The organism is Fibrella aestuarina BUZ 2 (assembly GCF_000331105.1).
GTDB lineage: Bacteria > Bacteroidota > Bacteroidia > Cytophagales > Spirosomataceae > Fibrella > Fibrella aestuarina.
On sequence record NC_020054.1, the window covers coordinates 3869849 to 3927519 of the forward strand.

The 57671-nt window shown below is 56.5% G+C and carries 55 protein-coding genes (2 of these 55 running past the window's edge); 30 read left to right on the plus strand and 25 right to left on the minus strand.

The features are described from left to right. Together FAES_RS15665 and FAES_RS15670 are read left to right on the plus strand one after the other, a co-directional pair. A protein-coding gene (locus FAES_RS15665) for a tetratricopeptide repeat protein (protein WP_015332214.1) crosses the window boundary here: on the plus strand, positions 1-1471 show its 3' portion. It extends 269 nt beyond the left edge of the window; only the last 1471 of its 1740 coding nucleotides appear in the window; the start codon falls outside the window, past its left edge; its stop codon occupies positions 1469-1471. An 87-nt stretch (positions 1472-1558) separates the two neighbouring features. Continuing rightward, the gene (locus FAES_RS15670) at positions 1559-4501 is read left to right on the plus strand and encodes a choice-of-anchor Q domain-containing protein (RefSeq protein ID WP_015332215.1); all 2943 of its coding nucleotides are present in this window, start codon (positions 1559-1561) and stop codon (positions 4499-4501) included. A gap of 11 nt (positions 4502-4512) precedes the next feature. Here the strand turns inward: FAES_RS15670 and FAES_RS15675 are convergent, their stop codons facing one another. Beyond that, positions 4513-5763, minus strand: a complete 1251-nt coding sequence (locus FAES_RS15675; RefSeq protein WP_015332216.1) for a protoporphyrinogen/coproporphyrinogen oxidase — start codon at positions 5761-5763, stop codon at positions 4513-4515. A 293-nt stretch (positions 5764-6056) separates the two neighbouring features. On the opposite strand from FAES_RS15675, the gene FAES_RS15680 reads away from it, so the two are divergent. The 7 genes from FAES_RS15680 (at position 6057) to FAES_RS15710 (ending at position 11814) form a co-directional block, all read left to right on the plus strand. After that, positions 6057-6632: an anthranilate synthase component II gene (locus tag FAES_RS15680; RefSeq protein ID WP_015332217.1), complete on the plus strand. Its 576-nt coding sequence runs from the start codon at positions 6057-6059 to the stop codon at positions 6630-6632. Then, complete coding sequence (locus tag FAES_RS15685) at positions 6629-7408, plus strand: alpha/beta fold hydrolase (RefSeq protein WP_015332218.1); 780 nt, start codon at positions 6629-6631, stop codon at positions 7406-7408. The genes FAES_RS15680 and FAES_RS15685 overlap by 4 nt, the downstream gene beginning before the upstream one ends. 84 nt (positions 7409-7492) lie before the next feature. Next, positions 7493-8161: a CBS domain-containing protein gene (locus FAES_RS15690; protein WP_015332219.1), complete on the plus strand. Its 669-nt coding sequence runs from the start codon at positions 7493-7495 to the stop codon at positions 8159-8161. Positions 8162-8258: 97 nt separating this feature from the next. After that, on the plus strand, positions 8259-9134 hold the full coding sequence (locus tag FAES_RS15695; RefSeq protein WP_015332220.1) for an NAD kinase: 876 nt from the start codon (positions 8259-8261) through the stop codon (positions 9132-9134). A gap of 98 nt (positions 9135-9232) precedes the next feature. Further along, the gene (locus tag FAES_RS15700) at positions 9233-10258 is read left to right on the plus strand and encodes a hypothetical protein (RefSeq protein ID WP_015332221.1); all 1026 of its coding nucleotides are present in this window, start codon (positions 9233-9235) and stop codon (positions 10256-10258) included. Between the two features lie 15 nt (positions 10259-10273). Then, positions 10274-10948, plus strand: a complete 675-nt coding sequence (gene porG / locus FAES_RS15705) for a type IX secretion system protein PorG (RefSeq protein WP_015332222.1) — start codon at positions 10274-10276, stop codon at positions 10946-10948. Between the two features lie 11 nt (positions 10949-10959). Next, positions 10960-11814: a M23 family metallopeptidase gene (locus tag FAES_RS15710; RefSeq protein ID WP_015332223.1), complete on the plus strand. Its 855-nt coding sequence runs from the start codon at positions 10960-10962 to the stop codon at positions 11812-11814. 134 nt (positions 11815-11948) lie between these two features. Here the strand turns inward: FAES_RS15710 and FAES_RS15715 are convergent, their stop codons facing one another. Both FAES_RS15715 and FAES_RS15720 read right to left on the minus strand, forming a co-directional pair. After that, positions 11949-12332, minus strand: coding sequence for a DUF779 domain-containing protein (locus FAES_RS15715; RefSeq protein ID WP_015332224.1), 384 nt, complete (start codon positions 12330-12332; stop codon positions 11949-11951). Between the two features lie 96 nt (positions 12333-12428). Further along, the gene (locus FAES_RS15720) at positions 12429-13955 is read right to left on the minus strand and encodes an aldehyde dehydrogenase family protein (protein ID WP_015332225.1); all 1527 of its coding nucleotides are present in this window, start codon (positions 13953-13955) and stop codon (positions 12429-12431) included. Between the two features lie 275 nt (positions 13956-14230). Between FAES_RS15720 and FAES_RS15725 the strand changes: the two genes are divergently transcribed. After that, complete coding sequence (locus tag FAES_RS15725; protein WP_229364489.1) at positions 14231-15148, plus strand: AraC family transcriptional regulator; 918 nt, start codon at positions 14231-14233, stop codon at positions 15146-15148. Here the strand turns inward: FAES_RS15725 and FAES_RS15730 are convergent. Beyond that, positions 15145-15387 carry a hypothetical protein gene (locus tag FAES_RS15730; RefSeq protein ID WP_015332227.1) on the minus strand — a complete coding sequence of 81 codons (243 nt, stop codon included), beginning with the start codon at positions 15385-15387 and terminating at the stop codon, positions 15145-15147. The genes FAES_RS15725 and FAES_RS15730 overlap by 4 nt on opposite strands. 382 nt (positions 15388-15769) lie before the next feature. Between FAES_RS15730 and FAES_RS15735 the strand changes: the two genes are divergently transcribed. The 3 genes from FAES_RS15735 (at position 15770) to FAES_RS15745 (ending at position 21858) form a co-directional block, all read left to right on the plus strand. Further along, on the plus strand, positions 15770-18778 hold the full coding sequence (locus FAES_RS15735) for a SusC/RagA family TonB-linked outer membrane protein (protein WP_015332228.1): 3009 nt from the start codon (positions 15770-15772) through the stop codon (positions 18776-18778). Positions 18779-18862: 84 nt separating this feature from the next. Beyond that, complete coding sequence (locus FAES_RS15740) at positions 18863-20530, plus strand: RagB/SusD family nutrient uptake outer membrane protein (RefSeq protein ID WP_015332229.1); 1668 nt, start codon at positions 18863-18865, stop codon at positions 20528-20530. A gap of 233 nt (positions 20531-20763) precedes the next feature. Continuing rightward, complete coding sequence (locus FAES_RS15745; RefSeq protein ID WP_015332230.1) at positions 20764-21858, plus strand: tetratricopeptide repeat protein; 1095 nt, start codon at positions 20764-20766, stop codon at positions 21856-21858. 215 nt (positions 21859-22073) lie between these two features. On the opposite strand, the gene menD is transcribed toward FAES_RS15745, so the two are convergent. From menD to nusB, 8 genes are all read right to left on the minus strand, one after another. Beyond that, entirely contained in the window at positions 22074-23804 is a 1731-nt protein-coding gene (gene menD, locus FAES_RS15750) for a 2-succinyl-5-enolpyruvyl-6-hydroxy-3-cyclohexene-1-carboxylic-acid synthase (RefSeq protein ID WP_015332231.1), read from the minus strand. 48 nt (positions 23805-23852) lie between these two features. Further along, on the minus strand, positions 23853-24266 hold the full coding sequence (locus FAES_RS15755) for an EVE domain-containing protein (RefSeq protein WP_015332232.1): 414 nt from the start codon (positions 24264-24266) through the stop codon (positions 23853-23855). A gap of 308 nt (positions 24267-24574) precedes the next feature. After that, entirely contained in the window at positions 24575-25153 is a 579-nt protein-coding gene (locus tag FAES_RS15760; protein ID WP_015332233.1) for a DinB family protein, read from the minus strand. 318 nt (positions 25154-25471) lie between these two features. Continuing rightward, positions 25472-26110 (minus strand): hypothetical protein, encoded by a 639-nt coding sequence (locus FAES_RS15765; RefSeq protein ID WP_229364491.1) that lies wholly within the window; start codon positions 26108-26110, stop codon positions 25472-25474. A gap of 98 nt (positions 26111-26208) precedes the next feature. Next, the gene (gene yajC / locus FAES_RS15770) at positions 26209-26520 is read right to left on the minus strand and encodes a preprotein translocase subunit YajC (RefSeq protein WP_015332235.1); all 312 of its coding nucleotides are present in this window, start codon (positions 26518-26520) and stop codon (positions 26209-26211) included. Between the two features lie 54 nt (positions 26521-26574). After that, positions 26575-27051 carry a DUF1573 domain-containing protein gene (locus tag FAES_RS15775; RefSeq protein WP_015332236.1) on the minus strand — a complete coding sequence of 159 codons (477 nt, stop codon included), beginning with the start codon at positions 27049-27051 and terminating at the stop codon, positions 26575-26577. Positions 27052-27145: 94 nt separating this feature from the next. Continuing rightward, positions 27146-27448 carry a YtxH domain-containing protein gene (locus FAES_RS15780; protein ID WP_015332237.1) on the minus strand — a complete coding sequence of 101 codons (303 nt, stop codon included), beginning with the start codon at positions 27446-27448 and terminating at the stop codon, positions 27146-27148. A 103-nt stretch (positions 27449-27551) separates the two neighbouring features. Further along, the gene (nusB, locus tag FAES_RS15785) at positions 27552-28688 is read right to left on the minus strand and encodes a transcription antitermination factor NusB (protein WP_041257942.1); all 1137 of its coding nucleotides are present in this window, start codon (positions 28686-28688) and stop codon (positions 27552-27554) included. Positions 28689-28851: 163 nt separating this feature from the next. Here nusB and FAES_RS30075 point away from each other — a divergent pair, with 163 nt between their 5' ends. Together FAES_RS30075 and FAES_RS15795 are read left to right on the plus strand one after the other, a co-directional pair. Beyond that, a complete protein-coding gene (locus tag FAES_RS30075; RefSeq protein ID WP_015332239.1) occupies positions 28852-29493 on the plus strand; it encodes a hypothetical protein in 642 nt (213 codons plus the stop codon). A gap of 74 nt (positions 29494-29567) precedes the next feature. Continuing rightward, complete coding sequence (locus FAES_RS15795; protein ID WP_041259035.1) at positions 29568-31349, plus strand: ABC transporter ATP-binding protein; 1782 nt, start codon at positions 29568-29570, stop codon at positions 31347-31349. A gap of 87 nt (positions 31350-31436) precedes the next feature. On the opposite strand, the gene radA is transcribed toward FAES_RS15795, so the two are convergent. Next, on the minus strand, positions 31437-32813 hold the full coding sequence (gene radA / locus FAES_RS15800) for a DNA repair protein RadA (RefSeq protein ID WP_041259037.1): 1377 nt from the start codon (positions 32811-32813) through the stop codon (positions 31437-31439). 320 nt (positions 32814-33133) lie between these two features. Between radA and FAES_RS15805 the strand changes: the two genes are divergently transcribed. Next, positions 33134-33811: an outer membrane beta-barrel protein gene (locus FAES_RS15805; RefSeq protein WP_041257944.1), complete on the plus strand. Its 678-nt coding sequence runs from the start codon at positions 33134-33136 to the stop codon at positions 33809-33811. 98 nt (positions 33812-33909) lie between these two features. Here FAES_RS15805 and FAES_RS15810 read toward each other — a convergent pair whose 3' ends face one another. Both FAES_RS15810 and FAES_RS15815 read right to left on the minus strand, forming a co-directional pair. Beyond that, the gene (locus FAES_RS15810; protein ID WP_041257945.1) at positions 33910-34323 is read right to left on the minus strand and encodes a LytR/AlgR family response regulator transcription factor; all 414 of its coding nucleotides are present in this window, start codon (positions 34321-34323) and stop codon (positions 33910-33912) included. Between the two features lie 311 nt (positions 34324-34634). Continuing rightward, a complete protein-coding gene (locus FAES_RS15815; protein WP_015332245.1) occupies positions 34635-35066 on the minus strand; it encodes a LytR/AlgR family response regulator transcription factor in 432 nt (143 codons plus the stop codon). A gap of 180 nt (positions 35067-35246) precedes the next feature. On the opposite strand from FAES_RS15815, the gene guaA reads away from it, so the two are divergent. The 6 genes from guaA (at position 35247) to FAES_RS15845 (ending at position 41250) form a co-directional block, all read left to right on the plus strand. Next, entirely contained in the window at positions 35247-36779 is a 1533-nt protein-coding gene (gene guaA, locus FAES_RS15820) for a glutamine-hydrolyzing GMP synthase (protein WP_015332246.1), read from the plus strand. 219 nt (positions 36780-36998) lie between these two features. Then, positions 36999-37442: a nuclear transport factor 2 family protein gene (locus FAES_RS15825; protein WP_015332248.1), complete on the plus strand. Its 444-nt coding sequence runs from the start codon at positions 36999-37001 to the stop codon at positions 37440-37442. 90 nt (positions 37443-37532) lie between these two features. Further along, positions 37533-38516: a tryptophan--tRNA ligase gene (trpS, locus tag FAES_RS15830; protein ID WP_015332249.1), complete on the plus strand. Its 984-nt coding sequence runs from the start codon at positions 37533-37535 to the stop codon at positions 38514-38516. A gap of 46 nt (positions 38517-38562) precedes the next feature. Beyond that, positions 38563-39336: a deoxyribose-phosphate aldolase gene (gene deoC, locus FAES_RS15835; protein ID WP_015332250.1), complete on the plus strand. Its 774-nt coding sequence runs from the start codon at positions 38563-38565 to the stop codon at positions 39334-39336. 59 nt (positions 39337-39395) lie between these two features. Continuing rightward, on the plus strand, positions 39396-40307 hold the full coding sequence (locus tag FAES_RS15840; RefSeq protein WP_015332251.1) for a sugar phosphate isomerase/epimerase family protein: 912 nt from the start codon (positions 39396-39398) through the stop codon (positions 40305-40307). 34 nt (positions 40308-40341) lie between these two features. Continuing rightward, entirely contained in the window at positions 40342-41250 is a 909-nt protein-coding gene (locus tag FAES_RS15845; RefSeq protein WP_015332252.1) for an ABC transporter substrate-binding protein, read from the plus strand. 6 nt (positions 41251-41256) lie between these two features. Here the strand turns inward: FAES_RS15845 and FAES_RS15850 are convergent, their stop codons facing one another. Together FAES_RS15850 and FAES_RS15855 are read right to left on the minus strand one after the other, a co-directional pair. Continuing rightward, on the minus strand, positions 41257-42288 hold the full coding sequence (locus FAES_RS15850) for a lipid A deacylase LpxR family protein (RefSeq protein WP_015332253.1): 1032 nt from the start codon (positions 42286-42288) through the stop codon (positions 41257-41259). Positions 42289-42407: 119 nt separating this feature from the next. Next, a complete protein-coding gene (locus tag FAES_RS15855; RefSeq protein WP_015332254.1) occupies positions 42408-43394 on the minus strand; it encodes a M48 family metallopeptidase in 987 nt (328 codons plus the stop codon). Between the two features lie 177 nt (positions 43395-43571). Here FAES_RS15855 and FAES_RS15860 point away from each other — a divergent pair, with 177 nt between their 5' ends. After that, positions 43572-44147: a phosphatase PAP2 family protein gene (locus tag FAES_RS15860; RefSeq protein ID WP_015332255.1), complete on the plus strand. Its 576-nt coding sequence runs from the start codon at positions 43572-43574 to the stop codon at positions 44145-44147. A 23-nt stretch (positions 44148-44170) separates the two neighbouring features. Continuing rightward, entirely contained in the window at positions 44171-44905 is a 735-nt protein-coding gene (locus FAES_RS15865) for a hypothetical protein (RefSeq protein WP_041257948.1), read from the plus strand. Here FAES_RS15865 and FAES_RS15870 read toward each other — a convergent pair. Further along, positions 44862-45539, minus strand: coding sequence for a class I SAM-dependent methyltransferase (locus FAES_RS15870; protein WP_015332256.1), 678 nt, complete (start codon positions 45537-45539; stop codon positions 44862-44864). The two genes, FAES_RS15865 and FAES_RS15870, sit on opposite strands and share 44 nt — an antisense overlap. A gap of 171 nt (positions 45540-45710) precedes the next feature. Between FAES_RS15870 and FAES_RS30400 the strand changes: the two genes are divergently transcribed. Continuing rightward, positions 45711-45881 carry a hypothetical protein gene (locus tag FAES_RS30400; RefSeq protein ID WP_158408783.1) on the plus strand — a complete coding sequence of 57 codons (171 nt, stop codon included), beginning with the start codon at positions 45711-45713 and terminating at the stop codon, positions 45879-45881. 3 nt (positions 45882-45884) lie between these two features. Here the strand turns inward: FAES_RS30400 and FAES_RS15875 are convergent, their stop codons facing one another. Then, positions 45885-46373, minus strand: a complete 489-nt coding sequence (locus FAES_RS15875; protein WP_015332257.1) for a metallophosphoesterase family protein — start codon at positions 46371-46373, stop codon at positions 45885-45887. Positions 46374-46456: 83 nt separating this feature from the next. Beyond that, positions 46457-48145, minus strand: coding sequence for a fatty acid--CoA ligase (locus tag FAES_RS15880; protein ID WP_015332258.1), 1689 nt, complete (start codon positions 48143-48145; stop codon positions 46457-46459). A 758-nt stretch (positions 48146-48903) separates the two neighbouring features. Here FAES_RS15880 and FAES_RS15885 point away from each other — a divergent pair. Both FAES_RS15885 and FAES_RS15890 read left to right on the plus strand, forming a co-directional pair. Continuing rightward, on the plus strand, positions 48904-49755 hold the full coding sequence (locus tag FAES_RS15885; protein WP_041257950.1) for a M12 family metallopeptidase: 852 nt from the start codon (positions 48904-48906) through the stop codon (positions 49753-49755). Positions 49756-49866: 111 nt separating this feature from the next. Further along, positions 49867-51126 carry an MFS transporter gene (locus FAES_RS15890; protein WP_015332260.1) on the plus strand — a complete coding sequence of 420 codons (1260 nt, stop codon included), beginning with the start codon at positions 49867-49869 and terminating at the stop codon, positions 51124-51126. 57 nt (positions 51127-51183) lie between these two features. Here the strand turns inward: FAES_RS15890 and FAES_RS15895 are convergent, their stop codons facing one another. The 4 genes from FAES_RS15895 to FAES_RS15910 form a co-directional block, all read right to left on the minus strand. Beyond that, on the minus strand, positions 51184-51759 hold the full coding sequence (locus FAES_RS15895; RefSeq protein WP_083891492.1) for a PD-(D/E)XK nuclease family protein: 576 nt from the start codon (positions 51757-51759) through the stop codon (positions 51184-51186). 99 nt (positions 51760-51858) lie between these two features. Next, a complete protein-coding gene (locus FAES_RS15900) occupies positions 51859-52674 on the minus strand; it encodes an anti-sigma factor (RefSeq protein ID WP_015332262.1) in 816 nt (271 codons plus the stop codon). Then, complete coding sequence (locus FAES_RS29045) at positions 52671-53153, minus strand: RNA polymerase sigma factor (protein WP_158408784.1); 483 nt, start codon at positions 53151-53153, stop codon at positions 52671-52673. Before FAES_RS29045 ends, FAES_RS15900 begins: the two co-directional genes overlap by 4 nt. Before the next feature lie 43 nt (positions 53154-53196). Then, positions 53197-54651, minus strand: coding sequence for an alkaline phosphatase D family protein (locus tag FAES_RS15910; RefSeq protein ID WP_015332264.1), 1455 nt, complete (start codon positions 54649-54651; stop codon positions 53197-53199). 81 nt (positions 54652-54732) lie between these two features. Here FAES_RS15910 and FAES_RS15915 point away from each other — a divergent pair, with 81 nt between their 5' ends. The 3 genes from FAES_RS15915 (at position 54733) to FAES_RS15925 (ending at position 57136) form a co-directional block, all read left to right on the plus strand. Beyond that, positions 54733-55257: a Sua5/YciO/YrdC/YwlC family protein gene (locus tag FAES_RS15915; protein ID WP_015332265.1), complete on the plus strand. Its 525-nt coding sequence runs from the start codon at positions 54733-54735 to the stop codon at positions 55255-55257. A gap of 89 nt (positions 55258-55346) precedes the next feature. After that, complete coding sequence (locus FAES_RS15920; RefSeq protein WP_015332266.1) at positions 55347-56879, plus strand: CCA tRNA nucleotidyltransferase; 1533 nt, start codon at positions 55347-55349, stop codon at positions 56877-56879. Between the two features lie 53 nt (positions 56880-56932). Further along, complete coding sequence (locus tag FAES_RS15925) at positions 56933-57136, plus strand: hypothetical protein (RefSeq protein WP_015332267.1); 204 nt, start codon at positions 56933-56935, stop codon at positions 57134-57136. A gap of 99 nt (positions 57137-57235) precedes the next feature. On the opposite strand, the gene FAES_RS15930 is transcribed toward FAES_RS15925, so the two are convergent. Continuing rightward, positions 57236-57671 carry the end of a M61 family metallopeptidase gene (locus tag FAES_RS15930; protein ID WP_041257951.1) on the minus strand. It continues 1466 nt past the right edge of the window, so the window shows 436 of its 1902 coding nt (coding positions 1467-1902); its start codon lies beyond the right edge, outside the window; the stop codon is at positions 57236-57238.

Here is a 57671-nt window from a genome sequence, read left to right on the forward strand (position 1 = left end):
CAGTCGGGTTGTAGCCGAAAAGAGGCTGCACAAACCCATCACGATGCTCCGGGCCGCCGAGGGGCGTATGGCGCAGTGTCCGGTGCCAGCCGTGCGGGGAACCTACTACATATACTATGGCGAATGGCTGCTGCATCAGGGCAAACTGGAAGAGGCCCTGCGCTGGCTATTTCGAGCCAGAAACCTGTTTGAAGAAATTGGCTACGACCATATTCCCGAAGCGCACCAGTACTTGTCGACGCTGGGTAGCATCTACTACTCATTCAGCGACTACCGGCGGTCCGTGCAGTATTATGAACAGGCTCAGCGATACCCCAACCCCGGCCTGGCCGTCGATTACACGAATTGGAACACGTTGGGAATGGCGTATTTGCGGCTTGAGCAGTACAAACTGGCCGAGCAGGCCTTCCGGCAGGTGATTCGGCGGGCCAAAGCGGCTGGCGATACAGCTTACGAAGGAATTGGCTACGGTAATCTGGGCAATACACTCCGCCTGTCCGGCAAACCGCGTGAAGCCTTACCTTATCTCTACAAGGAAGTCGCCCTCAACTACCGGCGGGTGCCGGAGAGCGCGGCACAAACATCGCTATACATTGCTAAAGCCCTGCTGGCCCTCGACAGCACCGAGAAGGCCTGGCGCTACCTGGCCCACCCCAACCGGGCGCTGCTTGGGGTACGCTGGTCGAACTACCCACTTGACTACTTCGAGGTCATGGCGCTGTATTATCGCAAAATGGGCGATCTCGAACAGGGCGCACGCTTCATCGACTCGGCCGTTGTACTGAAAGATTCGATGCTCGCCGTTCGGACCAGTACCCTCCTGACCACTGCCGATAATACCCAGAAAGCGGAGAAGTACCTGAACAACCTGAGCCGAATCGAGACTGAAAAGCAATGGGGCATTACCACCCGGAATATCGTTATTCTGGCTTTGCTGTTGATTGGGGCACTGGTACTGTACGCCATCCGCCAAAAACAGCGGCGGCTGGAACAGGAACGTACCCTGCTGGCCGAGCAACGCCGACAAGCCGAAGCCGAATTGGCCCATGCACAGGTACAGTTGGTCCAGTATGTGCGTTCGCTCAGCGCGAAAAACCAGTTGGTCGAGCAAATGATGAACGAACTGGCCCTGGCCCGACAGCACTTGGCTGACCCACTGCCCAGCCAAAGCGACTCCATCCGTACGTTGCTTACTAGTGTTATCCTGACCGACAAAGACTGGCTACAGTTTCGCCAACTGTTCGAGCAGGCGCACCCTGGTTTTCTGCAACAGCTTCGGCAAACGTACGGTGAGCTTAGCCCCGCCGAGGTACGTTTGCTGACGCTGCTAAAGCTGGAAGTCCCAACCAAACAAATGGCGTTCATGCTCGGTGTTTCGCCCGACAGTATCCACAAATCGCGCTACCGGCTACGGAAAAAGCTCGGTTCGCTGGGCGATACGTATCTGCAAGGCCTGTTCGAAGCCTCCTGAGCGGTTTTGTCCAGATTTTGTCCAGACGCTGCCGTTGCGCCCCGCCAATGTACCTGCCAGCTTTGATCAGCTAATCAACACTGGTGTATGAACTTCGCTCGTTTTCCTAAACGCAATGCCTTTCGCTGGGTCGGAGCTGTTGGCCTGTGTCTTTTGCTGACCACCCTTACCCTGGCTCAGAACATTCGCTACGTAAATGCTTTGGCATCCTACGCTAACCCCGCCAGCGCTACATCGTGGGCTACGGCTACCAGTAATTTACAGGGAGCCATCAACTCGCTCTCGGCCACGGGTGGGCAGGTCTGGGTAGCCGATGGGGTCTACTTCCCAGTTCCTGCGCCTTCCTTTGACCGTAGCGTCAGCTTTACGCTTCTAAACGGTGTGGAACTGTATGGGGGCTTCCCCAATAACAATCCCGGCGCTACGATGAGCGACCGGCAACCCTTCAGGTGGCGAACGATCCTGTCGGGCGATATCGGTGCGATTGATGTGGTCGACAACAGCTACCATGTACTGACGGGCGTCGGCCTGAACAATACCGCCGTTCTCGACGGCTTTGCCATTGCTGGGGGCAGTGCTGACGGCCCCGGTACAGATCGCTTCGGTGGAGGGCTGTATATCCGTAACAGTAGCCCTATCGTGCGTAACTGTAGATTTCGGAACAACTCGGCCACATCGGGCGGTGGGCTCAATAACGATGACAAGAGCAATCCCCTGCTCATCAACTGTGCCTTTGAAAACAACCGGGCTGCCAACGTGGGTGGAGGCATGGCCAATACCGTCAGCAACGCTACCCTCATCAACTGCTCGTTTGTGAATAATACGGCTTCTGCGGGTGCAGGACTGGCCAACAACAGCAACAACGGCGGCAGTACGCAGCTTACCAATTGTACCTTTTGGGCCAACGTTGGGTTTGCGATTGGTGGTGCTATCTCCAACAGTGGTACCGTGGGCCTCTCCAACAGCATCCTGTGGAACAACAACCGGGGGGCCACTGCCATTGGTAATAGCGGCACGTTGGTGGCGACTTACTGCCTCATCGAGAATGGAGCTACTGGCTATACAGGCACCAATAACCTGACGGCCACCGTCAGCCCCTTCGCCAGCACCTCAGGCGTGGCCCTGAATGGTTGCTCGCTCGCCGTCAACGCCGCCAACCCTGCCAGCACAACGGTCAACAGCCCACCCTACTCGGCCACAGCCCTGCCCACCACCGACCTGCTGGGTAACCCACGCTTCTCCGACGGACGAATCGACATGGGGGCTATCGAATACCAGGGGCCATCGGTGGTCATCACTAGCCAGCCATCGGGCGTGTTGGCGGCCTGCCAGGGTACCACCGTTACGGCTGCCGTGAGCGTGTCGGGTGTGGGGCCGTTTGCCTACCAATGGTTTCGCAACGGTACTGTGGTATCGGGGGCCACATCGGCCACGCTTAGCGTGCCCAATGCCCAAAGCACCGCGTCTGGTACGTACTCGCTTTCGGTGACGGGGGCGTGTCTAAGCGTGACCACCATACCCATAAACGTATTGGTAAACCCCTTCAGCCGCCTGTACATAAAGCCCGGCGGCACGGGCAACGGCAGTAGCTGGAACACCGCTCTGAGTGACTTGCAGGTGGGCATCAATGCCAGTTGCCCCAACGGGCAGGTGTGGGTGGCCGCCGGTACGTACCGACCCACATCGGGCCATGACCGAACGGCCAGTTTCTCGCTGCGGAATCAGGTGAGTTTGTTGGGTGGTTTTGTCGGCACCGAAACGCTGCTTAGTCAGCGCCCCCCCGTCAACCCGGTAAACGCTCAGCCCAGCAGTAGTACCCTCAGCGGCGAGATTGGCGACCCCAATAGCCTCACCGACAACAGCTATAATGTTGTGCGCAACAACACCGACTGGTTGGACAACACGGCAGTGCTCGATGGTTTCGTGATTACAAGCGGCAATGGCAGCAGCGACACCGACTTTATTGGGGGCGGTGGTATGTATAATTTAGTCAGCAATCCAGTAGTCCAGAATTGCCTCTTTGCCAACAACATAAGCAACCTCGGTGGGGGACTGTACAACAGTAGTGCCAACCCCGTGTTGACCAATTGTCTATTCCGCGCCAACCGGGCTACCAAAGCGGCCTACGGTGGGGGGGGGATATACAACTACGGCGGCAATCAGGCCACGATGACTAATTGCGTATTTCTCAGCAACACAGCCGTTGGTGGGGGCGGAGGGGTATACAACACGCTCGGCAGCTCGCAATGCGTAGGTTGTTGGCTACAGGACAATCAGGCAGCCGAGGGAGGTGGCTTTTACCAGTATGGGGTACCCACAACCAAGTTTGTCAACAGTGTTTTTCTGAACAATCGGGCTACGTCAAATGGCGGAGCTATCTACAATCAATATGGACAGATACAACTGATCAACAGCACGTTTCTGAGCAACTCGGCCACAGTGGGTCGCTGGTTGTCGAACACATCGGAAGGAGACAGCAACGGGCAGGCGCTGGTTGTTAACTGCCTCATCTGGGGCCATGCTCCGGGATCAGTGTATGTCTCCGATGCAACGTCGACGATCACATCGAGCTACTGTCTGTTCGATCCGTCAACGAATGGGCTAAACAGTCCCACGAACCTAACGGCCGTCGGTTCGCCTTTTGCCAGCACCGGCAGCGTCGTACTATCGGCCAATTCGCCAGCCATCAACGCCGGCAACCCCGCCAGTGTCACAACAAATGACGGCCTCTATTCGGCCACAAGCCTGCCGCCTACCGATTTTCTGGGCAACCCCCGCATCGTCAGTGGGCAGGTCGACATCGGGGCCATCGAGTACCAGCAGGTGATCGCGTTTACGGTGAAAACAGGCAGTTGGGACGACCCCACGGTGTGGTCGGTCAATCGTGTACCCACGGCTGCCGATGCTGTCGAACTGCGCCATATGGTTAGTTTACCGCCCAGTTATACCGCCCAGGCGGGCAGTTTGCGCTACAAAGCCACCGGTCGGTTGAAGACCAGCGCCGAAAGTTTGCTACGGATTGGCTTATGATAAATGGTCTGTTAAATCATATCAGCTACCATCCGGCCGGTTTGCATGGCGGCGTTGAGCGATGGGTACGTGGTCCGGTCGCCGCACTGGTACAGATGATTGCTCAGTTGCAGCGTGGGGCGGGTAGCTTCCGGGCCATAAGCGGGAAGGGCCTGCGGCAAGTGGTAGGTACGTAGGTGACGCCACCCCTGCACCGACTCGCCGTACCAACTGGTCAGTTCGGTTTTGATCTGCTTCGCCAACGCGGCCGCATCTACTTGCTCCAGTCCCTGCGTACTCACTGAAATCAGCAGTTGGTCAGCGGGGGCATAGGCGGGCGAAATATCGGTCATCACCGCGATGTTATGTACCGACGACGATCGCCGGGTGTTGAGCACCAGCAGTTTGTCGGCCGCAAGACTGTCGGGGCGTGTGCTGGCTGGGGCCGCGAAGTAGGTGCAGGTCGTATGGTTGAACGCCGTTGGCGCAGGTGGGTTTTGCCCCTGAAGCCGGGCCGCCGCTGTTGCATCGACCGCCATGACAACAGTGGCTGCCGTGAGGTGTTCGCCCGATGCGAGGTGCACGGTGTTGCCATTGACCCGCGCCACAGGTACGTTGAGCCGGATGCTGTCGGCGGGCAGGCGCCCGGCGAGCTGGGCCGGAATCTGCCCGATGCCCAGGGCGGGAATGGCCGCGTCGCCGAGAAAAAAGTTTTTAAAGCAGAACTCAAAGAAATTGCTCGACGTGGTCAGGTCATCTTCCAGAAAAACGCCCCCGAAAAAGGGCCGGAAGAAACGCTCGATGATCTGTTCCGAGAAGCCATAATCGCGCAGGTACGTTGCCGTGGAGGTGGCGGTCTGCCCGAACAGCTCGTCGCTCGACATCCCCTGCACGTGCCGGATCAGCTCCACGATCCGCAGCTTGTCGGCCAGCGTACCGATGGGCGAGGTCAGCGTCTGAACGATGCTCAGAGGCTCGGTAAACGGGTTGAGCAGGGTCATCCAGCGTTCGCCCGCGCCGCCTTCGTCGTGGTGGATACGGGCCCCCGACCGGAACCGGCGCAGGTCGAGCGCGGCGTAGTTAAGCAGGCGCTGAGCTTCGGGGTAAGCCGTCAGCAAAATCTGAAAACCCCGGTCGAGCCGGAAGCCCTCGACCAGATCGGTGCGGACCCGGCCGCCCACGCCATCGCTGGCTTCGAGCACCAGCACATCGCGGCCCCGCTGATGCAGGTAGTTGGCGCAGGTCAGGCCGGCAACCCCGGCCCCAATAATCACAATCGGCATTCGTGTAGGGTAATGATGCGTGTAGGGGTATCGTTTAGCGACAAAAAAACGGATTGTTTGGCGAGGGGCCAAACTTGCTGAACCAACAACCCCAAACTAGGGTACTACTCGTAGCAATGCAGTGATCGGACAAGGTCGGCGATCTATCGCTGATCAAACATCATTTTTTTGTGATAAATTGACTTTATCTAAGTTAACAAAAAAATAAAACGCTGTTAGTCAGTGATTTGTGTTTTTATAGTTGACAATTATTCTTAGAGGTGTCATTTTTGGCATCAGCACACCTGCCACTCATGCGTCTACTCATGCTCGATAATGCCGATTCATTCACCTACACGCTGGTCGATTACCTGCGGCAGGTGGGGGCTGAATGCGTGGTACGCCGCAACACGCAACCGCTGGATACGCTGCTAACCGACATCTACGACGCCGTGGTGCTGTCGCCGGGGCCGGGCACACCCGCCGAGGCCGGTTGCCTGATGGAGGTGGTGCGGCATTATCACAACCGTTTGCCCCTCTTAGGCGTTTGTTTAGGCATGCAGGCTATCGGGCAGTTTTTCGGGGCGACACTCGGCCGCAGTCCGCGCCCCGTTCATGGGAAGGTATCGGCCATTGAGGTCGACACCACCGACCCCTTGTTTCGCGGGTTGCCGCCGCGGATTAACGTGACGCGGTATCATTCGCTGGCGCTGACCGACGTGCCCGCGCCCTTGCGCATCACGGCCACGACGCCCGGCGGCGAGGTGATGGCGATCCGGCACCGGACGCTTCCCGTTGGGGGCGTGCAGTTTCATCCCGAAGCTGTCCTGACGGAGGGCGGCCTGACTATGCTCCACAACTTTATCACGACAAAACCGACCACCTTATGACGACTGTGCACCACGAAGGCGAATTCCACTACATCGATGAAGGACAAGGCGATTGCCTGCTGTTGCTGCATGGGTTGTTTGGCGCGCTGAGCAACTGGGACGACGTGATCGAGACGTTCTCCCGACAGTACCGGGTGGTCATTCCGGTGTTGCCGATCTACGACATGCCCATGCGCGAAGCGAGCCTCGACGGGTTGGTGGCGTTTGTGGAGCGGTTCGTGGCGTTCCGTGGGCTCAGCAACCTGACCCTGCTGGGCAACTCGCTGGGTGGGCACGTGGGCCTGCTCTATACCTTCAAACACCCCGACGAAGTGCTTCGGCTGGTGCTGACGGGCAGTTCGGGGCTGTTTGAGAATGGCATGGGAGGCTCGTTTCCCAAGCGCGGCAGCTACGATTTCGTGGCCGAGCGCGTGGCCTACACCTTCTACGACCCCAAGGTCGCCAGCAAAGAACTGATCGACGAGGTGTTTGAGGTCACCAGCAGCATTCCGAAGTGCATGAACATCGTGCAGATTGCCAAGTCGGCGCAGCGGACAAATCTGGCCAACGATTTACACCTTATCACGGTACCGACGTTATTGGTATGGGGTTTGAATGATACCATTACACCGCCGCACGTGGCCCATGAGTTCGAACGGCTCATTGCGGACACGGAACTGCACTTCATCGACAAATGTGGGCACGCCCCCATGATGGAACACCCCAAACGCTTCAACGCCCTGCTGACCCAGTGGCTCCAGAAGCACCCGATAGGGATGGAAGCCGTTGGTCGGTAGGCACCGGGCCAATCACCAACTTTTCCAAACTATCAAAAAAACTTCTTAGTTTTCCCGACAAGCGCGTTATACCCCTTTTGGACTATGTTGGCTGCCGAATTGATCGATCCCATGATACCTGCTCTCAAGCCGGGCGACACCGTTGCCGATGCGCTCGATTGGATGCAGGAACATCACTTAACGCAACTAGCCGTCGTTGACATCAACCAGTATCTGGGTATTGTCAGCGAAGACTTGTTGCTCAACCTTCCCGACGATCAGCGGCCCATTGCCGACGTGATGCGACTGGCTGAGGGTGTTTTTGTGCTGGAAAACCAGCACCTGCTGGAGATGATTGCCCAGATCAACGAGCACCGGCTCGATGTGCTGGCCGTGCTCAATACGGCCAGTGAGTTTATGGGCACGGCCAGCGCGGCCGAGTTGCTGCGGCAGTTTGCCCGGGATCTGGCCATTCAGGAAGCCGGGGCTATCCTGGTGCTGGCGCTCGACGAACAGGACTACTCGATGGCCGAGATCAGCCGGTTGGTCGAGTCGAACAACGTCAAGATCGTGAGCAGCTACTACAGCAGTGCCGCCTACGGGATGGTTGATAAGTCGCGGCTGACGCTGAAACTGAATCGGCGCGATATCACGGCCGTGGTCTCGACGCTGGAACGCTTTGGCTACACCATTGATGCGGCCTTTGCCAGCGCCCCCATCGATAGTATTGATCAGGAACGCCTCGACGCGCTTCTCCGCTATTTGAATACGTAAAAAATTAAAAGTCCAAGGTTCAAGGTCCAACGTTCAAGGATGTCGCTGCCGCGCAGACTGCCTTTGAACATTGGACCTTGAACCTTGGACTCATCCCATGAAGATTGCCATTCACGGACGTACTTTTTCGGAGCAGACCCGCCCGTTTGTGCAGTCGATGTTCGACACACTGTCGGCGCGGGGTGCCGAAGTGCAACTGTCGGCCAGTTATCGCCAGTATATTGACGAGGCGGGTATCGCACATAACAGCGAGCTGACCTATAAAACCACGGCCGACATCTTCGACGCTGACTTTGCCTTTAGCCTCGGCGGCGATGGTACCCTACTCGACGTGGTGTCGCAGGTGGGACCCCGCGAAATCCCGATTGTGGGCATCAATATCGGGCGGCTGGGCTTCCTGGCGACGGTCTCGCCCGGTGGCATTCAGTACATGCTCCATGCCCTCATTCACAAGAAATACACCATCGATGAGCGATCGCTGGTGAGCGTGCAGTCGGAAGCCGATATCTTCGATGGCATTCCCTTCGGGCTGAACGACTTCACCATCACACGTACCCAGAGCTCGTCGATGATCACGGTGCATACGTACCTGGACGGCGAATTTCTGAATTCGTACTGGGCCGACGGGATCATCATCTCGACACCCAGCGGCTCCACGGGCTACTCGCTCAGCTGCGGCGGGCCGGTGTTACTGCCGCACACCAACAACTTCATTATCACGCCCATCAGCCCGCACAACCTGAACGTGCGCCCGATGGTGATCATGGACACCTGCAAACTCTCGTTTGAGGTAGAGAGCCGGAGCGGAAATTTTCTGGTGGCGCTGGATTCCCGCTCCAAGACGGTCGATGTGGCAACAAAATTGCACGTGCAACGGGAGTCGTTTTCGGCAAAACTGGTCAAGTTGAACGACGATAATTTCCTCAATACGCTCCGCAGCAAATTGAACTGGGGCTTCGACGTGCGCAACTGAACGAAAATAGAAAAGCACGTCAGCGGCCAATAAATTGCATTTAACGCCGTTTTCAAAGCAAACCGCCACTCGTGGTGGTTCATATCGTAATCAACTCCATGACCTATAGACATATCATTACGTTGGGGATTCTGTCGGCGCTGCTGGTAGGCGGAAGCAGACACGAGGGGTACGCGCAGTACCGGCAGAATTCCCGCTTTCTTCCTTATTCCTACGTTGCCTTTGGCGGTGGCACGTCGACCTACTTTGGCGACCTGGCGGGCTACAGTCAGCCCATCAAAACGCTGTTTACGCTGCCGCGCTGGAACGTTGGGTTATCATACAACCGGCAGTTTACGCCGCATTTCGGTGCGAGGGCTTCGTTTACTTGGGCGCGCATCACGGGCGACGACTACACATTCACTAAGAATGACCCGGTCAAATACGCCGCGCAGTATGCCCGGAACCTCCACTTCCGCAACGACCTGAAGGAGTTTGCGCTCATAGGGAATTACGATTTCATTGCCAGTGGTCGCACGCCCCGCGAACGGCCCAAAGTAACACCCTACGCGCTGTTTGGCGTGGCGCTGGTGGCGCATAACCCCAAAGCGCTGACGAGCCTGACGAGCGTAAGCGGCGAAACGCCCGATCGCAGCAACCAGCAGTGGGTAGCCCTGCAACCGTTAGGCACCGAGGGGCAGGGGCAACCCGGTTACGCCAAGCCTTACTCGCTCGTGACGATCTCAATTCCCGTTGGGCTTGGTGTACGGTATGCCCTGAACGAGTCGTTCAACATTGCGGCCGAGGTGCGGATCACCCCGACCTTCTCGGATTACCTGGATGATGTGGGCGGCCCTTACCCCAACCCAGCCGACCTGACGACACCGTTGGCGCAGGAGTTTTCCAACCGGGCGTTTATCAATGACCCTGCCACGGGGCTGGCCATTAAGGAACGATTTGCGGCCCGCACGGGCGACGATCGATTGAATGGAATCAACCAGATTGCCGGAGCTGGCATCGATCCGGCGGCGCTCACCGAGCGAGGTGGCGGAAGCCGAATTCCGATTCGGGACTCTTATTTACTGACGAGCTTCCAGATTCAGTATATTATCCCGACAAAGATCAAGTGTCCGCCTATTCGCTAACGTGTGCGACTACGTATGAAACTACCCATAGCCCGGCTTCTTGCAGTCGGGCTTTTTCTCAGCCCTTTGTTGGGTATCAGCCAGAAAGTCGAGATTGGCGGGGGCATAGGGGCCATGCTCTACAAAGGTGACGTGTCGCCCACGCTCGATCCGCAGTTTGCCCGGCTGGGTGGCTCTCTCTTTTTTCGATATCACCCCAGTCAGGCGTTTGCCGTGCGGGCGCAGGTGATGGTTGGGCGCATCGTTGGGGCTGATAGCCTGTCGCGGGATGTCTTCCAACAGTCACGGGGGGCAGCGTTTCGGAATACGATCCGGGAGGCGGCCCTCACCGCCGAGTACAAATTCCGGAATTATACGCCCCTTCGGAATGTGAAAAACTGGACGCCCTATGTATTTGGCGGCGTCGCTGTGTTTGGGCACGGGCTGCGGCTACCCGGCGAAAAACCAATCGGTATCGCCTTTCCGCTGGGCGTAGGCATCAAGTACGAAATAGCCCGACCATGGAGCATCGGGGCTGAATTTGGCACCCGGTTTACGACGTCCGATTCACTCGACGGACTGGCCAATCCTACGGCCAGCACGCCCCGGCTGTCGCAGAGCGACCCCGATCGGAAAGATCACTACACCTTTGTGGCCTTGACGTTGAGCTACACCTTTTACCGGGTTTTCTGCCCGCCGGGTAGCCTGTAGGTGCGTGGGGTATGGGCGTAAGCCCTTATTTTTGGCAAAAAACCGACTGCGTCAATTTGTCAACTCTATCATCGCCCCGCTGGGTAGCCCGGATTGCCAGTCTGTCGCTGGCGTTTGTGCTGGGCGGCATCAACATCGCATCGTCGCAGGTACCGGCTACGCCCCTTCCTGAGCCAACCCCTTACGAATGGTGCCAGCAGTTCAACGCCCTGTATGTGCAGATTCGCGAGGAAAGCATCAGCCCCGATTCGGCGCGGGCGATGTTTAGCCAGATCATGCGCGGGCTTCGGGCTGGGTACGTGACCAACGTCGATTACCCGTCGGATACGACTTCCAGCGCCGGGCGTGAGCGCGTTGCCCTTTATTTTCCATTGCGCGGCTACTCCCCGACGGCCATTGGCGGCTCGCACGGTGAGGGTTACCGCGCCAAGGGGTTCGATTTGTTCGATTATACCGTGCGCGGGAGCCACCCGGCGCAGGACATTTTTATCCGCGATATTAATCAGGATTCGGTCGACGACCGGGATGGGAAGCCTGTCGACGTGCTGGCGATGAGCGAAGGGCTGGTGCTGGCGATTGAAACCGGCTGGACGCCCGGCCAGGAATACCGGGGTGGCAACTGGATCTGGGTGTATGATCCCGTGCGGAATGGCCTGTTTTACTACGCGCACAACCGGGTGGTGAACGTCACGATGGGCGACTGGGTACGTGCCGGTCAGAAGATCGCCGAGGTGGGCCGAACCGGCCTGAACGCCTATAAAGCCCGCTCTCCAACGCACCTGCACCTGATGTACCTGCAAGTGCAGCCCAACGGCCTGCCGCTGCCACGGAATACCTACGACTGGCTGCTGAGCGCCAAACGCTAGGGGCGTAACTTGTTGGTGACTAGTTACTTACTCGCAAGAACTATCGCTTTTGGCGTTTCTGACAAGTTGTTAGACAAGGCATTGCTCAGGCCTAGTCGAAGGCCTATGCGTCAGCAATGGGCCCAAAGATTACGTTACGCACCAACCTGAACCGGTGCCAATTGCGCGTACTCGGTGTCGGTAAACAGCCGTGACCGGATCAGAAAGCGGATGCCTAGCGGAATTTCGAGCGAAAAACTAGCCCCCCGCCCCGGCGTCACGTCGACGGTCAGGTGGGTGTGTTTCCAATAGTCGAACTGATCCTCGGCCATCCAGAAGTCGCAGCCCTCGACCTGGCCCAGCAACACGTCGGTAGCGCCAATGATAAACTCGCCGCTGGCATAGCACATGGGCGACGACCCATCGCAGCACCCGCCACTCTGGTGGAACATCAGCGGCCCGTATTGCGCCTGAAGGGTGTGAATAATGGCGGCCGCGGCGGGCGTTACAGCGACGCGGGCGAGGAGCTGAGGAGGCATAACAGAGGTCGGGATGTTAGGTACGTTGGTGGGCAGCCGACCCGGCGGGACTGCAAAGGAGCCCGCTTCCCGGTCAAACTGCCCATGCCCGTCGGATCAGAAGAAGCCCAGCTTGCTTTTGCTGTATGAGATCAGCAGGTTCTTGGTCTGCCGGTAGTGGTTGAGCATCATGTGGTGGTTCTCACGCCCAAAGCCCGACTTTTTGTAGCCGCCAAAGGGCGCGTGCGCCGGATACTGGTGATAGCAGTTGACCCACACGCGGCCTGCCTGAATCTGCCGGGGAATCTGATACAGCTCGTGCGCATCGCGCGACCAGAAGCCGGCACCGAGGCCGTACAGCGTATCGTTGGCCACGGCGAGTGCCTCGTCGGCATCTTTGAAGGTCGTGACCGACACCACCGGGCCGAAAATCTCTTCCTGGAAAACGCGCATCTTGTTGTTCCCTTTGAAGATTGTCGGCTTGATGTAGTAACCGGCATCCAGCCCGTCGCCGATCAGGCCCGCGGGGCCACCACCCGTCAGCACTTCGGCACCTTCCTGCTTTCCGATGTCGATATACGACAGGATTTTCTCGAACTGATCGTTGCTCGCCTGAGCGCCCATCATGGTTTCGGGGTCGAGTGGGTGCCCCAGTTTGATGGCTTCGGTGCGCTGAATGACCCGCTCGATAAACCGGTCATACACCCGCTCGTGCACCAGCATCCGCGACGGACAGGTGCAGACTTCCCCCTGATTGAGCGCAAACATGACGGCCCCTTCCACGCATTTGTCGAAGAACTCGTCGTCCGCATCGCCCACCGATTCCATGAAGATATTGGGTGATTTACCGCCTAATTCCATCGTGACGGGGATCAGGTTTTCCGAGGCATACTGCATGATCAGGCGGCCGGTCGTGGTTTCACCTGTGAACGCCACTTTGGCAATTCGCTTCGATTGGGCCAGCGGCTTACCGGCTTCGGGGCCAAAGCCATTCACAATGTTGACAACCCCCGGCGGAATGAGGCCTTCGAGCAGTTCCATCAGCACCAGAATGGAGGTTGGGGTTTGTTCGGCGGGTTTCATCACCACGCAGCAGCCCGCCGCCAGTGCAGGAGCGAGCTTCCAGGTCGCCATCAGCAGCGGAAAATTCCAAGGAATGATCTGTCCTACTACGCCAATCGGTTCCTTGATAATCATGGAAACCGTGGTGGCGTCGAGTTCGGAGACCGAGCCTTCTTCGGCCCGGATGACACCCGCAAAGTACCGGAAATGATCCACACAGAGCGGAATATCGGCCGCCAGCGTTTCGCGGACGGCTTTTCCGTTCTCGACGGTTTCGACGCGGGCCAGCAACTCCAGGTTTTTCTCGATCACATCGGCAATCTTAAGCAGGAGGTTGCTGCGTTCGGTCGCTGAGGTGTGCGACCAGCTCGCAAAGGCCTTGTGGGCGGCGTCGAGAGCCAGGTCAATATCTGCCGCTTTCGACCGGGGAACACGGGCAATCAGGCTATTATCAACGGGCGACATGTTGGTGAAATACTCGCCATCAACTGGAGCGACCCACTTGCCACCGATGAAGTTTTCATACTGCGACTTGAATTCGGGACGAGGCAGGATTTTGCTGGGGGCTTCTTGGACTTCCATTGGTTAGTCAGTCGGTTAGATTGGAATCGTCACAAAGTTTGCCCGTATTGTTCAAGGTTTTGGTGAGCGATTGTCTCATGTCATTGAACAATCCTATCAACGTTGAGCGAATTGTATCTATCCTGCCACCAGAGGCTTTAGCTTCGCCGTTACAAGTGTGGATATGTATTTAGCCAGAAAAAGTTGGCTATATTTCGTAAGCCACAGGACCGCCGGGCGCGTAGCAGGCTCCCGCTGGTTAGGATAAATACTGTCTGAGAATCGACATGGAACGAATGCAGGCTCGCCCTTTTGATATTAGCCGTCACCTGACCGCGCGGCGGCTGGAGCAGGAAGTAGAGAACCGAACGGCCTATACAATCGATGCCGCTGAGCTAAACATTTACGAAACGCAGCACGTGGCCGAGAAGGTAGAACTGACGTTCAACAGCCCCGTATTGGCCAGTATGATCCGGGGGAAAAAGGTGATGCACCTGCCACATGCCCCCTCGTTTGAGTTCTTGCCGGGTGAATCAGTCATTGTGCCGAGTCAGGAAACGATGTGCATCGATTTTCCGGAAGCACAAACCGAAAACCCAACCCAATGCCTGGCGCTGGCGATCGACGTGGATCGGGTTCGGCAAGTAACGAACTTGCTCAACGAGCGCATGCCCCTGATCGACAGCGCAGCAGGCTGGCAGTTTGGCCAGACCAATTTCTTTCTCACCAACGATGAGCCAATCTATCAACTGATTGCCCGCCTCATTCACGTCTTCACGGAAGACAACCGCGCTAAAGATATTATCGCCAACCTGGTGTTGCAGGAGCTACTGGTGCGGCTGATGCAAACGCAGGCCCGTACCCTGCTGCTCAGCCCCAATACGGCTTATCTGAACATCAACCGGCTGGCTCACGTGGCGCAGTACATCGCCAAAAACCTGCACCGTAACCTGCCTATCAAGGAGTTGGCCGATGAGGCCTGCATGAGCGAACCGACTTTTTACCGCACGTTCAAACAGACCTTTGGCCTGACGCCCGTTGATTACATCAACCAGCAGCGGCTCGATCTGTCGGCCCGGTTGCTCCGAACCACCGCTTATGGCCTGGCCGACATCAGCTTGCAAAGTGGTTTCAATAACCTGACCTATTTCATGCGGCTGTTTCGCCGGAAAACCGGGTTGTCGCCCACCGAATACAGACGACAGGTACGTTAGAAGGCCGCGTCGATGGCCTCGCCCCAGTCTTTGTCCATCTCCTGAAAGCGCAGCAGCACCCGCTCCATGAAGAGCGGCGATAACAGCGTTTCGACCTCATCGGGTCCACTGACATCGAATTCGGCCACTTTATAGGTCTGCTCGTAGGGGCCCGCCTCAATCTTGATGATGTACTTACTATTCCAGCTATACAGGCCAATTTTTGCCTGCGGGTGAGGTATGTCTTTCAGGTAACGCATGGTAAAAAAGGAACCGACGGGTCGAGTGTTCGAGCGCGGGTTCGTCGGTCAAAAGTAAGCAGGCCATGGCTGCCAACCAGTGTATTAGCTGTTTTCGTGATACGTCAAGTTAGGCGTAACGATGAGCTAATAAAAGTATTGTTAAAAGGGAGTAAAAAATAGTAATTTTCCTCACTTAGTAAGTAGCCGATGGGCCTGTGCCGCAAAAGGGGACGATAAGCCCGTATTTGTAACCAAGGGTATATTATCATTCTTTTAAAAAGCCGCCACTCGTGCCTGCTCAATAGTGCATTGCCTGACTTTTGTACCGTTAACCAAACTACGTATAATGACCTGTTTTTATCGGTTTATCCCGGCGGTCTCCTCAACCGCGAGGGTAGGAATGTGGCTGGGCCTGCTGGCTGCCACCGCGATGCCCCCGCAGGTACGGGGCAATGGACTTCATCCGAACGAACCCGCTGATCTGACCATCCACCGAGCGCAAACCAACGCCGAGATAACCATTACCGGCCGTGTGACGGATGCAACGACCAACGAGGCCCTAGCCGGCTGCTCGGTGGTGCTGAAAGGGACCCAACGGGGCGCCACTACCGACGCCAACGGAAATTACCGGATTGCTGTCCCCAACGAAGAAGCTGTGCTGGTGATCGGCTTTATCGGCTTCGTATCGCAGGAAGAGCGCGTCGGGAACCGAACGACCATCAACATCGCCCTGAAACCAGCCACCGCCGACCTGTCGCAGGTGGTGGTAATTGGCTACGGCACCACAACCAAGAAAGACGCGACGGGTGCCCTGAAAACGGTAAAAAGTACCGACTTCAATCGGGGTATCATCAACACCCCCGAGCAACTGTTGCAGGGTAAGGTCGCTGGTGTCAACGTGACCTCGGCGAGCGGTGAACCGGGTGGCCGCCAGAGCATTACGGTGCGTGGGCCGGGCGGGGTCCGTACCGGCAGTACACCCCTATTCGTGCTCGACGGGATTCCGCTCGACAATTCGAGCACGGGGGGCGCTACCAATCCGCTCACCTTCCTGAACCCGCAGGATATCGAAGCCATCGACGTACTGAAAGACGCGTCGGCGACGGCTATCTACGGGGCGCGGGGCGCCAACGGCGTCATTCTGATTACGACGAAAAAAGGCAAGGCCGGAGCATCTAACCTGACACTGTCGGCCAACATCGGGCTGTCGAGCATGGCGCGGCCCATTGCGCTGTTTGGCCCCGACGAATACCGGCGGCAGGTAGCGGCGGTAGGGGGTGTGGTCGACGACCAGAAAGCCTCGACCGACTGGCAGCGTGAAATTTCGCGGCAGGCAACCACGCAGGATTATAACCTGGCATTTAGCGGCGGTGCCGAACGGCTAACCTACTACGGCTCAGTCGGCGTACAGAACCAGGAAGGTATCCTCAAAAACAGTAAGCTGAATCGCTACACGGGCCGTTTCAACGCCTCGCAGAAATTTCTGGACGATCGGCTCGTGCTCGACGTTAACCTAACCGCCTCGCAGACCGTCAACGAACGCCCCCCCATCGAGGGTGTTATCGGGGCGGCGTTGTCGGCCAACCCAACGTACCCAGCCTACGACGCCAAAGGCGCACCGGCAGGGTATCAGGCGTTCACCAACCCGCTGATTACCCTGGCGTTGCAGAAAGATATCACGACTACCAACCGGGTGGTGGCCAGCGTATCGCCGTCGTTCAAAATCACCAAAGACCTGGTGTACAAGCTGAACCTGGGCGTCGACAATGCCACCTCGACCCGCGACCTGCAATCGCTGGCCAATCTGGTGCCGCAGCAGGACGGTCGCCTCGAGACCACGTACCGCACCAACCGCAACGTGCTGATCGAGAACTACTTCACCTACACCAAAGGCTGGGCCGACCACAACCTGACGGCGCTAGTGGGGCATTCGTTCCAGAAGTTTTTTGTGCAGGAGCGCATCTGGAGCATCAACAAATTCCCGATTTCGCCCATCGAGCCGATTTACAACCCCAGCCTTGGTCAGGACCTGACGCTCGCCAACAACCGGCCGGGTGGGTTTGCGCTGGAAAATGAACTGCAATCGTTTTTCTCACGGGTCAATTATCAATATAAAGGCCGGTATCTGCTCACCGCGACGGTGCGGGCCGATGGATCGAGCAAATTCGGGGCGAACAACAAATACGGGGTGTTCCCGTCGTTTTCGGCCGGTTGGCGCTTGTCGGAAGAGCGGTTTCTGCAATCGGGGCCTTTCTCTGACCTGAAACTGCGGGCCGGTTGGGGACAGACGGGCAACCAGGAAATCCCATCGAAGATTACACAGGCGCTGTTTACCTCCAATGTATCGAACACGACCAGCTACCCGCTCGACGGCTCGACCAATTACCCGGCTGGTACCACCTACACCCGGCTGGCCAACCCGGACATCCAATGGGAAGTATCGACGCAGACCGACGTTGGCCTCGATTTTGGCCTGCTGAAAGGCGCCTTGACGGGTTCGGTCGATTATTTCCGGAAAGTGTCGGGCAAAATTCTGCTGGAGGTCATCCCCGCCGACCCGATTCAGCCCGCCGCCACGTACTGGACCAACGTACCTGACATGACCATTACCAACCAGGGCGTTGAACTGGACCTGAACTACCGGTACGTAAGCCAGCGCGGTCTTCGCTTCGATCTGGGTGGTAACGTTACCTTTATCAAGAACGAAGTGAAAAATTCCCCGTACACGGTCATCACGTCGGGGTCGGCGTCGGGTGCGGGGCTGACGTCGGCCACTGTAAACGGCTACGTCAACGGGCAGCCGATCGGGACGTTCTTCCTGCGTGAGTACATCGGCATCGACGAGAAAGGGGTGAGCAAATACAGCGATATCGACGGCGATGGCATCGGTGGTACCGACAAAGACCGGATTGCGGCGGGGAGCGCCCTGCCCACCCGGCAGTACAACATCAATGCGAGCGTGGGTTACAAGGGCTTCGACCTGACGGCCAACTTCAACGGCGTATCGGGCAACAAGATTTACGACAACACGGCCAATGCCTATTTCTACAAAGCGCGGCTGGTGAAAGGCTTGAATGGTCCCGCTGAAGCGCTGGGCGAGCCCAACGAGTCGATCAACAACTCGGCGCCGGTGTCGACGCGCTTCCTGAAAGATGGCTCGTTTTTCCGGCTCAACAACCTTTCGCTGGGCTACAACCTCGACCCGAAGCTGATCGGTATGAAAGGCTGGATTCAGAACATCCGGCTGTCGGCCACGGGACAAAACCTGTTCGTGATCACGAAATACAACGGTTACGACCCCGAGGTCAACACCGATCGGACCGTCAACGGGATTTCGTCGTATGGGATCGATTACCTGAGCTATCCCAAAGCGCGTTCGTTCATCTTCGGCCTGAATCTCACGTTTTAGTCTGTCAACGCGCCACGTAGGTTCGTTCACTGACGTACCTGCCAACTCAGCAACGTACCTACGCCGGCTTTTCCTCATACACACATGAAAAAGTATCTGATTCTTTCGCTCACCTTCGTCGGCCTGCTGATCCTGAACGGGTGCACCGACCTGACGGAAAATGTGCTCGACGAAGCGTCGGTGGCCGGCCTGACCGACAAGCAGGCCGCCGATGGCAACATTGCGCCGGTGTATGCCCGCCTGCCTGACCTCTTCCTGCATACCAACTACTTCGCCATTCAGGAAATCTCGTCGGACGAGGCCATTCTGCCGTATCGCGGCGGCACCGACTGGGGCGACAACGGGATCTACATGGCGCTCCATCAGCACACGTCGACCAGCACAGACCCCAACATCCGGAGCACCTGGCTGCTGCTGGCGCAGGGTATCTCGCGCTCGATCACGGCGCTCAATACGCTGCCCAATATCAACGACGGCAACGTGAAGGTCTACATGGCCGAGGCGCGGGGCATGCGGGCTTACTACAACATGCTGATGCTCGACCTGTTTGGGCTGGCATTCGGGAAAGATGATCCGCAGGGCACGTCACAGATCCTGCGGGGCGAACAGGCGCTGGACTACGTCAAAAGTGAGTTTCTGGCCGTGGAGCCCGATCTGCTCACAACGGTCGGCCCCGGCCGGCTGACGAAAGGGGCCGTTTGGGGCTTGCTGGCCCGCCTGTACCTGAACGCCGCCGTCTACCGCGATCGGTATGCCGCCACCATCAACTTCAAGGCCGAGGATATGGATAAGGTGATCGAATACACCGATAAAATCATCAATTCGGGGCAGTATCAGTTGTCGAAAGACTATTTCTCGGTGTTCAATTCAGACAACCACGATAACAAAGAGTTGATTTTCGCCGTCGATCAGCGCGCCGAACTGAACGGACATAACCGCCTGGCTTATTTCTCGATTTCGGGCGACCAGTTTCCGCTGCCTGCTTTCCCGGCCGCCAACGGTACCGATGGCCCGTCGATCACGCCCGATTTTTACCAGAGCTGGGCAACGGCCTACGCCCCGCAGGACCCCACGGTCGACCCGCGCTTTTTCAAGCAAAACTGGACAATCCCTGCCGACTCCTGCATTGCTGAAGCCAATTTTAACATGAACCGGGGTATTCTGCGCGGGCAACAATACGGCTTGCTTCGGGTCAATGGGGCGTTTGTGCGTTGTGGGGCCAACTACCGCGTGGGCAAGCTCTTCCACGTGACCCGCAACCGGCCGACGCTGCCCGTTACGTTTACCGAACAAGTGGATTTCAGCGTGGCGGGTAGCAACTACAACACGGGGTACCGGGTGTTGAAGTACGAATTCAGCAAGAAATCGCAGTCGGGTCGGAACCTCGGCGACGCGGATATTCCCATTGTCCGGTTGGCCGACGTGTACCTGATGCGGGCTGAGGCCAAACTGCGCAAGAGCAACGATGCTGCCAGCGCTTTGGCCGACGTGAACACCATCCGGGCTGCCCGCACCAACCCAGCACCCGCCCTGACGGCCATGAACCTGGATCTGTTGCTGCGGGAGCGCGGCTTCGAGCTGTATTGGGAAATGGTCCGCCGCACCGATCAGATTCGCTTCGGCAAGTATGAAGGTACCTGGACTGAAAAAACAAATGCCGACCGGCAGAAACGCATCTTCCCAATCCCGCAAACGGCCATCGACGGGGCCTCTAACCTGCCGGGTTACCTAGTGCAAAATCCAGGCTACTAAGCTGATTGTCAGCTTGATGATCGGGACTCTATGCGTGCGCTCATCAGCCGGCAGTAAAGCCTAATTCCGTGTGTCGCGCCCGATAGCTGAGCCATGTCAGATCGCTCAGCTATCGGGCGCGTTGCGTATCCGCTTTGCTGCGAGTGGCACGGTGCAAACTTATGGCCGAAATTTGTGGTATTCAGTATATCGGCTAACGACCCTGTTCATCGCCTCCTTTGTAGGTATCACCCATGCACGCTGCACATACCGTATCCGGCAACGTACCCAGCCAATCGCTATTCTCTCGTCCTGCTTCGCGCCTTCACTGGTTGTTGGGGTGTTGTTTACTGGCCTTGCTGTTGAGCCTCACGGCCTGCACCGACCGTACCGACGAAGCCGCGCAATTTTTCCTGCGGGGTAACGTGCAGTTGCAGAAACGGGAATACAAAGAGGCGATTCGGTTCTACACCGAAGCCATTGAGAAAAAGAGCGATTTTGCCGACGCCTACAGCAACCGGGGGCTAGCCAAGTTCCGGGATGGACAAGTGGAGCAGGCACTGGCCGATTTTACCAAAGCCATCGATACCGATACCGATTTTGGCGCGGCCTACCTCAACCGGGCCGATGCCTACCTGTCGCAGGGCAACGCTCAACGCGCGCTAACGGATCTACTGCGCATTGAGCAAACGTACCGCGACTCCACGTTTTTCCAGACGCGGCTGGGCGAAGCGTATGCCGGGCTTAACAAGCAGGCCCAGGCGCAGGCGGCCTTCGACAAGGCGCTGCTGATCGATCCGGCCAACGTGGAGGCGTTGGTGAACCGGGCGGCGCTGGCTTTCAGTCAGAAACAGTACGACAGCGCGAAAACTGATCTGCAAAAAGCGCTCAAACTGAACCCTAATCAGCCCGAAGCGCTGAATAACTACGCGCTGGTGTCGGCCCAGACAAAAAACTACCCCGACGCGTTAGCGCTGATCGAGCGGGCGCTGGCTCAGAAACCCGATCAACCGTACTACCTGAACAACAAAGGGTATTTTCTGCTTCAACTGAACCGCCCTGCCGAGGCCCTGCCGCTGCTGCGCGAAGCGCTTCGCCTCAACGACCAAAATGCCTGGGCGCACCGGAATCTGGGGCTGTATTGGTTGCGTCAACGGAACGCCAAAGAAGCCTTGGCGGCATTGCAACAGGCCGAACGCCTGGACCCCTCCGTTGATCAATTGTATACGTACCTGGGGCAGGCCCAACAGGCGTTGGGTAGCCAGTCAGCGGCCTGCGAGGCCTGGCAGCGGGGCGTTCAGGCGGGTGATGAGGAGGCGCGGTCATTGGCGACCCAATTCTGTCGGTAAACAGTACGGTCTAAGCTATACTGTATAGGTCGAATTACTAGGAAATCTGCAGGGGGGTATTGTAAAACATATGATATTTTATTTATTTTGTAGAGCGTTAGCTGAACAAACCTAACGCAATGCTTTATCCAACTCCTGCTTATGGGTGCGTTTGGCCTCTCGTAGTGCTGAACGCCCCTTTTTTTATCGCTACATCAGCGCAATCGCGTTGACGACTAGGACTTGACCAACTGCTTATAGGCCGCAAAAGCCGATTTGTTCACATACTTGTCGGTGCTGATTTCCAGCAGTTTAGGTCGGGTAGCGGGTGCGAAAAACGTAGCCAGTGCCTTGGCAAGCGACGCACGATCAGCTACCTGTGCATAGTCGACGTCATGATCGGCGCAGGTACGTTCGGCGGTGAGCGCGTGCGGCGTTTCAAAGTATGTTTCAAGTTCGGGCTGCTGCCCCGAACCGTCGATCATCCGGAAAATATGGCCACTCGCGTTGTTGAGCAAAACAATGCGCAGATTGGCGGGCAAATCGCGCTGCCAGAGCGCATTCCGATCGTAGAAAAACGCAATGTCGCCAATCAGCACGGTCACGAGCGACGTGGTTTGGGTGGCGGCGCCGACGGCGGTACTCAAACAGCCGTCGATCCCGCTTACGCCCCGATTCGACCAGACACGTACCTGCTGCCGGGCATCCAGCCCGCACAGGTTGGCGTAGCGCACGGGCATGCTGTTGGCCAGGTGCAGGTGTGACCCCGTGGGCAACTGCTCGAGCAACTGTTGGGTGGCTACCCAGTCGGTAAACGGTGCGTTGCTCAACGACAGCTCAACGACCCGCCGGGCAGCCTGATCGGCGCCCTGCCAATTGCTGAGAAATTCGCCATCGTCCTCATCATCAGCCCCTTCCCGGAATCGTTTGTAATCGATATCGTCGAACAGTTTGGCGAAAAAGGCCAGGGGTTCCATCGGGATCACCGTCGTCAGGGAGCGGAACGGGTCGATAATCCGGTCGTCGGTGGCCGAAATGTGCCAGTGCCGTACCGCCGGATAGCGCCGGAAGTAAGTTTTGAGGTTTCGCGCCAGAAAGCCGTTGCCAAACGTCACGAGCAAATCGGGCCGAAGCTCTTCCAGCACGTCTTCGTCGATCTGGGCTAGCAGGGTATCGGTTTGGGTGATGAAGCCCGCCTCGTTCCGGCCCAGGTTACTGAGGATCTCGCCAGCAACGGGGATCAGTTGTTCGGTGCTGATTTTCGCCAGCAAGCCTGCCAAGGCCTCGTCATACGGCGACTGTCCTGCCAGAATCAGCTTCCGGTCGGTGGCTTCCCATTCATTCAGCAGCGCATGCCAGGTAGTAGGAGGGAGGGTCGTCTCGGTTGGAAGGTTCGTGATGACCCGACCGCGCTCGTACCGGAATGTTTCGTCGGCTTTCGGGTAAAAAGGCTCCCGCACAGGTACGTTCACGTGCACCGGCCCCGCCGCGCCCGATAGGCTCAGGGTATACGCTTCATTGATGGTACGTTCGATAAACCAACGGGCGTCGGCATGCTCGTAGTCGGCCGGAAGGTCGTAACTGCGCTTGACGTGCGAGCCGAAAAGCCCAACCTGATCGATGGTTTGGCCGTCCTGCTGGTACAGCCACTCGTGGGGGCGATCGGCGGTAAGCAACAGCAGGGGTACGTGCTGAAAATAAGCCTCGACCACCGCCGGACTCAAGTTATAGACCGCACTGCCCGACGTGCAGATGATGGCGACGGGCTGACGAAGTTGCTGCGCCATACCCAGCGCGGTGAAACCAGCCGTTCGCTCGTCGGGCACGACACGTACCTGCAAACCCGGATGCCGGGCAACGGCCAGCGTCAGCGGTGCCGACCGTGAGCCCGGCGACACCACTACGTGGCGCAATCCCTGCTGATGCAGCAATTCGACTAGGTTAACAATGGGCTGAAGAATCGGCATGGTCGCAAAGAGAGCAGAAGGTGGTTGGGATGAGCCGCGCCGCCGGGCCTAGACGGACATGCCCAATTTAACAATGAGTTCGAACTCATCGGGCCGGATGGGCATTACCGACAGGCGCGATTGTTTAATCAGGGCGATGTTTCCCAGCATGGGTTCGGCTTTGATCTGCGCCAGCGATACCGGTCGGGTCAGTGGCATCACGGGTTCCAGTTCTACCACCCGCCACCGCGGATCGTCGGGGGCTGTTGGGTCTGGATACGCTTCCCGAACAACGGTGGCAAGACCAACCACGCCAGGGTTGGTAACACTGTGATAGAAGAGCACCTGATCGCCAACCTGCATGGCCACAAGGTTGTTTCGGGCCTGATAATTTCGGACGCCATCCCAGACGGCCCGACCCTGGGCCGTGAAATGAGACCAGCCATACTTGTCTGGCTCGGACTTAACTAACCAATAATTCATGTATGATGGAAGGGGACCGACTAATCCCTCCGCCAGAACCAACGGCCTGAAGCCACAAACCGATGGAGCCGCGGAAAATTACCTAAAGCTAAGGCTACCTAACACTGTAAACCTGTTGATAACCAACGCATAAGGAAGTGAACCGAAAATTGAATAATACTCGTCCGGCCACCGCCGTTCGTTGCCTTGACGGACGAATTAGGCCGTCGCGGCATGGAAATTAGCCATTCATTAACCGTTGGCAAGCACGCTATATACAGCAACGTGTGACTACCAACGGCTGATGAACCGGTCGATGACGCAGACGGTTAGTAGTAATCTTCGCGGTCGTATTGATCTCCGTAGGTAGAGCCGAAATCGTCTTCATCGCGGAAGCGGCTGGTACCCGCCCCTTTGAAGGTCAAGGCTTTTTTCAAAATCTGAATCTGCCCGGCGTGATAAGTATCGTGGTTGACAATCCCGTGCAGCAGATCGTAGTAGGTATAGTCACGGCCCGGCACGATGTCTTCCAGAAACTCGTCGTCGTCGCGCTTGTCAAGCTCATTAATGAGTTCTTCCTGGCTCAGGCTCAACTCCATCTGAAGGGCTTCCCACTCGAAATCGTCGATTTTGTCGGGAAACTGACCGAAGTTTTTCTCCGGGGTAAGAATATCAAACGTGGCGTCGCCCTGCATTTTCTTCACGCAGAAAATCCGCCAGCTTGTCATATGGAAGATCAATTCAGCAATGGAGTGGGTATTGGGCGTGATTCGCTGACTGGCCATATCGGGCGTAACGTCCTGCATAACCGCCGCTACAGAGGGGCCATGCCAGGCTTCTTCGCCTTCGTAGGTGGTATTGAGCAAATCAATTATACGCAGTAATTCGTCGTTGTTAGGTTGTTCCATTTGGCTCTGGACTTACTAAGATGGTTGAACTAGTCGCCGTCGTTTTAGGTACGTTACCAGTAGGCTATAGGATAGTGTGCCGTTGACTGAAGTGGTAGCCGACCCGCCCCAAGATGAGGGCTTTTCATAGTCAAGAAACCACAAAGTACAGAGCACTGTTCAGCCGTAGGCTACTTATTAAAATTTCGAGCGAAGGATAAAGCGCTCACTGCGAGCTTATTGTGAAAATTGTCGGCCGGATGCCTACTTGTTTGTACGTATGTGCCCAATAAAGTAACCCCGGGAGCCTGTTCAAGCATCCCGGGGTTGCTCATGTGCTTATTTTTTGATTGGCGATAAGAGCTCGGCCACTTCAAAGCTAACGAAGACTTTATCGCTGCTCCGTTGCACCAACGGATGTCGAAGCGCCATTAACGGCAACTCTTCGTCGTAATTGTCGGCGATTCGTCGGCCGGGAATCTTCACCAGCATGGTGTCAGAAAAACCCCTCAGCAACCGGGCCGGGCCCTGCACGGTGATGGTCGATGGATTCAAATTAATCACGCTCGATACCACGTACCTGGGCAACAGGTCAATATGAGCGCTGTCGGGAACGAGCCGGATGGTCTTGGTTATACGGCGGTCGAACCCCATCTCCAGGGTATCGGCCACCACATAGTTTACTTTAAGATGCTTGATCTGCTCCGCCAGGGCGGCAGTCATTGCCGACGTGTTGATGATTGAGGCCCGCATCGGGTTCCGTACTTCGTAGCTAACCGGTTCTGTTCGGAAGGGAAGCCACGACAGGCGGAGGAGGTTCCAGCCGTCGCCCGATACGTTCACACGAACCGTACGGGGCAGCGCAGTCACCGGCACATAAAGCGAATCGTTAAAACTGAACTGAATGGGATACTCCACATTGAGCGAATACCCATCTTTATTCAACGCGTTGAGGAGCCAGAAAAGACCAGCAGCCAACAAGCAGATCAACCATTTACTTATCTGGAACGGTCGTTTAGATTCGTCCTGATTAGGCTGCATATCCTTTGTGTAAGGTCTGGAAGAAGCCGAAGGCCCTAAGCCGCTTTCTCGGGCTCAGTTTTCGTCGTTGCCTCCCGTGAAATGGCCGATTTTTCAAATGTCAGCTTAACGCCCCGGTCAACTTCAACCACCACTGTCGTGCCTTCAACCGCAACGATCTTGCCGTGCAGGCCACCGATGGTAACCACGTTGTCTCCCTTTTTCAGGTTGTTGACGAAATTCTTCTGGTCTTTCTGTTTTTGTTGTTGCGGCCGGATCATGAAAAAATACATGACCCCCAACACGCCAATCCAAAGCGCAATGGTGAAATATTGCGAGCCCTGAGCCTGCAAGAGAAGTGAAAGCATGGTTGTTGAAAAATAAACGCCCGGCTACCAACGTAGCAGCCGGGCGCGTTTGAATTACTTGGTCGAGGCGGTTTCCGTTGGTTTCGGATTCACCAAGACCTTAAAGGCGATGTCGGTCATAGCCGGTTCGGTGTTGGCGTAGACCGTTACGGTCTTGCGCTGCTCACCCTGTTTACCGCGGCTGTTGAAACGTACCCGGATCGACGATTCTTCACCGGGCGCAACGGGCGTGCGTGGCCAATCAGGCGTGGTGCAGCCGCACGATGCCGTAATGTTGTTGATCACCAGCGGCAACTCGCCCTTATTGACAAATTTGTAAATGTGCTCGACGGTATCGCCTTCGGTAATGGTACCAAAATCGTGCAGGTCTTTTTCCTGAAACTCGATTTTGGCCGCCTTTCCCTTGATGGTGTTAGCCTCACCAACCGGTTGCCCATTAGCATCGCGGCGGTTGCTGCATCCGGTACTTCCCAACACTAAACCCATGGCCAGCCACAGCGACAGGTTGACAATCGTATGCTTGAGAATCATTGATTTTGGGTCAAAAATGGGTTAAAACAGCGTTGACGTGTCGATGACTGGGTAGCCCCGGCCCATGAACGTTGCCTGGTAAGCCCTTTTCGAGTTAGGCGCCCTGTTGTTTGATCTGAGCCATGAGCCGGTCGACGTCTTCGAGCAGGCGTTCGGCCTTCTCGCGGGCATCATTTACAACGCGCTGCCCTTCCGACTTCTGGAAGTTTTCGGGCAAATCGGCGGAGTTTAATAGATCGTTGAGCAACTGTTCCAACTGTTCGCGATACTTCGATAGCCGGTACGACAACCGATCGCGGGTAACTGTTCCTTTTTCGGGCGCATAAAGCAACCCCAAAATGGCACCTGTGGTAATTCCACTCAGAAAAAAGGCTAAATCACGGCCTGATCTGCTCATAAATTTAGTTTGGTAGTTTTCAGTTTACGAGTTTTCAGTTTATACCTCGTTGCAGCCCCCGACGGGTCGGCGCATGCAAACCGATCAACTAAAAACTGAAAACTCATTTATTGTCCAACAGCCCACGGCCACTCTTACGAAGTTTACCGCTGGCACTCAGTTTGGCAGACAAGTTATCTAAAATTCCATTGACAAACGTACCACTTTTAGGGGTGCTATACGTCTTCGCTAGGTCGATATACTCGTTGATCGTTACCTTAACCGGGATATTGGCAAACGTAAGCATTTCGCAGACAGCCAATTTGAGGATAATCAAATCGAGTTGAGCCACGCGGTCAATTTCCCAGTTTTTGAGGTGCTCAACCAATAATTCTTCAATCTCGGCGTCGCGCTGAACGGCGTTTTGGTAGAGGTCATCCAAAAACCGCTCGTCTGCCTCCCAGTCGTCGGTAAGCTGTTCGAGCTTGAGGCCCGTTACGCTCTGCGCTGACTTGAGCGTACGGATGGCCATGCCCCGCACCACCTCGCTGTTCTCGGTCCAGGCCAGATCAATTTCGGCCAGGTAATCGCGAATCTTGTCTGTTTTGAACAGCAACTGCCGTAGCATGTACTGCACCAGCGCCTGCTCGTCTTCCGGGTTATGCTCCTTGGTTGAGCAGTAAGCCCGAATCGTTTCATCGGGTTTCAGCACCTCCTTGTAGGTTTTCCGCAGAAAAGCGAGGTCATCGGCAAACGAGATACCGCGCCGCACCAGCTCATTCTGCAAGGGCTCGTGTTCGGCCAACGCCCGAATGATGCTGTTCTGGCTCAGGTCTGACTCGTACGTGAGCGGGGTTTCGTCGGGGTCTGGAAACTGCCGCTCGCGATCGAGGCGCGAGACGTGTCCATACTCAACCAGCAACTGCAATACCCGCAGGTAATCGCTGTAGATGTCTTTGACCGCTTCCAGCAGCCGACCCGACAAAAACTGCTGGTCTTTACGAGAGCGGTTCTGATAGTAGGTGAGGGCCGAGTTGGCAGCGTTGAGCACAGCCGTGGGCGCGTCGTCGTCCTGCGCCGACTGATTGGTGCGGATGGCTTCGTCGAACAGTAGGCTTGCCAGTTGGCGGTACCCTTCCAATTGCCGCTTGTTCTGCGGCTTCATGGAGTTTAAATCAGGCTGAAACTGATCGCTAATGCCATCGTGAGCCAATTGTTTTGTGGACTGATGGGCCTGCCGAAGCGCATAGAGCGTCTGCATAACCTTGATACGGAGTAATCGCCTGCTTAACATGCCGCTTAAATCCTACTAAATCTACCGATAAGAAAAAGAACATTCTGAAATCATTGCAAAAATACGGCTTTCTGGGTAGCTTTCCCAATAGTAGCCAGCCGTTGCATGATATAACTCTACCTTCCTCTGTATGATTCCGGTGTTTGTGAAAAGTGGCCTTCTGGCCATTGGTACCCTCTTTTTGCTTAATTGTCGCTCCACCCAATCGGCTTACTTCCGGCCAACACCTACGCACTTCGTTACCTCCGAAGAATTACCCGATCCTCTACCTACGGCCGAAGTTGACTCGCTGCCGGTAGCCGGAACGGAGCGGGAACTGTCAGTGCAGACACGCCCGATACCGCCGGTCGGCGCTGCTCAGGTACGTCACCCAAACCCGGACGCTCAACCGATCCGCCGACGTACTTGGCTGCAACAACCCGTCATGTTTGCGGCGGCGGGCGACAGCTACACCGCCCCACGGTTACCCGATACCTTCACCACAAAACGAGCCGTACCTAAAGGGGCAATCTATGCTTTGGCTGGCAGTGCGCTGCCGTATGGGCTGTTGCTGTTCAGAAGCCTACCCAGTTGGGCGTGGCTGGCCAGTCTGGCTTTGCCGGTGGCGTCGTTGTTTCTGGCGACCGGGGCACTGGCCAAAATTCGCCGTAACCGGGGGCAGTTCCGGGGCAAAGGGTGGGCTGTTGCCGCCCTGCTGCTGGCAACCGGCTACATGGGCATGGTGCTGTATGCCGTTGTCGCCCTTACCTCGTCGGGCATCTTGTGGGAATAAGCCGTGGTGCGCTCTGAAACCGGAATCCGGTTATCCGCGTTGACCTATCATAACGCATAGTCTTTGTGGAAACAATACGCGCCCTTGCCCACCTGAACAAGTACCTGGCCCGCTATAAGTGGTATTTGATCTGGGGGACGGTTTTTACCATTATCTCGAATCTGTTCGGCATTTTCCCCGCTCAGCTGGTGCGCTACGCACTGGATCTGGTGCGTGAAACGCTCGATATCTATTATCTGTACGACGGCACGTCGCTGCAACCCGCTATCTATGAGGTGTTTGCCTTTAGTATTCTGCTGTACGGGCTGCTGATGCTCGCATTGGCACTGCTGAAGGGCTTCTTCCTGTTTCTGGTTCGCCAAACGCTGATCGTGATGTCGCGGCTGATCGAATTTGATCTGAAAAACGATATCTACGACCATTATCAGACGCTGCCACTCGCATTTTATCGCCAACACAATACCGGCGATTTGATGGCGCGCATCTCGGAAGATGTCAGCAAAGTGCGCATGTACGTAGGGCCAAGCATCATGTATGGGCTCAACCTGCTGGTGTTGTTTGTGCTGGTAATTAGTTACATGGTGAGCATCAACGCCCGCTTGACGCTCTACGTGCTGCTGCCGTTGCCCATTTTGTCCATTGGTATCTACCTGGTTGAGAACATCGTGATTGCCCGGTCCGAAGAAATTCAGCGGGCCTTGTCGCGCATGAGTACGTATGTGCAGGAAGCGTTTTCGGGTATACGGGTGCTGAAGGCTTTTGTGCAGGAGGGAAATTCGGTGCAACGCTTCGAGCGCGAAGCCGACGAGTATCAGAACAAATCGCTCCGCCTGACGCTGGTTGATGCCCTCTGGCAACCTATGACGGTGCTGCTCATCGGTCTCAGCAACGTGTTGGTCGTGTATGTGGGTGGGCAGGAAGTGCTGGCGGGTCGACTGACGTCGGGCAACATCACTGAGTTTATCCTGTACGTCAACATGCTGACCTGGCCGGTGATGGCTCTCGGCTGGACGACCAGCCAAACGCAGCGGGCGGCGGCCTCGCAACAGCGCATCAACGAGTTTATGTCAATCAAGACGAGTCTGGTGTCGACCAAAAACATCACCCGCGACATTGCCGGTCGGCTCACGTTCGAGCATGTTCGGTTTGTGTACCCGGATACGGGTATTGTGGCGTTGAACAACTTTTCGATGGATGTGCAGGCGGGTGAATCGGTTGCTATTCTGGGAACAACCGGTTCAGGAAAAAGTACGCTGGCCAACCTGATGATGCGGATGTACGATGCCTCGTCGGGCGAAATCCGGATCGACAACGTACCCATCCGCGACTATGACCTGAGCCACCTACGGGGTCAGATGGGGTACGTTCCGCAGGACGTCTTTCTGTTTTCGGACACCATCAGCAACAACGTGCGGTTTGGTAAGCCCGAGATGCCGCAAGAGCGCGTGCTTCGCGCCGTCGACGATGCCGACCTAACCGATAATATCGCGGCGTTCCCGGAAGGCTTCGACACCCGCATCGGCGAACGGGGGATTACGCTCTCGGGTGGGCAGAAGCAACGCCTGAGCATTGCCCGCGCCATTGCCCGCGACCCGAAAATCCTGATCCTCGACGACTGCCTGTCGGCCGTGGATACCAATACGGAAAACATCATTCTGAATAACCTCCGCCGCATCATGGTAGACCGCACCACGGTGATCATCTCGCACCGGGTGTCGTCGGCCAAGCTGGCCGATAAGATCATCGTGCTCGACGACGGCGAAATCAAGGAGCAGGGCACCCACGAGCAGCTAATGGCCCGGGGCGGCATCTACCGCGAACTCTACGATAAGCAGCTACAGACGGAAGAAGCATAGCCGCTCTAAGTGCAAGGTCCCAGATCAAACGTTGTCGGCTAATAGACAGACAACGTTTGATCTGGGACCTTGCACTTGAAGTGGTCTCTACATCAGCACGCCCTGGAACACTTCGTCAAGTTTGGCGACGGGGCGAATCTTGATCTTAAACTGGTCGCTGTCAAGGCCTTTCAGGTTATATTTCGACACAAAGATTTCCTTGAAACCCAGTTTTTGGGCTTCGAAAATGCGGGATTCGATCCGGTTAACCGCCCGCACCTCGCCACCCAGCCCTACCTCGGCGGCGAAGGCCACATTGGTCGGGATCGCGACATCTTCGTAGCTCGCCACGACTGCAGCGCAAACGGCCAAATCGATGGCAGGGTCTTCGACGCGCAGGCCGCCCGCTACGTTAAGAAATACATCCTGCTGCCCCAACCGGAAACCGCCGCGTTTTTCAAGCACCGCCAACAACATTTGCAGGCGCTTGCTGTCGTAACCGGTGCTGCTCCGTTGCGGGGTGCCGTAAGTCGACACGCCCACCAGCGCCTGAATTTCAATCATCAACGGTCGGTTGCCTTCCATCATCGAACCAATCGCCACGCCGCTCAAGGCCTCGTCGCGCTGCGAAATCAGAATCTCCGACGGGTTGGACACCTGCCGCAGTCCGCTGCCGAGCATCTCGTAAATACCCAGTTCCGAGGTGCTACCGAAGCGGTTTTTGGTGGTGCGGAGAATGCGGTAAGTAGTGTGGCGATCGCCTTCAAACGTCAATACCGTATCGACCATGTGCTCGAGCACCTTGGGACCGGCCAGCGAGCCTTCTTTCGTAATATGCCCAATCATGAATACCGGTACGCCCGATTCTTTGGCATATTTCATGAATTCGGTGGTGCACTCACGTACCTGCGACACACTGCCCGCGCCCGACTCGACCATCGACGAATGCATCGTCTGGATCGAATCGACGATGAGTACCTCCGGCTCGAACTGCTCGACGACCCGGAAGATATTCTGCGTGGACGTTTCGGTCATGATGTGGCAGTCGCTCGTGGGTACGTCGAGGCGCTCCGCCCGCATCTTGATCTGCTGCTCACTTTCTTCGCCCGATACGTACAGAACGCGCATGCCCGTGAGGGAAAGGGCAATTTGAAGTAACAGTGTGGATTTACCAATGCCCGGCTCACCCCCAATCAGCACCAGCGAGCCCGGTACGATCCCGCCGCCCAGCACCCGGTTCAGCTCGTTATCGACCGTAAGGGTTCGGGCTTGCTCTTCGTACTGAATGGCGTGCAGTGCCTTGGGTTTAGGCGTAAGTTTGGCCGGGCCCGAGGTCACGCGCCAACCGCCGGCGGCCGGTTCATCTTTCTGGACGACCTCTTCGACAAGGGTATTCCATTCGCCACACGATGGGCAACGCCCCAGCCATTTGGGCGACTGATGCCCGCAATTCTGGCAGAAGTAAATAGTCTTGATTTTGGCCACGAGGGTGGGGCTATAAGGCCGAAGCTCCAGCTTCAGGGTTAACAAAGCAAGCCGATAATCGCCCGCCGCAACTGGAGTTTTGGCAGTAAACAACAAATTAATGCCCGCTGAATTAAACGTTCAGGTACGTTATGCATCGAACCGACAACGTACCGAACAAGTAGGAGCGAGGGTGGTCATGAACGCCCGATTTCTGAGCCTTCGGTAGGGGCAATTACTCAATAAACTAACGCCGTTGCCTCAGAAAAAGTTGATTTCTGTGGCGTTTTCGGCCGTTTTCTCGTTAAACCCGTAAGACTATGCTACAGGCAACTTCATTCATGAAAAAAACATTGCTGGGCTTTGCCCTCGTCTGTTTTCCCCTATTTACATTCGCCCAGGGCGGCGGTTTTCAGATTGGTATCAAAGGTGGTATCAACCTGTCGCGACTCACGTTAGGTAACTTCGTCAGTGCCAGTACCAATCCGAATGGATCACCCAATGTGAACGTCGATGGACAGACGTTCAGGGATAACATCAACGCTAGCCTGAACAGCCGTACGGGCACGTCATTTGGTATCTACACCCGTTTTGGTAACAACCTGTTCATCCAGCCCGAGCTACTTTACACCACCATTGAGGGGCAACTGGACATCACCCGCAACGGACAGACCGAAAACGTAACGGTGAAGACGACAAGCTTCGACGTACCTGTGCTCCTCGGCCTGAAAGGTGGCCCGCTTCGCTTCGTGGTTGGGCCGATGGCTTCCTTCCGGATTGACAACAACGCTGGTCTGGGCGACGCCATTCGTCAGTACAGCAACAACAGCTTTAGCGACGCCTGGTCGAAGGCCTACTACAGCTACCAGATTGGCGGTGGCCTTGACTTGGGTAAACTGGGCCTGGATGCTCGCTACATCGGAAATCTGTCCGACGTCGTGCAGGTCAACACCAACACGGGCAGCTTCGGCCAACGGTCGAAATCGTGGCAGATCACACTGGCCTATCGGCTGTTCTAGGGTCGTGCTTCCATTTTGCATTAAAAAACCCACCGGTTGTCACCGGTGGGTTTTTTAATGCAAAAAAGGGATTGGAGTGGATGAATGAAGGGGGTGGACTAGTTGAGCCACTGCTGGTACTGATTCATCATGGCCGTGATTTCACGCATCCGACGACGCGATACCGTCACTTCCCGATTATCGGCCATCCGCACAATTCGGTCACGGGCAAAAACCCCGTGCTGCACGTAGGCCAAGTTGATAATATTTGATTTATGAATGCGGATAAAAATGGCTGGGTCAAGGGTTTTTTCAAACTCTTTCAAGGTTTTTGACACCAGGTATTTGCGGCGGTCGCGGGTGTGAATAAAAGTGTAGTTTCCTTCACCTTCCAGACAAACGATGTCATCGATGGATACCATCACAGTACGGTTCAGGTAAGGAAGCGCGATGCGCTGCGTGTTGCGCTGATACGAGGCCGGGTAATGGGGCGTAACTACTGATGTGGCAGGGGCTGAAAATGTAGCATCCATACTAGTCTGAGCGTTTAGAAGACAGGTTTCTGTTGCTTTTTGATAGATCAAAATTAGGTGCAGATTGCCGCTTACTAAAAACTGCATTGACTGTATCGACATGGAAAATATAGTGTAAATAATTGAAAATCAATTGATTGACAAAAGATTGATGTGTTTTTTCGCGTGTATCCCCCTTACCGATCACGTAGAACTACGTACTCTTTATTCAACGGTAAATCCGCTGCCAGTACGCAAAAAACCGGACCCGGTCAGTGTTTAAACTGCCCGAATCCGGTTGACAAACTGTTTATCGGCTCTGAAGCGGAAAACTAGCTCACTAAAGCAGGGCTGAATTCGCGGATCCGATCGACGAACATTTGGGCCCGCCGCCGTGAAATCTTTACCTGTTGACCATCGGCCAATTCAAGCTCACCTTCTTTTTTTACGAAGAACTTACGAACAAAACCCAGGTTCACGATGCACGATTTGTGAACGCGTACAAAGGCTTGGCCGTCGAGCAGTGTTTCGTATTCTTTAAGGGTCCGCGACACCAGCATTTTGGTGCCGTCTTTGAGGTAAAAATTGGTGTAGTTACCCGAACCTTCCAACCGTACAATTTCATCGACTGCTACCGTGCGTTTCCGGTCGAAAAAGGGAATGAGAAGCTTTTGGTTGTTGGCCGAGGGGGAATTTTTTTCCACAGTTTTGTGGAAGGGTAGCGACAGCGCATCGAAGAAAGATTCGGACGTCATGATTTTCATTCGGTTTGAGTGAGACGAAAATTAAAGGGTTGCCGTTGGTTATCAGGCTAGTTAGCTGCTCATTGCCGATGCAGATGAATGGGGAATGAGCAACCAGTTACCTATATACGTTTCAATAATTAAGCCCTAATTCGACGCAACGGGCAAAATGCCGTAGTTTTGTGCTTTGTAAAGCTGACCATGGCTACCGAACAAATTCTGATTCTTGATTTCGGTTCGCAGTTTACCCAACTCATCGCCCGCCGGGTGCGCGAACTGAATGTGTACTGCGAAATTCATCCGTACAACAACATTCCTCCCATCTCGCCCGACGTCAAGGGCGTTATTCTGTCAGGCAGTCCCTGTTCCGTTCGGGACGCCGATTCACCCACGATTCATCTGGCTGCTTTTCGCCACCGGCTACCGCTCCTCGGCGTATGCTACGGGGCCCAATTGCTGGCACACAGCAGCGGGGGCGAAGTGCAGCCCTCGGCTATTCGTGAATATGGCCGCGCCCGCCTAAATGCCGTTGAGGCTCAAAACCGGCTGTTGCAGGGAATCGATCTGCAATCGCAGGTGTGGATGTCGCATGGCGATACCATTACGCAACTGCCGGAGGCGTTCGACGTGATTGCCTCGACCGATACGGTACGGGTAGCGGCCTTTCAGGCACAGGGTGAAGAAACCTACGGCATTCAGTTCCACCCCGAAGTGACGCACTCGCTACAGGGTAAACAACTGCTGAAAAACTTCGTAGTCGATATTTGCGGCTGTAGCCAGAACTGGACCGCCGACTCCTTCGTGGATACGACCGTGGCCGGCCTGAAAGAGAAGCTCGGCGACGATAAAGTGGTGCTTGGGCTATCGGGCGGGGTTGACTCGTCGGTAGCGGCCATGCTGATTCACCGCGCCATTGGCAAGAACCTGTACTGTATATTCGTCGACAATGGCCTGCTGCGCAAAGACGAGTTTGAAGGCGTCTTGGATAGCTACAAGACGCTGGGGCTAAATGTGAAGGGCGTCGACGCCAAAGAGCCGTTCTACCACGCGCTGGCTGGCCTCACCGACCCGGAAGCCAAGCGGAAAGCCATTGGCAAGACCTTTATCGACGTATTTGATCAGGAAGCCCACCGGATTGAGGACGTTAGCTGGCTAGGACAAGGCACCATTTACCCCGACGTTATCGAGTCGGTGTCGGTGAAAGGGCCGTCGGCTACGATCAAATCGCACCACAATGTGGGCGGCCTGCCCGACTTCATGAAGTTGAAGGTTGTGGAGCCGCTGAATACGTTATTTAAAGACGAGGTTCGTGCCGTTGGGCGGTCAATGGGCCTGCCCGAGTTCATTCTGGGGCGGCATCCGTTCCCCGGTCCCGGTTTGGCCATTCGTATTCTGGGCGATATTACCCCGGAGAAAGTACAGATTTTGCAGGAAGTGGACGCCCTGTTCATCGACGGGCTGCGCCGCGAAGGGCTCTATGATCAGGTCTGGCAGGCGGGTGCCATCCTGCTGCCCATTCAGAGCGTAGGCGTGATGGGCGACGAACGTACCTACGAACGCGTGGTAGCGTTACGGGCCGTTACGAGCGTCGACGGGATGACCGCCGACTGGGCGCACCTGCCGTACACCTTCCTGGCCGACATCTCCAACGAGATCATCAACAAGGTGAAAGGCGTCAACCGCGTTGTCTACGATATTTCGAGCAAGCCACCCGCCACGATTGAGTGGGAATAGCTTTTCCTGAGCATACAGACCCGCTGCGGCTAACCGTAGCGGGTTTTTTGTGCCCGTTTGGCAACTCATTGGTGCCGCCGGGCCAACGCTGCCGAATCGAAGCGGTAACGTAGGCAGGTCGGTGGGCTATCGCCTGGCTAAACTGGTTCGTTCATTTTTTGTAACCGGCTGTTTGTGATGAACTTGCGCGTAATTTCGCCCACCTAAATCCTACCAATCATGCACATCCGTCCTGCCGTTTTCTGCCTACTGGTATTTTTCTGCGCCACGTTATCAGTACTCGCTCAATCGCCTGAACGCGAACGCCTGAAGGCCCTGGATCAGCAACGATTTACGGCGCAGATAAACAAAGACAGCCTGGCGCTGAACGTGCTGCTGGCCAACGACCTGATCTACACCCATTCCAACGGCGTAGCCGAGACCAAAAGCCAGTACATCGGGGGAATTCTGAGTGGCAAATGGGACTACCGAGCCACGGAGGTGGAGTCGGCAACGGTGCGGCTCTTCGGGCCGACGGCAATTCTGACTGGTCGGGTACGTATAACCGTGGTGCTCGATGGCAAGCCAACGCCGCTGTACATGGCCTACACCGACGTATGGCATCGAACGGGTAAAAAACGCTGGCAGCTGGTATCATGGGCAGCGAGTCGGCTGGCTAACTGAGTGTACGGCGCGCAGCCTGCCAGCGTATGGATAGCCTGTCAGGCGTATTAATCATCGTACATTGTCGGACGTCTACTAATTTCGCGGCCTATGGCACGTATTTTAACCGGGATTCAGAGCAGCGGTCGCCCGCATCTGGGTAACATTCTGGGGGCTATTCTGCCCGCAATCAACTTATCGAAAGAGGCTGGTAATGAGTCGTTTCTGTTCATTGCTGACCTTCATTCACTCACCACGCTGCGCGACGGCACTGCCCGCCGCGAGTATGTGCGGGCCATTGCGGCTACCTGGCTGGCGTTTGGCTATGATACGGTCAAGAACACACTATGGCGGCAGTCACGGGTGGTCGAGCACAGCGAATTGTACTGGTACCTCAACTGTTTTACACCGGTGCCCATGCTCGATAATGCCACGTCGTATAAAGACAAAGCAGACAAGCTGGGCAAATCGGCGGTGAGTTCGGGCTTGTTTACGTACCCCGTGCTGCAGGCAGCGGATATTCTGCTCTACGACGCCAACCTGGTGCCGGTGGGGAAGGATCAGCGCCAACACCTCGAAATGACCCGCGATATTGCCTCGGCCGTCAACAACCAGTATGGGACAGAGGTGTTTGTGTTGCCCGAAGCGCGCATCGACGAGCGGATTATGACCATTCCGGGCATCGACGGGGCCAAGATGAGCAAATCGTACAATAACTACATCGACATTTTTCAGCCCGCCAATGAGCTCTATAAGGTCGTAAAAAAGATCAAATCGGATTCGACGCCGCTGGAGGAGCCGAAAAACCCCGATACCGATATCACGTTTCAGCTGTATGCGCTGATTGCGTCGGCTGAGCAGACGGCCGAGATGCGCCGTAACTACGAAGCGGGCGGTTATGGCTACGGCCACGCAAAAAAAGCGCTGTATGAATTGCTGGTTGAACGCTTTGCCACCGAACGCGAACGCTTTGCCGAACTGATGGCCGAGGGCAACGATGAGCTGGAACGCGAACTGACTGCCGGTGAGGAAAAAGCCCGCGCCGTAGCCAGCCAGACAATCCAGCGTGTGCGGGCTGTCATGGGCTTCAGTTAGACGCCGATCCAGTACCGCTACTCAGGACGTAATCGCCAATAACCCTATGCCTGCCAACACAACCTTACTGCGCGAGATCGCCAAGATGATCGACCACTCGCTGCTGCACCCTACGCTGACCGACGCCGAACTGCGCGACGGTTGCGCCGTTGCCCTGACATACGATGTGGCGTCGGTCTGCATTAAGCCCTATGCTGTGCCCCTGGCGGCCGAACTGCTGGCCGGGTCGGATGTGCTGGTCGGCACCGTCATTGGCTTCCCGGCGGGCAATTCAACCACCGCCGTAAAGGTCGCCGAAACCCTTCAGGCCTGTCGGGATGGGGCGGTCGAAATCGACATGGTCATCAATATCGGAAAAGCGCTGGGTGGCGACTGGGACTACGTAAAGGCGGAAATTGCGGCCGTGTACGCTGCCTGCCGGGCCAACGGGGCCATTCTGAAGGTGATCTTCGAGAACGATTACCTGATCCGTCATGACCTGATCGCCAAACTCACCCAACTCTGCTCGGACGTAGGCGTGGAGTTCGTAAAAACCTCCACGGGCTATGGGTTTGTCAAAGGCCCGGATGGCACGTACAGCTACGAAGGGGCTACCTTGCCCCACCTGCGGGTGATGCTCGACAACGCTGGCCCGGGCGTTCAGGTTAAAGCGGCCGGGGGCGTTCGTACGCTCGATGGGCTGCTGGAAGTGAAGGCAATGGGGGTGGCCCGGCTGGGTGCATCGGCCACCGCCGCCATTATGGAGGAGGCCTACCGACGTTTCGGCGCGGTGTCGCCCGACGAGCCACTGGAAAACATACCCGAAGGAAAAGGGTACTAGCCTGCGCGATTGGCTGGTGAACTGGTTTAGTTTTGCGGCGCACTACTTGTCTGTATCCTATGCTCGACCTTGGCTTTGTTTCCGCGATACTGGCGGATAATGACCTGAACTCAACCCTGAAATTCGCTTCTGAACACGGCTTCAAGTGCGTGGAAGTGATGTGCTGGCCCACCGGCAACGCCGACGCCCGCCGGTATGCCGGGGTAACGCACATCGACGTCGATAACCTGGACGTGGCTCATATTCAGGGGCTTTGCCAGCAATATGGTGTTTACATCTCCGGCCTAGGCTATTACCCTAACCCGCTCGCCCCCGACGCCGAGCAGGCGGCTTTTTACCGGGAGCACATCAAAAAGATCATTCGGGCCGCGGCTAAACTGGACGTACCCGTGGTTAACACGTTCATTGGCCGACATCCGTCGCTCAATGTTCGGGACAACCTCAAACTGGTAGCGGAGCATTGGCCGGCCCTTGTGCGGGAAGCCGAAGAAAACAACGTGAAAATCGGCATCGAAAATTGCCCCATGTGGTTTACGGACGACGAGTGGCCCGGTGGCAAAAACCTGATGACGACGCCCGCCATCTGGGACCAGGTGTTCGAGATACTGCCTTCGCGCGTGCTGGGTCTCAACTACGACCCCAGCCACGCCATCTGGCAGATGATGGACGAGGTGAAGCCCATTTACGCGTACCGCGACCGGCTACATCATATTCACCTCAAAGACGTGAAGCTGTACCGCGACCGCCTCGATAGGGTCGGGATCATGGCCAATCCGCTCGACTACCACTCGCCCAAACTCCCCGGCCTCGGCGACGTGCGCTGGCGGGACTTTTTTGCGGCCTTGACGGACGTGCGCTATCGTGGCCCCGTCTGCATCGAGGTAGAAGACAAAGCCTACGAAGGTAGCCCCGACGACGTGCGGGCCGCCATCCTGACCGCCCGGAACTACCTGCGTCAATTTCTGGCGTAAACCAAATCAACAATCAACTCAACGGTAATCAATTATGGACAACGTACGCGTAGCCCTCGACTGGACGCCCAATACGAATCATACTGGCTTCTACGTAGCGGCTGAACTAGGCTATTATGCCGACAATGGCCTCAATGTGACGCTGTTGACGCCCGAACAGGACGATTACCTGATTACCCCGGCCAAAAAGCTGGAGCTGGGGCAGGCCGATGTGGCACTGGCTCCCTTCGAGAGCGTCATCAGCCTGAATACCAAAGCCACTCCGTTGCGGGTCGTGGCCATTGCGGCCTTGCTGCGTGAAGACATCAGCGCGATTGTAGCCCTGTCGACCAACACGATCAAACGCCCGAAGGAACTCGATGGGCGAATCTATGCCTCCTACAAAGCCCGGTACGAAGATGCCATCGTGAAGCAGATGATCAGTAACGACGGCGGGCGGGGCGATCTGACCATCACGTACCCCGATAAGCTCGGTATCTGGAACACCTTGCTGACTGGCAGCGCCGATGCCACTTGGATTTTCGACAACTGGGAGGGTGTAGAAGCCGAGGCGCAGGGCATTGGTCTGACCAAATTCCGCCTCGCCGATTACGGCATTCCCTACGGCTATTCGCCGGTGCTGTTCACCACGCGCGAGCAGATCGATACCAACGCCGACACCTACCGGCGCTTCCTGAGCGCCACCCAAAAAGGATTCCTATACGCCGCCAGCAACGTACCTGAGAGCGTTGCACTACTCGCCCCTCACGTACCTGAGCGCGATCGCACCGCCATTGATCTGGTAAAAAGTCAGGCGTATACGGCGGCCTATTATGGCGACGAAACGAACTGGGGTCAGATGGACGCAGGCCGCGTCAGGGAGTTTGTCGACTGGCTACGGCAGCACGGGCTGGAAACGCAATCACTCGACATAACTAGCCTGTTTACCAACGAATTATTGTAGAAAAAGCTAGCGCCCGACACGCACCAGCAGGGAAAGGTGTCCCCACTGATCGACCAGCGCGCCAACGAATTCGGCGGTGCGGAGGTGCTGAATAAAGGCGAGTTGCACGGTCTGGCTGCCAATCACGCCGCCCACATCCAGCTGTCCCAGAAAATGCTGCAGTTCGACGGCGGGCAGGGCGTAGTAGTTGGTAGCCCCGTTCAGCCAGCCGCCCTGCATCAGCGCGTTGTCGAGTACCGCCCGGAAACCCACCCGAACAAACGCGTAGCACTGAAACCGGCGCGACGAGATGGACCCAGCATCATACAACCCCGTTGGGTGCTGAAAATAATCATTGGCCAACCCGATTCGTAGCGTACCGCCCATACCCGCGGCATTCGTTAAGGTGCCGACCGTACCTTCCACGTCGGTGATGATGTCGAACACTGGCGAAAAGCGCGGAATGCTGCGGCCTTCGTAGCGTACCGAATAGCTGATCATCGGGTCGTTTTTGATCTGCGCCCCCCAACCCACGGGCACGGGCTGGCCCAGCAGCGTGTGGATGCCTTCCTGCAACTCGGCCGCGCCCGAAGTCGGGCCAATTAGACCGAGCGTCAGTGCCGAACTCAGCCGCCGCCCGCCGGTCGGGTCAGTGGTGGTGAGGCCCCACGACAGGTAGAGATACCCGGCATAGGGGCGGTCGTTGGGGTAGAGGGGCCGCCGTACCGTCTTGGTGTCGCGCGGGGTGTAGATTTCCTGCCCAATCGACAACGAATAGAGCGGTATATACGACCGATCACCTTTGGCCGACAGCCGGGGCAGCGCCCGTTGAGTTGGCCATTTTTTCCAGTAGTTGCTCAGGTGCGAAACCCGGACGCCATTGCTGTAGTACCGGTCGGAAACACTGCGCTGATGCACCTGAAAAGCGTCATTTTCCCAATCGAGCTGGACAAAAGCACCCACCGGCCGGGCTACATGGGGCGGGGCGATTGTAGCGCTATCTTGTGAAAACGTAGCGAAAAAGCGGAAAAGCAATAAACTAGTAAGGAAAAAGCGCATGGAATGTTGGTCGCAGTCGGTCGTGCAGCAAAGGTAAACTGGCGTGCCTAGCCCGCACCATCATATGTCAACTAGGTGGGCAGGCGTCGTTCTGTCACCCACCCATGTAGCCACCGCGACTATTCGCTCTTTTTCCCAAACCCACCAAAGGATTTCAGACCAGCCGACAGAGAATTACCCAGCGTAGCCGCGGCTTTCTGGGCCGCACTCAGCTCAGTAGGGGCCGCCGGATCGGTAACGGCAGTGGGCAGGGCCACCTGCTTCTGGTACTCGCCAGCCAGGATTTTCTTGTAGTGATCGGAGTCGGCCCAACTCAGGATTTCTTTCACGCGCAGCACGGTATATGGGTGAGTCTGTTTGAGCATCGACTGCACCTTGATGAACTTCGCCATCCAGCTATCGTCGACATATTCTTCAAACGTATTGGCCTGTTGCTGAATCGCTTCCACGCTGATCGGGTCGCTGAGGGTTTTGGAATACCCCGCAATTTTGCCCAACGCCTCCGCCACGGCCGTTGCGTCCTGCGTGGCCAGCAACGCCGCCCGGTCGGCCGAAAACTCGGCGCGGCGGCTCCATTCCAGCAGGGCCAGCTGCACGCTGATGTCGAGCGCCGAATTGAACGGGGGCGGAATCATCCCCGTCACCGACCCGCCGAAGTACCGGATGAAGTACGTAAACGTGTTGTAAAACATGTGGTCGCACTTCACATGGCCAAGTTCGTGGCCGATGATGGTCATCGTTTCGCGCTCGGTCAGTATGTCGAGCAGGCCCGAGTTGATCTTGATCGTGAACCGGTCGATGCCGCTGGCAAAGGCGTTGATTTCGTCGATCGTTTCAATGTACAGGTCGGGAAGTTTGGCGATCGATAGTGCCTCGGCGGTTCGTTTGTAGGCCTTGAAAAGCGACGGGTACTGCGTTTCGCTCACCTGAATGCACGACGAACTGTTGTAGTAGTGCATCGAATGCTCGACGTAGGCATTCAGCGTGCCGATGATCGAACGGAACTTATCGATGCCTTTCAACAGACCGGTTGCGTCACGGTCGAGGGGGTGTTGGAATTCGGTGGCGGCCAGGTCAGGAAATGAAAGCAGGTTTTCGCGGAGCATAGGCGTAGCTAGGTAATAAGTCAGGTAAGGAGAACGTGACCAAAAGTACGGTTTCGATGAGGCTGTTTGTAACCACTTGCTAAAAGCCTGTGATTTTTAGGGCTCCCGAGCCCTAACTGTATACGAACCCCTGAGCGCACGCACCGGATACGGCCGCTTGTCGTATTTTTGCCGGCCATGCGCCAAACGCTTAATCAACTCGATACGGACCTGTTTCTGTGGTTAAATAGCCTGCACGCCCCGTGGCTTGACCCCCTGATGGTGCTGGCTACCGAGCGGAATACCTGGATTCCGTTTTACGTATTACTGATTGGGTGGCTGGCGTGGCAGTACCGAAAAGCGGCAATCGGTCTGGTAATCACGCTGGCTGTCAGTGTGGCTATCAGTGATCAGGTTTGCTCGTCGGTACTGAAACCCCTCACGCTTCGGCTGCGGCCCTGCCATGAACCGGCCGTGCAGGCGCTGATGCACCCCGTGCTGCCGTGCGGTGGGTTGTATGGCTTTGCATCGTCGCACGCCGCCAACACCTTTGCGCTGGCCATGGGCCTCTGGTTACTGCTTGGCCGAACGTACCCAGCGCTGCGCTGGCTATTTTTGTGGGCCATTGTGGTTACCTACAGCCGTGTGTACGTGGGGGCCCACTATCCGCTCGATGTACTGGCGGGGGCGGGCATCGGCACAGTCGCAGCCTGGGGTTGCGTTCGCGTGTATACTACCCTTCAAACCCGTCGAAAAGCCAGCGTCAGCCGGTAATCACTGCCTTATTTCGTCTATCTATGTCATTTTCGTCGCTCCTTGTTCGGTTTCAGTCGGCTGGTATGATTCCGCCGCCCTACACGCATTTCTACACGCTGACAGCCAAACCGGTGGAAAACCGGCTGTCGATCGATTTTAACATCACCTACACCGACCGGGAAGAGCTTGATGAAGAGGATATTACGGGTGAAGGGTTTACGCTCAACGATGATTTTGCGTGGTCGGGCGAGCTGGGCGAGGCCTGGTTGCCCATCCTCCGGACGCTACTTGATCAAACGGAGCTTGATCCGTTCAACGAAGCCGATCTGGGTGAGCAGGACGATTACGTGGAAGTAACCATTGATCCCAGTGGCGGCAAACCCAGCCCCGGCACCCCGGCCGACCCCGAGCCGTTTCTGTATGCCATCCAGGAACTGATTCAGGCGATTTACGAAGCGGGCGGCAAAGAAAAACCCTTCGAGTTGATCTACCTCGACTACAACCGCACGGGTGATCTGGAACTGCGGCTGAACGCCTCGTTTGCGGAGCGGTCGGTGCGGCTGATGCGCTACCAGAACCGGCAGGAAAAAAACCGGCAATTGCCCTGGGAGACGCTACAGCAGGTCATGAGCACCGTTTACGCCTACGATTACAACCCCGAAGACAGCCTGACTCGCCCGCCCAAGCGCGACGGGCAATACCTCAACCTGGGGGGCGACGAGTGGTACGACGTTACGCCGCTGACGGCGGTGCAGCAGGCCCTGGAACAACTGTAGCGGCACGTACCCAGCGCCCCACCCGCAGCTGCCCCCCGCGAAACGTTTGCGACTGTTGTTCCACCAGGCCCAGTCGGGTCAGAACGGCGGGCCAATCGGGGAGGTGCCGCACCGGGATACGGGCGACTACCCGAAAGAAAAGGAGCATTGCCGCCATAACGGCCCGCTGCTGCCAGGTACGTGGCTGCCCGAAATCGCTGATATACAAGGCACCGTTGGGTCGTAGCGCCGCCAATAGCCGGGGGACGAGTTGCGCCTGCAACGTAGCGTTGGGGTAGAGATCAAGCACAAACGGCAGCAGTATCGCATCAAACTGATCCGTTGGTTCAAGCGACGCTTCGGTGCCGTACCGAAACTCAACCTGCGACGGGTTTGCTGCCGTTTGTTGGGCCCGTTGCAGCATGGCCGCTGAGGCTTCCAGGTAAAGCACCCGTTGGGGCCGTTTGTCGCGCAGAAAACGCGGTAATAACGTACCTGTACCACCGCCCAGAATCAACACATCGCTGCCAGCCGGGACCTGCCACCACGCCGCCTGTTGGGCGGTCAGAAGGGCGCGCCCAAATACCAGTTGGGCCAGCTTGTCGTAGACGGGGGCAATGAAATCGAAGGTCATAAGGGATGGAAAGTGCTTCATAATCAGATGAATCTGTTGCACTTTCCCGCTAAACGCGTGTTTACTGTATGAATCAGTTGTACTATTCTAACATAGGTGAATCTTTCTAAAATACAATCTTGTTAAGTAAGGGATAATGGGCTAGACGAGTCGATTGACTACTGGCCTGATTGTTAACGAAATACAACCTGTATGAACTCCATTCGCACAACTGTTAAACTGATGTATCAAACGCCGTCTGCGGTCGATTTTTGGACAAGCCTGCGGGGATCAGCCCTCGCCTTTGTCAATACCAACGCTGAGGTTTTCCGCTCGCTTTCCCGCGTAGGGGCTCCCTTTGGCGAGAGCATTGCGGGCCGGTAACCGTTACCGCTTGCCTAATTCAATCACCTGCATGTCGCTGATCTGCCCGTTGTCGAGCGTGAAGCGCAGGCAGGTTCGGATAAGATGAAACCCTGTTTTACCGGCTGCGCCGGGATTCAGGTAAAGCATATTGGCCAGCTTCGGATCGCGCACTACTTTCAGGATGTGGGAATGCCCGCAGACGAACAACTGAGGTGGGCGCTGTTGCAGCAAGGGCCGTACAACCGGGTTATAGCGGGGTGGAGCACCCCCGATGTGCGTGATCCAGACCGAGAACCCTTCCAACTCAAACCGCAGATTGGCCGGATAATCCTGTTCCGAATCGATATTGCCCGACACGATCCGCAGAGGCCGGAAAGCCGCTAATTGCTGGGCTACCGTTGCGGCCCCTACGTCGCCCGCGTGCCAGATTTCGTCGCAGGCGTCGAAGTGCGTAAACACCGCCGGGTCGAGGTAGCTGTGTGTATCGGAGAGCAGGCCAATTCGGGTCATAAAGAAGGGGAATGTGAATGATGGGTAATGAATTGGCTGGCCCAGGATCAGCCCGCGCCAGCCAATTCATTACCCATCATTCATTACAAAATTTGGTCTTTCATTTCGCTACGGATGCGTTTTTTATCCAGTTTTCCGACGCTGGTTTTCGGGATTTCCGGCACGAAAATGATTCGATCGGGTACGTACCATTTGTTGAGTTCGCCCTGATCGATCCGGTGCTGTAAAGCCTCTTTGATTGCATCGGGTTCCAATTTTCCGACGAAATCCGGTTTCAGGACCACGATCGCGTGCGGGCGCTCGCCCCATTTTTCGTCGGGTAGACCCACCACGGCCACTTCGGCGATGCCATCAATCTGCGAGAGCAGGTTTTCAATTTCCAGCGACGATACCCACTCGCCCCCCGTTTTGATAACGTCTTTGGTTCGGTCGGCAATCTGCACCCAATGATCGGCCGAGATACTGGCGACGTCGCCAGTGTGCAGCCAGCCGTTCTGCCAGAGGTCGTCGCTGCGGTCGGGCTCCTGCCAGTAGCCCTGCGTTAGCCACGGGCCATGGGCGACCAGTTCGCCCATGGCATGCCCGTCGTGAGGCAGAAAATTGCCCGCTTCGTCCATAAGCCGTAGCTCGATGAAGGGCGCAACCCGCCCGGCCCGCGTCAGCAGATCGACCTGTTGCTCGGTCGGTAGCGCGCGCTCCTGATCGTTCAGGTACGTTAGCGCCATGATCGGGGCCGTTTCCGACATGCCGTAGCCCTGATACACCCGGATCCCTTTGCTGAGGGCCGCCGTAGCCAGCCCCTTGGTGAGCGCTGAGCCTCCGATGATCACCTTCCAGCGACTAAGCTGCTCGCGGAAGCGATCGGCGGCCGGGTTGTTGACCAGCATGTTCAGAATGGTGGGGACGCAGTGCGAGAGGGTCACGCCTTCGCTCAGCAGCAATTTAAGGAGCAGTTCAGGTTCGTAGCGGCCGGGATACACCTGTTTAGCCCCCAGCATGGTCGCCAGAAACGGAAACCCCCAGGCGTGCACGTGGAACATGGGCGTTATCGGCATGTAGACATCCGTAGGTGACTGAAATGGTACGGCCTGCAGGCCCGATACCAGCGTACAGAGCCCCATGGTGTGCATAAATAACTGCCGGTGCGAGAAATAGACACCCTTTGGGTGACCGGTCGTACCGGTTGTGTAGAACGTGGTGGCAATGGCATTTTCGTCGAAATCCTCGAACGCAAATTCGTCCGACGTACCTGCGAGCAGGCGTTCATACTCGCCCGCCATGCCGTCAGGTACGTTGTAATCGGCCGTGTCAATACGGCCCTCCTGATACACCTTGTCGGACAGCACGATAAACCGCTCTACGGTCGTAAGCTGAGGGCGGATCGCCTCGATGATCGGCAGGAAGTCTTCATGCACCAGCACCACTTTATCGACGGCATGATTCATCGTATACAGAATCTGGAACGGCGACAGCCGCACGTTGATCGTATGCAGCACGGCGCCCAGGCAGGGTATGGCAAAGAACGCTTCCAGATACCGGTGGCTATCCCAGTCCATCACGGCAACCGTATCGCCCGGCTGCACCCCCGCCTCGGTCAGCACGTTAGCCAGCCGTTTTACCCGTTCGTTGAACGTCTGGTAGTTCATTCGGAACAAGTCGCGGTAGACGATTTCGCGGTGGGGTTCGTAACGGCTCGATTGCTGTAGAAGAGTTTTCAGTAACAGGGCTGGCTCGTGGGCCAGGCTAGCTCGCGGGATTAGGCGGATCGACATAGGAATAGACGAATGGGGTTTATACTGGTTTTGTATAAAGCAAAATAAACAAGAGTTGTTGCGCCACGCTAGTTAGTGTGGTAAACGTAGAAAAGGATACACACCAGGTGGGGAAATTGTAGATGGAATTCTACAAATGAGGCGTTGACAACTAATTCATTTAAAGGCATTGTTACCTCACTTGTTAGTAAACGTATCATGTACTCGAGTAATTCTGTCTTAAATTGGCTAATAACCAATCATATTTTCAAATAGGATAGTTGTTGGCCTTTAATTTGCCTTTAACAAGGCATACGCTACACGCTTTATCCAACTTTTTTATGAACAACTTTGACCATCTACCCGGTTTTGCGTCAACATAGTACGTGGTGGGATTTACCATCATGCGGTAGTTACTTCTACGGGCAGCCAGTTGGTTAGCCTGGCTAAAGTGAGTACCGGCTATGTCCCCATCGAAACCCCGTAAATGATGTCCGCCACGCTGCTGCCCCCAATCAGGAGGGCCTGATCATCCCCATTCTCGTACGCTTCGTTCAGCTAATTCCCCTCGGGATTTAGACAGCCTTGCCAGTGTGCGCACACTGGTTTGTGACTCCCTGCTTAGCTAATTCATGACCACCCACTGGTGACGTATGCGCCTCGGCGTGCAGCGGTTACCTGTTGGGGGCTATTCCTTCGTTCGGCCGGCACGTATCCGGCGGTTGCCCCAGGCAGCCGCGGGCCTCGCAGCGCCCTGTCCCGTATCGACTATCCAACACATGACAAGACACAATACCCAACTACCGCTTTTTCTGGCGGGCTTACTACTGGTGACCCTGTTTGGTTGCTCAACCGATGCCATCGATACCGTTGCTATTCCCGAGTCGAAAGCCACAGTGGTGGAGATGGCGTTCCCCAATCAGACCGGTGAAACCAAAGAAGGCATTTACCTGAACGAACCGGTACGGTATCAACTCATCTACGGACAGGCCATTTTTCAGGGCGATATGATTTTGAGCCCAGCCGACCTGACCGACCCCGACCGCACCGCCGATGGTACGGGCCGCACCCTGAAGAGCCTGCGTTGGCCAAGCCGCGTGGTTTACTACACGATTGCGCCCAACCTGCCCAATCAACAACGTGTGATTGAGGCAATTGCGCATTGGGAGGCCAAGACCGCCATCCGATTTGTGCCGCGTACCAACCAGAGCTACTACGTGACGTTCCGGCCGGGCAGTGGCTGCTCGTCGAACGTTGGTCGGGTAGGGGGGCAGCAGTTTATCACCCTGGGTACGGGCTGCAGTACGGGAAATACCATTCATGAAATTGGGCACACCATCGGCTTGTACCATGAACACAGCCGCGCCGACCGTGACAACTACGTGACCGTGAATATGGCCAACGTGGCCGCTGGTTACCAGGACGACTTCAAAACGTACCTGCAACTGGGTCGGGACGGCTTCGATATGGCGGGCGGGCTCGACTTCAACTCCATTATGCTCTACGACTCCTACGCATTTTCGGCCAACGGCCGCCCTACCCTCGTGAAAAAAGACGGGAAAACGTTTACGGCGCAACGTACGGGCCTGTCGGCCATGGATATTGCCACGGTGCAGTCGATGTATCCCTAGGCCACTGTTTTCTCTGAGTACATCAGTGGTTGAAAACCCTGTTGCTGGTAGCGACGGGGTTTTTCTTTGCCTTATCGGTGATTTATGCGTCCTTAATCGGGTTATAGCGGTATGACACCCGTTTCGCCGGCCCCAACCGACCCTTACGCTTCGCTTCGCATTCCCGATTTTCGGAATTACATCGCCAACTCCTTCCTGCTGACGGTCACGCTGCTGATTCAGGAGGTGATTTTGGGTTATGAATTGTACAAAATCACCCACGACCCGCTGGCCCTCGGTCTGGTGGGGCTAGCCGAGGCGATTCCATTTATTCTACTCTCGCTTTTTGGCGGGCATCTGGCCGACCGGCGCGACAAAAAACGAATCTTACAGATTAGCCTGCTGGTGATCATGTTCAGTTCGGTGGTGCTGTATCTGGCGTTCCGGCCGTCGGTGATAAGCCACTACTCGCAAACGATGCGGCTGGCTGTTATTTACGGGGTGCTGATGCTCATCGGAACGGCGCGGGGCTTCTACTCACCAGCCAGTTCATCGCTGAAACCGTTTCTGGTGCCTCGGGAGCTATACGCCAACTCGTCGACCTGGAGCAGTTCGTTCTGGCAGGCCGGCGCCATCACCGGGCCGGCGCTGGCAGGGCTGCTCTACGCCGCCATTGGGTTTGAGAATACCCTGCTGGCTTCCATTGGACTATACGTACTCTGTTTTCTGTTCATCTCGCTCATCAAGCGGCACCCACCCGTGGCTACGCACGACCTAACCAACGTCGGGTTCTGGGATAGCCTGCGCGAAGGGTTCACCTTTGTCTTTACCAACCGGATCGTCCTATACGCCATCTCGCTGGACCTGTTTTCGGTGCTGTTTGGGGGCGTAGTGGCTATCCTGCCCATTTTTGCCGAAGATATTCTGCACGTCGGGCCGCAGGGGCTGGGGGCGTTGCGGGCAGCCCCGTCGGTCGGGGCGGTGGTTACCATGCTGGTTATGGCGAAGTTTCCGCCCACGCACAACGCCTGGCGTAACATGCTGCTGTCGGTAGCCGGGTTCGGCGCCGCAACCATCGTGTTCTCGCTGTCAACGAACATCTATCTGTCGATCGTAATGCTGGTGCTAACGGGCGCCTTCGACAGTGTCAGTGTCATTATCCGCCAGACGATCCTGCAAATTTTCCCACCCGATCACCTGCGCGGCCGCGTAGCGGCCGTCAACGGGATCTTTGTCAGTTCATCCAACGAAATTGGCGCGTTTGAGTCGGGGGTAGCGGCGCGGCTGCTGGGCACCGTGCCATCAGTAATGGTGGGTGGGGCCGTAACCATCGCCGTGGTTGGCTACATCTACACCCGCTCCAAAGACCTGTTTGGCGTTCGGCTCTCGTAAGGGGCTTGGGGGGTAGGGCAAGGGGTAGCTCGTGATGGCTGGAAGGGTGCATCCCCACTAGTCATCCACCACAATTTTTTTGTCGGTGATCAAGGGGCGGTGTTCGTCGATAAACGCTTTGAACTGCCGGATTTCTTCGAGTTGGCGGTCGATGGGGTGCGTAAGCGCGTAGCTTTCCACGTAGACGTCCCTGAAGTCGGTGATCACGTACTCCATCAGTTTGATGCCCCGCTTTTTCAGCGCGTGGAGATACAAATTCTGGTGATTGAACAGGAATCGCCCCGGTTGGTAGGAGCCGGTCGTTTTGATATCGACCGCCTTGTACATGCCAATCAGATCAACGTACCCATAAAACAGGACGTCGTCGATCTGCCATTGGCAATAAACCTGCGTTTCCACGATCGGACGCGGAAGTAACTTTCTCACTTTTTGCAGAATGGCGGGGTCGAAGCGCTCTTCGTCAACGCCTTTCAACAGCGTTTCTTCGAAGGAAATCCCACGTTGCTGCGCTTCGGTAGTGGGCGTAGGCACCCGGTTGATGGTGTCGAGCAATTGCTGCTCGGTCAGGTTGCCGCCGTGCAGGTAGCGCGAAAAGACATTCAGCAGCGTTGGGTAAAAGCGATACTTGATCATAGTACAGGTAACCATATACATTGGACAGTATGCCGTTGCGCCGCTGCTCATGAGCGTCAGCAAGCGCACACTGTCCACTGTATACGGTTAACTATTTTTTCAGCCGACCTTCCCAATGGCGACGAGGGCCGAGAGGGTGGGCGTTGGGCTACCACCGAGCTTTTCAATCGTAATGGCAAACTGATCGGCGGCCGGGATGGCCCGGTTTTGTTCCTGTAGCGCAACCCCGTTGGTAAACACGCCGGCATCGACCGGCTTACCATCCACCAGCGCCCAGAGCTGGTATTGCTGATTCGAGGCCAACTCGGGTAGGGACTCCACTTCCAGCGTTACGAGCTTCTTGGGCCGGTTCCAGTAAACGATCACGTCGGCACGAGACCCGTCGGGTTTGGCCGAGGCCAGCCGAACGGTCTGCGTGCCGGGTTGGCGCAGCAGTGACAGCAACTGGGTATCGCGTTGCTGCTGCTGACGCAACTGCCCCAGCTCAGTCTGTAGCTTTACGTTGGTTGCTGCTAGTTGGCCACCCTGTTGCTGCTCGGTACGCAATTGGCTGATGAGGTAATAGGCGAAGGCAATTAACAGCAGGCCAACGGCCGCCGCCGCGACCCAGGCACCCTGAAAGGCGGGGCGTTCGCGGTGCAACGGAATGACGTTGGCGTCGGCCTCGTCTTCCGCCATGATTGGGGCCGAATTCATGGTCAAACGACTCCGAATACGCTCCTGAAGATCAGCCGGTGGCTCCACACTATGCAACAGCGCATAGTTTTCGAGTGCCAGCGTCAGCCGGTCCAGTTCCTGGCGTACTTCTGGATAGATACCCGACAGGCAGTCAACCTCGCGTCGTTCCTGATCACTTACCGTGCCCAGGACATACGATTCCAGAATTCCAGAGGTTATATAGTCAGGTATATTCATTGAGTAAACACAAGTTTCAATTCTTGAAGAACCACCCGCAAGCGCTCACGTAAGTTAGTATCAATACCGGATTTTTCACCAGTCAGTTCGCTTGCAAGCTGGCCCCGGAAGTAAACGGCATCAAGTAAGGTACGTTGTTCGGGGCTAATTAGATTTTCTACGGCTTCAGAATCAACCTCAGGGGGGCGACCCGGCGGGTTTTTGGGCATAGCCCGCAGGGCCTCCTGCCGGGCCCGACGAAGCAGCCAGGTGAGCAGCCGCGTTTTCTTAGGATTGAACTGATCGAACTCGTTCCAGGCCTTGACGAAGACCTCTTCAACAACCTGCTTGGCTACGTCGGGAAGGCATACGCTGGTCAGAACGACCCCATACAGGACGTGGGCATACTGATCATACAACCATTGAAACGCCTGCTCATCGCGCTTGTTGAGCCGACGAAGCAATTGATCTTCCGGGACCAGGTATTGCTGACTTTTCACAAAAAAGTTGCTGTAGACGGCCAAATATAGCCAAATCGGCGAATTAGCGAAGCTCGTCGGCCCGCAATGTGCGGCTCCATTTCTCGACGCCCCGACTATCGAACGCCCTGATCGTGAGCACGCGGTTTTTTGCCGGGCCACTCACGGCCATCGTGGCAAAATTCCGTTCGGTCAGTAAGGTGCCGGCCACCACCGTGGGCTGAGTCAGTTCATCGGCGGTTGGTTTGGCTGGCCCCGAGGTTAAGGGCGAGATGGTTACGTCGTAAAGCGGGTACGTACCCGGCCGGTCGAGCTTGTGAATGATGCTGTGGTGGCGGTCGCCGGTGATGAACAGCAGGCCAGGTATGTTCGCCTCAGCCAGTTCGTTCAGCAGGCGGGTACGTTCGGTACCGTAGATGGCATAATTCTCAAAATTTTTCGTCGGATTGATGATCTGCCCCCCCGTGACGACAAACTTAAACGTGGCTTTGCTGTAGCGCAGGGCGTCCAACAGCCAGGTGAGCTGCCGATCGCCAAAATACGCTTTGACCGGGCCATTGGCCCCGCCGTCGGGCTGTTCATCGGGCGAGCGGAACGTGCGATCGTCGAGCAGAAAGAACTGGCAGTCGCCCCACACGAACGTACCCGCGCACCCTTCCTCGAAGATATAGTTTGGATTCGCCCAGAAGAGTTTGAAGGCTTCGAGCGTAACCGGCTTGAGCCAGTAGCCCCGGTCGGCATCATTGGGGCCGAAATCGTGATCGTCCCAGATGGCGTAGTTGGCCGCGCTGGCCAGCAACGGTTGCATCTGCGGCAGCGAGCGGGTGTGCGTGTACCGATGCAGAATCCCCGACCGGCTGTTCCAATCCACCTCGCGCGTGTAAGTATTATCCCCCGTCCAGAGCATGAAATCGGGCTTTTTGGCGGCGATGCTGGTGAAGATTTCGTAGCCAGCACCGTAGGGTGTACCGGGGCGGTCGAAGGGTGGCTCGTTCACGTAGGTGCAACTACCCAGGGCAAACGTGAAATTGGGCGGGTCGGTCCTGAATTGCCAGAGCGGCTGGGTCTTGAAGGTGGTCGGGTAGGGCAGGCCGACCGCCTTGCCGTCCACCAGCACCGTATACTGATACGGCCGGCCGGGCATCAGCCGATCGGCAATCAGGTGGGCGGTGTAGGCCTGCGCCTTGTTGGTCTGCACGGGATCCGACAGAAACACCGGGGCGGTTTTGCCCTGTTCTACGTACCGGATCTGTACACGGGCGGCCTGCTTGGTCTGCACCCAGATTGCCGCTTCACGCATGTCGACGTACCCAACCATCGGACCCGACTGAATGGGGCCGGGTCGGCTGGGCTGAGCGGCCGTGTCGGCAAGTGTGGCGGCTGGTTTGCGGGCGGCGGGGGCAATCACGGCCGGCTGGCCGGGCCGGGCTTGGGTGGGGCGAGCGGGCGTCTGGGCCTGGCCAGTTGGACCTACCGCCAGGGTGCTACCCAGGGCGAGCAGCAAAACACGAGAGAGCATGGAGCGCGATGTTCGGGTTTGATCGGCTGAAACTACGCAGAAATAGGAAACCTGAAGCCTCGGTTTGGGGTTCGATAAGCTATGACTCCCACAAATCGTGATCTTATCCAGGCGCTCCGGCAAGGGCAGCTCATCGGCATTGCCGACGAGACCGGCTGGTCGGTGGCGGCTGATCCGCAGAACGAAACGGCTGTGCAACAGCTAATTGCCTTAAAAGGGGCGACCCGTAACCCCTATCAGCTAACAGTGTTAGCCAAGAATACGGACCAGGTTGCGTTATATGTCGCTAAGATGCCCGACGTTGGGTATGATTTAGTTGAGTACGCCGAGCTACCTTTGGTGGTGTTGTTTGAGGGCGGCAAGAACGTGGCGGCTCCGGCCGACAGCGGTGAGATCGCCATTCGGAAGTCGTTGAGCGAACCGGTTCAGTTTCTGCTGGGCGGCTTTGGAAAAGGGTTGCTGACGCTGCCGTTTGAAAGCTTCAGCCTGCCCGAGGCCGCACAGAACGTGGTTGCCTATACGCTTGGCGAGGCCTCGCGGAATTTCCGTAAGCCCCGTATTATGCGCCTGGGTAGCGGCGGACAGATTGAGTTTATTCGTAAGTAACTAGCCATGTGTGGGGTATCGTGCCCGATGAACGACAAAAGCGGCCCGGGTCGCCGGTTCTCATCGGGTAGGCATCGCACAGTCAGTCAATGAATTTTTCTGATTTTCTGCACACAAAGCCCGTTTTCGAGCGGGTGGCCGAGCAGGCACGCAAGCTGGACATACCAGCCTACGTGGTGGGCGGCTATGTGCGTGATTTAGTATTGAAACGCCCCTCGAAAGACATCGACATTGTCTGTTTGGGAAGCGGCATTGCCCTGGCCGAAGCGGTTGGCCAGGCCGCCGGGGCGCATGTGGCCGTATACCAAAATTTTGGGACCGCTATGCTGCGGATGCCCGACCCCGCCGATGGCGACGTAGACGTGGAATTTGTGGGCGCCCGGAAAGAATCGTACCGGGCCGATTCGCGTAAGCCGATCGTGGAAGACGGCACCTTGCAGGATGATCAGAATCGGCGCGATCTGACCATCAACGCCATGAGTATCAGCCTGAACGCCGCCGACTTTGGTGCCCTGATCGACCCGTTTGATGGGCTTGGCGACCTCAAGCGCCGGATCATCCGAACACCGTTAGCCCCCGATATTACCTTTTCCGACGACCCGCTGCGCATGATGCGGGCCATTCGGTTTGCCACGCAACTGAATTTCGACATCGATCCCGATACGTTCGACGGCATCGTGCGGATGAAGGACCGGCTGCCCATCGTGTCGATGGAGCGGGTCATCGATGAACTGAACAAGATCATTCTGGCGAAAACCCCATCGTATGGTTTCAAACTGCTCTACCATGCCGGGTTGCTTGAACTGATCCTGCCCGAACTGACAGCGCTGAAGGGCGTGGAAACGGTGGATGGCAAAGGCCACAAGGATAATTTCTACCACACGCTACAGGTGCTCGACAACGTCGCGGGCATGACCGATGACCTCTGGGTACGTTGGGCGGCGCTGCTGCACGACATTGCCAAAACCCAGACCAAGCGGTTCGATAAGCGCGTTGGCTGGACGTTTCACGGCCACGAGGAAGTAGGGGCTCGGCAGGTACCAACGCTGTTTCGGCGGCTGAAACTGCCGCTCAACGAGCACATGAAACAGGTGCAGAAGCTGGTTCGGCTGCACATGCGCCCGATTCCGCTCGTGAAAGAAGGCATCACCGATTCGGCGCTGCGCCGGTTGTTATTCGATGTTGGTCCCGATCTGGAAGCGCTGCTGACCCTCTGCCGGGCTGATATTACCTCGAAGAACCACGAGAAAGTACAGCGGCATCTGCAACGGTTCGATCAGGTGGAGCAAAAACTACACGATCTGGAAGAACGCGATCAGTTGCGCAATTTTCAGCCGGTGATCACGGGCGAACTGATCATGGAGACGTTCAATCTGAAACCGTCGAAGCTGGTGGGGGAGTTGAAAGTGGCCGTTCGGGAAGCCATTCTGGAAGGGATGATCCCCAACCAATACGCCGTTGCCTACCCGTTTATGATCGCTGAAGGCGAAAAGCGCGGATTAACCGTGGCCAAGTATGTTGAAGCGACGAACGTACCTGGCGATGAAGCTCCAGATACCTCCGGGGCGTTGCCACAGCCGACGCCCAAATCATTACCGCAACCGGATGAGCGCAAACAATAAGACCATCTACGTCATTAACCATCTAAACACGCTACTCGTTTTACCGCAAGTCTATGGAAAAGAATAACTTCCGACGTTCCTTTGGCGCAGGCCTGACCATCCTGGGTGCCGCCGTATTGCTGTTTGCCCTGGTCGCTTTTCTCTCCGACGGTAAACCCACACTGGGGCTACAGGTTTCCGGAGCTAAAGCCTTTGCTCCCTTCGTGCTCGGCCTGATCTTCTTCGGCTCCGGCATCAGCCTGATCAATAATTCGTAGGGATAAGCTATAGCGATCCAACGTCAAAGCGGTCCAGGGTGGCTGACGCAGCCGTGAAGAGCGTCAGCCACCCTGGACCGCTTTGACGTTAGATTAACATTACTTCACAAACAGCCACTTCGCGTACAGCGCCTTCTGTTTGTCAGACGCGTTGGGGAGCACTTCGAGGCGATAGGCGAGCAGCGGGTTTTCGATCAGTTTGATCAGTAGCGGACGTACCTGACCCCCGCGATTCACAATCAACTGAACCGTGTCGCCCGCCTTGCGGCCCGCGATGGCCTTGGGCAGTTCGTCGGTGAGCCGGACGCTATCGACGGCGAGTACTTCATCGCCTACGTTCAAACCGCCCAGATCGGCTGCGCTGCCGCGCCGTACCGCCGTGATCGTCTGGCGACCGGTGCTGGGGTTCATACCCGCCGACGCCCCCAGAAAACCGTCCTGCTGCTTGGCGGCCACATTGACCAGTCGCACGCCTACGGGCTCGAAATACCGGGCGTAGTCAAGCGGGCCGGTGCCATTCACGCCTTTGTCGAAG

Excerpts from the sequence above, each read along its gene's own strand:
- FAES_RS30400 (WP_158408783.1), top strand. The coding sequence starts at position 45,711 with ATGAACTCCATTCGCACAACTGTTAAACTGATGTATCAAACGCCGTCT.
- deoC (WP_015332250.1), top strand. The coding sequence starts at position 38,563 with ATGCCTGCCAACACAACCTTACTGCGCGAGATCGCCAAGATGATCGAC.
- trpS (WP_015332249.1), top strand. The coding sequence starts at position 37,533 with ATGGCACGTATTTTAACCGGGATTCAGAGCAGCGGTCGCCCGCATCTG.
- FAES_RS15895 (WP_083891492.1), bottom strand. The coding sequence starts at position 51,759 with ATGATCAAGTATCGCTTTTACCCAACGCTGCTGAATGTCTTTTCGCGC.
- FAES_RS15755 (WP_015332232.1), bottom strand. The coding sequence starts at position 24,266 with ATGAATTATTGGTTAGTTAAGTCCGAGCCAGACAAGTATGGCTGGTCT.
- yajC (WP_015332235.1), bottom strand. The coding sequence starts at position 26,520 with ATGCTTTCACTTCTCTTGCAGGCTCAGGGCTCGCAATATTTCACCATT.
- FAES_RS15685 (WP_015332218.1), top strand. The coding sequence starts at position 6,629 with ATGACGACTGTGCACCACGAAGGCGAATTCCACTACATCGATGAAGGA.
- FAES_RS15925 (WP_015332267.1), top strand. The coding sequence starts at position 56,933 with ATGGAAAAGAATAACTTCCGACGTTCCTTTGGCGCAGGCCTGACCATC.
- FAES_RS15710 (WP_015332223.1), top strand. The coding sequence starts at position 10,960 with ATGGGCGTAAGCCCTTATTTTTGGCAAAAAACCGACTGCGTCAATTTG.
- FAES_RS15915 (WP_015332265.1), top strand. The coding sequence starts at position 54,733 with ATGACTCCCACAAATCGTGATCTTATCCAGGCGCTCCGGCAAGGGCAG.
- FAES_RS15780 (WP_015332237.1), bottom strand. The coding sequence starts at position 27,448 with ATGAGCAGATCAGGCCGTGATTTAGCCTTTTTTCTGAGTGGAATTACC.
- FAES_RS15760 (WP_015332233.1), bottom strand. The coding sequence starts at position 25,153 with ATGGAACAACCTAACAACGACGAATTACTGCGTATAATTGATTTGCTC.
- FAES_RS15810 (WP_041257945.1), bottom strand. The coding sequence starts at position 34,323 with ATGGATGCTACATTTTCAGCCCCTGCCACATCAGTAGTTACGCCCCAT.
- FAES_RS15865 (WP_041257948.1), top strand. The coding sequence starts at position 44,171 with ATGTCATTTTCGTCGCTCCTTGTTCGGTTTCAGTCGGCTGGTATGATT.
- FAES_RS15885 (WP_041257950.1), top strand. The coding sequence starts at position 48,904 with ATGACAAGACACAATACCCAACTACCGCTTTTTCTGGCGGGCTTACTA.
- FAES_RS15910 (WP_015332264.1), bottom strand. The coding sequence starts at position 54,651 with ATGCTCTCTCGTGTTTTGCTGCTCGCCCTGGGTAGCACCCTGGCGGTA.
- FAES_RS15730 (WP_015332227.1), bottom strand. The coding sequence starts at position 15,387 with ATGCGTTACCTGAAAGACATACCTCACCCGCAGGCAAAAATTGGCCTG.
- FAES_RS15740 (WP_015332229.1), top strand. The coding sequence starts at position 18,863 with ATGAAAAAGTATCTGATTCTTTCGCTCACCTTCGTCGGCCTGCTGATC.
- FAES_RS15870 (WP_015332256.1), bottom strand. The coding sequence starts at position 45,539 with ATGAAGCACTTTCCATCCCTTATGACCTTCGATTTCATTGCCCCCGTC.
- FAES_RS15845 (WP_015332252.1), top strand. The coding sequence starts at position 40,342 with ATGGACAACGTACGCGTAGCCCTCGACTGGACGCCCAATACGAATCAT.
- FAES_RS15880 (WP_015332258.1), bottom strand. The coding sequence starts at position 48,145 with ATGTCGATCCGCCTAATCCCGCGAGCTAGCCTGGCCCACGAGCCAGCC.
- FAES_RS15805 (WP_041257944.1), top strand. The coding sequence starts at position 33,134 with ATGAAAAAAACATTGCTGGGCTTTGCCCTCGTCTGTTTTCCCCTATTT.
- porG (WP_015332222.1), top strand. The coding sequence starts at position 10,274 with ATGAAACTACCCATAGCCCGGCTTCTTGCAGTCGGGCTTTTTCTCAGC.
- FAES_RS15775 (WP_015332236.1), bottom strand. The coding sequence starts at position 27,051 with ATGATTCTCAAGCATACGATTGTCAACCTGTCGCTGTGGCTGGCCATG.
- FAES_RS15875 (WP_015332257.1), bottom strand. The coding sequence starts at position 46,373 with ATGACCCGAATTGGCCTGCTCTCCGATACACACAGCTACCTCGACCCG.
- FAES_RS15900 (WP_015332262.1), bottom strand. The coding sequence starts at position 52,674 with ATGAATATACCTGACTATATAACCTCTGGAATTCTGGAATCGTATGTC.
- FAES_RS15850 (WP_015332253.1), bottom strand. The coding sequence starts at position 42,288 with ATGCGCTTTTTCCTTACTAGTTTATTGCTTTTCCGCTTTTTCGCTACG.
- FAES_RS15700 (WP_015332221.1), top strand. The coding sequence starts at position 9,233 with ATGACCTATAGACATATCATTACGTTGGGGATTCTGTCGGCGCTGCTG.
- FAES_RS15720 (WP_015332225.1), bottom strand. The coding sequence starts at position 13,955 with ATGGAAGTCCAAGAAGCCCCCAGCAAAATCCTGCCTCGTCCCGAATTC.
- FAES_RS15745 (WP_015332230.1), top strand. The coding sequence starts at position 20,764 with ATGCACGCTGCACATACCGTATCCGGCAACGTACCCAGCCAATCGCTA.
- FAES_RS15890 (WP_015332260.1), top strand. The coding sequence starts at position 49,867 with ATGACACCCGTTTCGCCGGCCCCAACCGACCCTTACGCTTCGCTTCGC.
- FAES_RS15815 (WP_015332245.1), bottom strand. The coding sequence starts at position 35,066 with ATGAAAATCATGACGTCCGAATCTTTCTTCGATGCGCTGTCGCTACCC.
- FAES_RS15715 (WP_015332224.1), bottom strand. The coding sequence starts at position 12,332 with ATGCCTCCTCAGCTCCTCGCCCGCGTCGCTGTAACGCCCGCCGCGGCC.
- FAES_RS15825 (WP_015332248.1), top strand. The coding sequence starts at position 36,999 with ATGCACATCCGTCCTGCCGTTTTCTGCCTACTGGTATTTTTCTGCGCC.
- FAES_RS15690 (WP_015332219.1), top strand. The coding sequence starts at position 7,493 with ATGTTGGCTGCCGAATTGATCGATCCCATGATACCTGCTCTCAAGCCG.
- FAES_RS30075 (WP_015332239.1), top strand. The coding sequence starts at position 28,852 with ATGATTCCGGTGTTTGTGAAAAGTGGCCTTCTGGCCATTGGTACCCTC.
- FAES_RS15670 (WP_015332215.1), top strand. The coding sequence starts at position 1,559 with ATGAACTTCGCTCGTTTTCCTAAACGCAATGCCTTTCGCTGGGTCGGA.
- nusB (WP_041257942.1), bottom strand. The coding sequence starts at position 28,688 with ATGCAGACGCTCTATGCGCTTCGGCAGGCCCATCAGTCCACAAAACAA.
- menD (WP_015332231.1), bottom strand. The coding sequence starts at position 23,804 with ATGCCGATTCTTCAGCCCATTGTTAACCTAGTCGAATTGCTGCATCAG.
- FAES_RS15860 (WP_015332255.1), top strand. The coding sequence starts at position 43,572 with ATGCGCCAAACGCTTAATCAACTCGATACGGACCTGTTTCTGTGGTTA.
- FAES_RS15735 (WP_015332228.1), top strand. The coding sequence starts at position 15,770 with ATGTGGCTGGGCCTGCTGGCTGCCACCGCGATGCCCCCGCAGGTACGG.
- FAES_RS15920 (WP_015332266.1), top strand. The coding sequence starts at position 55,347 with ATGAATTTTTCTGATTTTCTGCACACAAAGCCCGTTTTCGAGCGGGTG.
- FAES_RS15680 (WP_015332217.1), top strand. The coding sequence starts at position 6,057 with ATGCGTCTACTCATGCTCGATAATGCCGATTCATTCACCTACACGCTG.
- FAES_RS15675 (WP_015332216.1), bottom strand. The coding sequence starts at position 5,763 with ATGCCGATTGTGATTATTGGGGCCGGGGTTGCCGGCCTGACCTGCGCC.
- FAES_RS15855 (WP_015332254.1), bottom strand. The coding sequence starts at position 43,394 with ATGCTCCGCGAAAACCTGCTTTCATTTCCTGACCTGGCCGCCACCGAA.
- guaA (WP_015332246.1), top strand. The coding sequence starts at position 35,247 with ATGGCTACCGAACAAATTCTGATTCTTGATTTCGGTTCGCAGTTTACC.
- FAES_RS15840 (WP_015332251.1), top strand. The coding sequence starts at position 39,396 with ATGCTCGACCTTGGCTTTGTTTCCGCGATACTGGCGGATAATGACCTG.
- FAES_RS15725 (WP_229364489.1), top strand. The coding sequence starts at position 14,231 with ATGCAGGCTCGCCCTTTTGATATTAGCCGTCACCTGACCGCGCGGCGG.
- FAES_RS15695 (WP_015332220.1), top strand. The coding sequence starts at position 8,259 with ATGAAGATTGCCATTCACGGACGTACTTTTTCGGAGCAGACCCGCCCG.